The 51,110-nt window shown below is 50.0% G+C and carries 63 protein-coding genes and 1 tRNA gene; 48 read left to right on the top strand and 16 right to left on the bottom strand.

The window, feature by feature from the left end; genetic code table 11:
* Positions 1-297 (top strand): hypothetical protein (locus CWI69_RS11685; RefSeq protein WP_206750269.1); only part of this gene is annotated, 297 nt, incomplete at its 5' end.
* Between the two features lie 60 nt (positions 298-357).
* On the opposite strand, the gene CWI69_RS11690 is transcribed toward CWI69_RS11685, so the two are convergent.
* Both CWI69_RS11690 and CWI69_RS11695 read right to left on the bottom strand, forming a co-directional pair.
* Positions 358-3,837: a translocation/assembly module TamB domain-containing protein gene (locus tag CWI69_RS11690; RefSeq protein ID WP_126764515.1), complete on the bottom strand. Its 3,480-nt coding sequence runs from the start codon at positions 3,835-3,837 to the stop codon at positions 358-360.
* Complete coding sequence (locus CWI69_RS11695; RefSeq protein ID WP_126764516.1) at positions 3,834-5,609, bottom strand: autotransporter assembly complex protein TamA; 1,776 nt, start codon at positions 5,607-5,609, stop codon at positions 3,834-3,836. Before CWI69_RS11695 ends, CWI69_RS11690 begins: the two co-directional genes overlap by 4 nt.
* Before the next feature lie 155 nt (positions 5,610-5,764).
* Here CWI69_RS11695 and CWI69_RS11700 point away from each other — a divergent pair.
* From CWI69_RS11700 to rimI, 3 genes are all read left to right on the top strand, one after another.
* Positions 5,765-5,841, top strand: a tRNA-Trp gene (locus CWI69_RS11700).
* 37 nt (positions 5,842-5,878) lie between these two features.
* Positions 5,879-6,277, top strand: coding sequence for a hypothetical protein (locus tag CWI69_RS11705; RefSeq protein WP_126764517.1), 399 nt, complete (start codon positions 5,879-5,881; stop codon positions 6,275-6,277).
* Entirely contained in the window at positions 6,270-6,704 is a 435-nt protein-coding gene (gene rimI, locus CWI69_RS11710; protein WP_126764518.1) for a ribosomal protein S18-alanine N-acetyltransferase, read from the top strand. The genes CWI69_RS11705 and rimI overlap by 8 nt, the downstream gene beginning before the upstream one ends.
* Positions 6,705-6,707: 3 nt before the next feature.
* On the opposite strand, the gene CWI69_RS11715 is transcribed toward rimI, so the two are convergent.
* Positions 6,708-7,019, bottom strand: coding sequence for an ArsR/SmtB family transcription factor (locus CWI69_RS11715; RefSeq protein WP_126764519.1), 312 nt, complete (start codon positions 7,017-7,019; stop codon positions 6,708-6,710).
* An 8-nt stretch (positions 7,020-7,027) separates the two neighbouring features.
* Positions 7,028-7,243, bottom strand: coding sequence for a YgaP family membrane protein (locus CWI69_RS11720; protein ID WP_126764520.1), 216 nt, complete (start codon positions 7,241-7,243; stop codon positions 7,028-7,030).
* 173 nt (positions 7,244-7,416) lie between these two features.
* On the opposite strand from CWI69_RS11720, the gene CWI69_RS11725 reads away from it, so the two are divergent.
* Genes CWI69_RS11725 through deoD form a run of 5 tightly spaced genes read left to right on the top strand, consistent with a single transcriptional unit; the run spans position 7,417 to position 11,909 of the window.
* Positions 7,417-7,851, top strand: a complete 435-nt coding sequence (locus CWI69_RS11725; RefSeq protein WP_126764521.1) for a cytidine deaminase — start codon at positions 7,417-7,419, stop codon at positions 7,849-7,851.
* Positions 7,844-8,617, top strand: a complete 774-nt coding sequence (gene deoC, locus CWI69_RS11730) for a deoxyribose-phosphate aldolase (RefSeq protein WP_126764572.1) — start codon at positions 7,844-7,846, stop codon at positions 8,615-8,617. Before CWI69_RS11725 ends, deoC begins: the two co-directional genes overlap by 8 nt.
* Positions 8,617-9,954 (top strand): thymidine phosphorylase, encoded by a 1,338-nt coding sequence (gene deoA / locus CWI69_RS11735; protein ID WP_126764522.1) that lies wholly within the window; start codon positions 8,617-8,619, stop codon positions 9,952-9,954. Before deoC ends, deoA begins: the two co-directional genes overlap by 1 nt.
* 4 nt (positions 9,955-9,958) lie before the next feature.
* Positions 9,959-11,185 (top strand): phosphopentomutase, encoded by a 1,227-nt coding sequence (locus CWI69_RS11740; protein WP_126764523.1) that lies wholly within the window; start codon positions 9,959-9,961, stop codon positions 11,183-11,185.
* A gap of 16 nt (positions 11,186-11,201) precedes the next feature.
* Complete coding sequence (deoD, locus tag CWI69_RS11745) at positions 11,202-11,909, top strand: purine-nucleoside phosphorylase (protein ID WP_126764524.1); 708 nt, start codon at positions 11,202-11,204, stop codon at positions 11,907-11,909.
* An 18-nt stretch (positions 11,910-11,927) separates the two neighbouring features.
* On the opposite strand, the gene CWI69_RS11750 is transcribed toward deoD, so the two are convergent.
* Complete coding sequence (locus CWI69_RS11750; protein ID WP_126764525.1) at positions 11,928-14,390, bottom strand: S8 family serine peptidase; 2,463 nt, start codon at positions 14,388-14,390, stop codon at positions 11,928-11,930.
* A 170-nt stretch (positions 14,391-14,560) separates the two neighbouring features.
* On the opposite strand from CWI69_RS11750, the gene prfC reads away from it, so the two are divergent.
* Both prfC and CWI69_RS11760 read left to right on the top strand, forming a co-directional pair.
* Positions 14,561-16,150, top strand: a complete 1,590-nt coding sequence (gene prfC / locus CWI69_RS11755; RefSeq protein WP_126764526.1) for a peptide chain release factor 3 — start codon at positions 14,561-14,563, stop codon at positions 16,148-16,150.
* A gap of 15 nt (positions 16,151-16,165) precedes the next feature.
* On the top strand, positions 16,166-16,963 hold the full coding sequence (locus CWI69_RS11760) for a TatD family hydrolase (RefSeq protein WP_126764527.1): 798 nt from the start codon (positions 16,166-16,168) through the stop codon (positions 16,961-16,963).
* Here CWI69_RS11760 and CWI69_RS11765 read toward each other — a convergent pair.
* On the bottom strand, positions 16,923-17,486 hold the full coding sequence (locus tag CWI69_RS11765; protein WP_126764528.1) for a hypothetical protein: 564 nt from the start codon (positions 17,484-17,486) through the stop codon (positions 16,923-16,925). The two genes, CWI69_RS11760 and CWI69_RS11765, sit on opposite strands and share 41 nt — an antisense overlap.
* A 41-nt stretch (positions 17,487-17,527) precedes the next feature.
* Between CWI69_RS11765 and serB the strand changes: the two genes are divergently transcribed.
* From serB to CWI69_RS11790, 5 genes are read left to right on the top strand one after another with little or no spacing between them, the layout of a single operon-like run.
* Positions 17,528-18,187, top strand: a complete 660-nt coding sequence (serB, locus tag CWI69_RS11770) for a phosphoserine phosphatase SerB (protein ID WP_126764529.1) — start codon at positions 17,528-17,530, stop codon at positions 18,185-18,187.
* 1 nt (position 18,188) lies between these two features.
* On the top strand, positions 18,189-19,550 hold the full coding sequence (radA, locus tag CWI69_RS11775; RefSeq protein WP_126764530.1) for a DNA repair protein RadA: 1,362 nt from the start codon (positions 18,189-18,191) through the stop codon (positions 19,548-19,550).
* Positions 19,551-19,552: 2 nt separating this feature from the next.
* Positions 19,553-20,314 carry a substrate-binding domain-containing protein gene (locus CWI69_RS11780; protein ID WP_126764531.1) on the top strand — a complete coding sequence of 254 codons (762 nt, stop codon included), beginning with the start codon at positions 19,553-19,555 and terminating at the stop codon, positions 20,312-20,314.
* Entirely contained in the window at positions 20,301-21,254 is a 954-nt protein-coding gene (locus CWI69_RS11785; RefSeq protein WP_126764532.1) for a FecCD family ABC transporter permease, read from the top strand. The genes CWI69_RS11780 and CWI69_RS11785 overlap by 14 nt, the downstream gene beginning before the upstream one ends.
* On the top strand, positions 21,251-22,003 hold the full coding sequence (locus CWI69_RS11790; RefSeq protein WP_126764533.1) for an ABC transporter ATP-binding protein: 753 nt from the start codon (positions 21,251-21,253) through the stop codon (positions 22,001-22,003). Before CWI69_RS11785 ends, CWI69_RS11790 begins: the two co-directional genes overlap by 4 nt.
* Here CWI69_RS11790 and CWI69_RS11795 read toward each other — a convergent pair.
* Positions 22,000-23,328: a S41 family peptidase gene (locus CWI69_RS11795; RefSeq protein ID WP_126764534.1), complete on the bottom strand. Its 1,329-nt coding sequence runs from the start codon at positions 23,326-23,328 to the stop codon at positions 22,000-22,002. The two genes, CWI69_RS11790 and CWI69_RS11795, sit on opposite strands and share 4 nt — an antisense overlap.
* A 146-nt stretch (positions 23,329-23,474) precedes the next feature.
* Here CWI69_RS11795 and nagZ point away from each other — a divergent pair, with 146 nt between their 5' ends.
* Entirely contained in the window at positions 23,475-24,485 is a 1,011-nt protein-coding gene (gene nagZ, locus CWI69_RS11800) for a beta-N-acetylhexosaminidase (protein ID WP_126764535.1), read from the top strand.
* A 5-nt stretch (positions 24,486-24,490) separates the two neighbouring features.
* On the opposite strand, the gene queC is transcribed toward nagZ, so the two are convergent.
* Complete coding sequence (queC, locus tag CWI69_RS11805; protein WP_126764536.1) at positions 24,491-25,144, bottom strand: 7-cyano-7-deazaguanine synthase QueC; 654 nt, start codon at positions 25,142-25,144, stop codon at positions 24,491-24,493.
* An 11-nt stretch (positions 25,145-25,155) separates the two neighbouring features.
* Here queC and queE point away from each other — a divergent pair, with 11 nt between their 5' ends.
* The 14 genes from queE to CWI69_RS11870 all read left to right on the top strand — a co-directional run bounded on the left by queE (position 25,156) and on the right by CWI69_RS11870 (position 35,019).
* On the top strand, positions 25,156-25,908 hold the full coding sequence (gene queE, locus CWI69_RS11810) for a 7-carboxy-7-deazaguanine synthase QueE (RefSeq protein ID WP_126764537.1): 753 nt from the start codon (positions 25,156-25,158) through the stop codon (positions 25,906-25,908).
* A gap of 95 nt (positions 25,909-26,003) precedes the next feature.
* Positions 26,004-26,282: a Flp family type IVb pilin gene (locus CWI69_RS11815; protein ID WP_126764538.1), complete on the top strand. Its 279-nt coding sequence runs from the start codon at positions 26,004-26,006 to the stop codon at positions 26,280-26,282.
* The gene (locus CWI69_RS11820; protein WP_126764539.1) at positions 26,282-27,475 is read left to right on the top strand and encodes a hypothetical protein; all 1,194 of its coding nucleotides are present in this window, start codon (positions 26,282-26,284) and stop codon (positions 27,473-27,475) included. The genes CWI69_RS11815 and CWI69_RS11820 overlap by 1 nt, the downstream gene beginning before the upstream one ends.
* Positions 27,468-28,004 carry a hypothetical protein gene (locus CWI69_RS11825; RefSeq protein WP_126764540.1) on the top strand — a complete coding sequence of 179 codons (537 nt, stop codon included), beginning with the start codon at positions 27,468-27,470 and terminating at the stop codon, positions 28,002-28,004. Before CWI69_RS11820 ends, CWI69_RS11825 begins: the two co-directional genes overlap by 8 nt.
* The gene (locus tag CWI69_RS11830; RefSeq protein ID WP_126764541.1) at positions 28,004-28,504 is read left to right on the top strand and encodes a hypothetical protein; all 501 of its coding nucleotides are present in this window, start codon (positions 28,004-28,006) and stop codon (positions 28,502-28,504) included. Before CWI69_RS11825 ends, CWI69_RS11830 begins: the two co-directional genes overlap by 1 nt.
* A 4-nt stretch (positions 28,505-28,508) precedes the next feature.
* On the top strand, positions 28,509-28,664 hold the full coding sequence (locus CWI69_RS12265) for a hypothetical protein (RefSeq protein WP_157984276.1): 156 nt from the start codon (positions 28,509-28,511) through the stop codon (positions 28,662-28,664).
* Positions 28,665-28,667: 3 nt separating this feature from the next.
* Entirely contained in the window at positions 28,668-29,405 is a 738-nt protein-coding gene (locus CWI69_RS11835) for a CpaB family protein (protein WP_126764542.1), read from the top strand.
* A 1-nt stretch (position 29,406) separates the two neighbouring features.
* The gene (locus tag CWI69_RS11840; RefSeq protein ID WP_126764543.1) at positions 29,407-30,621 is read left to right on the top strand and encodes a type II and III secretion system protein family protein; all 1,215 of its coding nucleotides are present in this window, start codon (positions 29,407-29,409) and stop codon (positions 30,619-30,621) included.
* A complete protein-coding gene (locus CWI69_RS11845) occupies positions 30,614-31,801 on the top strand; it encodes a TadA family conjugal transfer-associated ATPase (protein WP_126764544.1) in 1,188 nt (395 codons plus the stop codon). Before CWI69_RS11840 ends, CWI69_RS11845 begins: the two co-directional genes overlap by 8 nt.
* Positions 31,791-32,654 (top strand): type II secretion system F family protein, encoded by an 864-nt coding sequence (locus tag CWI69_RS11850; RefSeq protein ID WP_157984277.1) that lies wholly within the window; start codon positions 31,791-31,793, stop codon positions 32,652-32,654. Before CWI69_RS11845 ends, CWI69_RS11850 begins: the two co-directional genes overlap by 11 nt.
* Positions 32,641-33,432 carry a type II secretion system F family protein gene (locus CWI69_RS11855; protein ID WP_126764546.1) on the top strand — a complete coding sequence of 264 codons (792 nt, stop codon included), beginning with the start codon at positions 32,641-32,643 and terminating at the stop codon, positions 33,430-33,432. Before CWI69_RS11850 ends, CWI69_RS11855 begins: the two co-directional genes overlap by 14 nt.
* A gap of 9 nt (positions 33,433-33,441) precedes the next feature.
* The gene (locus CWI69_RS11860; RefSeq protein WP_126764547.1) at positions 33,442-33,816 is read left to right on the top strand and encodes a DUF192 domain-containing protein; all 375 of its coding nucleotides are present in this window, start codon (positions 33,442-33,444) and stop codon (positions 33,814-33,816) included.
* Positions 33,803-34,288 (top strand): tetratricopeptide repeat protein, encoded by a 486-nt coding sequence (locus CWI69_RS11865; RefSeq protein ID WP_126764548.1) that lies wholly within the window; start codon positions 33,803-33,805, stop codon positions 34,286-34,288. The genes CWI69_RS11860 and CWI69_RS11865 overlap by 14 nt, the downstream gene beginning before the upstream one ends.
* A gap of 17 nt (positions 34,289-34,305) precedes the next feature.
* Entirely contained in the window at positions 34,306-35,019 is a 714-nt protein-coding gene (locus tag CWI69_RS11870; RefSeq protein WP_126764549.1) for a hypothetical protein, read from the top strand.
* Here CWI69_RS11870 and CWI69_RS11875 read toward each other — a convergent pair.
* Genes CWI69_RS11875 through CWI69_RS11900 form a run of 6 tightly spaced genes read right to left on the bottom strand, consistent with a single transcriptional unit; the run spans position 35,016 to position 40,786 of the window.
* Complete coding sequence (locus tag CWI69_RS11875) at positions 35,016-35,378, bottom strand: Na+/H+ antiporter subunit G (RefSeq protein ID WP_126764550.1); 363 nt, start codon at positions 35,376-35,378, stop codon at positions 35,016-35,018. The two genes, CWI69_RS11870 and CWI69_RS11875, sit on opposite strands and share 4 nt — an antisense overlap.
* A gap of 13 nt (positions 35,379-35,391) precedes the next feature.
* Positions 35,392-35,661 (bottom strand): K+/H+ antiporter subunit F, encoded by a 270-nt coding sequence (locus tag CWI69_RS11880; protein WP_126764551.1) that lies wholly within the window; start codon positions 35,659-35,661, stop codon positions 35,392-35,394.
* Positions 35,655-36,143 (bottom strand): Na+/H+ antiporter subunit E, encoded by a 489-nt coding sequence (locus CWI69_RS11885; RefSeq protein ID WP_126764552.1) that lies wholly within the window; start codon positions 36,141-36,143, stop codon positions 35,655-35,657. Before CWI69_RS11885 ends, CWI69_RS11880 begins: the two co-directional genes overlap by 7 nt.
* The gene (locus CWI69_RS11890; protein ID WP_126764553.1) at positions 36,136-37,653 is read right to left on the bottom strand and encodes a monovalent cation/H+ antiporter subunit D; all 1,518 of its coding nucleotides are present in this window, start codon (positions 37,651-37,653) and stop codon (positions 36,136-36,138) included. The genes CWI69_RS11885 and CWI69_RS11890 overlap by 8 nt, the downstream gene beginning before the upstream one ends.
* Entirely contained in the window at positions 37,653-37,997 is a 345-nt protein-coding gene (locus tag CWI69_RS11895) for a Na+/H+ antiporter subunit C (protein ID WP_126764554.1), read from the bottom strand. Before CWI69_RS11895 ends, CWI69_RS11890 begins: the two co-directional genes overlap by 1 nt.
* Positions 37,997-40,786 (bottom strand): monovalent cation/H+ antiporter subunit A, encoded by a 2,790-nt coding sequence (locus CWI69_RS11900; RefSeq protein ID WP_126764555.1) that lies wholly within the window; start codon positions 40,784-40,786, stop codon positions 37,997-37,999. Before CWI69_RS11900 ends, CWI69_RS11895 begins: the two co-directional genes overlap by 1 nt.
* Before the next feature lie 442 nt (positions 40,787-41,228).
* On the opposite strand from CWI69_RS11900, the gene rplN reads away from it, so the two are divergent.
* From rplN to rplQ, 17 genes are all read left to right on the top strand, one after another.
* Entirely contained in the window at positions 41,229-41,597 is a 369-nt protein-coding gene (rplN, locus tag CWI69_RS11905; protein WP_126764556.1) for a 50S ribosomal protein L14, read from the top strand.
* 12 nt (positions 41,598-41,609) lie between these two features.
* Positions 41,610-41,924 carry a 50S ribosomal protein L24 gene (gene rplX / locus CWI69_RS11910; RefSeq protein WP_126764557.1) on the top strand — a complete coding sequence of 105 codons (315 nt, stop codon included), beginning with the start codon at positions 41,610-41,612 and terminating at the stop codon, positions 41,922-41,924.
* Positions 41,925-41,945: 21 nt separating this feature from the next.
* Positions 41,946-42,485: a 50S ribosomal protein L5 gene (gene rplE / locus CWI69_RS11915; protein ID WP_126764558.1), complete on the top strand. Its 540-nt coding sequence runs from the start codon at positions 41,946-41,948 to the stop codon at positions 42,483-42,485.
* 11 nt (positions 42,486-42,496) lie between these two features.
* On the top strand, positions 42,497-42,802 hold the full coding sequence (gene rpsN, locus CWI69_RS11920) for a 30S ribosomal protein S14 (protein ID WP_126764559.1): 306 nt from the start codon (positions 42,497-42,499) through the stop codon (positions 42,800-42,802).
* A 26-nt stretch (positions 42,803-42,828) separates the two neighbouring features.
* Positions 42,829-43,221: a 30S ribosomal protein S8 gene (gene rpsH / locus CWI69_RS11925; RefSeq protein WP_126764560.1), complete on the top strand. Its 393-nt coding sequence runs from the start codon at positions 42,829-42,831 to the stop codon at positions 43,219-43,221.
* A gap of 14 nt (positions 43,222-43,235) precedes the next feature.
* Complete coding sequence (gene rplF, locus CWI69_RS11930; RefSeq protein ID WP_126764561.1) at positions 43,236-43,769, top strand: 50S ribosomal protein L6; 534 nt, start codon at positions 43,236-43,238, stop codon at positions 43,767-43,769.
* Positions 43,770-43,778: 9 nt separating this feature from the next.
* Positions 43,779-44,132, top strand: coding sequence for a 50S ribosomal protein L18 (gene rplR / locus CWI69_RS11935; protein WP_126764562.1), 354 nt, complete (start codon positions 43,779-43,781; stop codon positions 44,130-44,132).
* Positions 44,133-44,141: 9 nt separating this feature from the next.
* Complete coding sequence (rpsE, locus tag CWI69_RS11940) at positions 44,142-44,648, top strand: 30S ribosomal protein S5 (protein WP_126764563.1); 507 nt, start codon at positions 44,142-44,144, stop codon at positions 44,646-44,648.
* A 6-nt stretch (positions 44,649-44,654) separates the two neighbouring features.
* On the top strand, positions 44,655-44,837 hold the full coding sequence (rpmD, locus tag CWI69_RS11945) for a 50S ribosomal protein L30 (RefSeq protein WP_126764564.1): 183 nt from the start codon (positions 44,655-44,657) through the stop codon (positions 44,835-44,837).
* A 4-nt stretch (positions 44,838-44,841) separates the two neighbouring features.
* Positions 44,842-45,276 (top strand): 50S ribosomal protein L15, encoded by a 435-nt coding sequence (gene rplO, locus CWI69_RS11950; protein WP_126764565.1) that lies wholly within the window; start codon positions 44,842-44,844, stop codon positions 45,274-45,276.
* A gap of 5 nt (positions 45,277-45,281) precedes the next feature.
* Positions 45,282-46,610 (top strand): preprotein translocase subunit SecY, encoded by a 1,329-nt coding sequence (gene secY, locus CWI69_RS11955; RefSeq protein ID WP_126764566.1) that lies wholly within the window; start codon positions 45,282-45,284, stop codon positions 46,608-46,610.
* A gap of 25 nt (positions 46,611-46,635) precedes the next feature.
* The gene (gene rpmJ / locus CWI69_RS11960) at positions 46,636-46,749 is read left to right on the top strand and encodes a 50S ribosomal protein L36 (RefSeq protein ID WP_055439830.1); all 114 of its coding nucleotides are present in this window, start codon (positions 46,636-46,638) and stop codon (positions 46,747-46,749) included.
* A 133-nt stretch (positions 46,750-46,882) separates the two neighbouring features.
* Entirely contained in the window at positions 46,883-47,239 is a 357-nt protein-coding gene (gene rpsM, locus CWI69_RS11965) for a 30S ribosomal protein S13 (RefSeq protein WP_126764567.1), read from the top strand.
* 11 nt (positions 47,240-47,250) lie between these two features.
* On the top strand, positions 47,251-47,640 hold the full coding sequence (gene rpsK / locus CWI69_RS11970) for a 30S ribosomal protein S11 (protein WP_026861007.1): 390 nt from the start codon (positions 47,251-47,253) through the stop codon (positions 47,638-47,640).
* 30 nt (positions 47,641-47,670) lie between these two features.
* Positions 47,671-48,291, top strand: coding sequence for a 30S ribosomal protein S4 (gene rpsD / locus CWI69_RS11975; RefSeq protein ID WP_126764568.1), 621 nt, complete (start codon positions 47,671-47,673; stop codon positions 48,289-48,291).
* 25 nt (positions 48,292-48,316) lie between these two features.
* A complete protein-coding gene (locus CWI69_RS11980) occupies positions 48,317-49,306 on the top strand; it encodes a DNA-directed RNA polymerase subunit alpha (protein ID WP_126764569.1) in 990 nt (329 codons plus the stop codon).
* Between the two features lie 38 nt (positions 49,307-49,344).
* Entirely contained in the window at positions 49,345-49,746 is a 402-nt protein-coding gene (gene rplQ / locus CWI69_RS11985; RefSeq protein ID WP_126764570.1) for a 50S ribosomal protein L17, read from the top strand.
* Positions 49,747-49,836: 90 nt separating this feature from the next.
* On the opposite strand, the gene CWI69_RS11990 is transcribed toward rplQ, so the two are convergent.
* Positions 49,837-50,643: a hypothetical protein gene (locus CWI69_RS11990; protein ID WP_126764571.1), complete on the bottom strand. Its 807-nt coding sequence runs from the start codon at positions 50,641-50,643 to the stop codon at positions 49,837-49,839.
* A 216-nt stretch (positions 50,644-50,859) separates the two neighbouring features.
* Positions 50,860-51,110 (bottom strand): hypothetical protein (locus CWI69_RS12290; protein ID WP_206750270.1); only part of this gene is annotated, 251 nt, incomplete at its 5' end.

The following is a 51,110-nucleotide window of genomic DNA, read 5'->3' on the forward strand; positions in this document are numbered from 1 at the left end:
CGCTTCAGCGCCGATGGTAGTGTGGGGTTTCCCCATGTGAGAGTAGGACACCGCCAGGCTTTAATTAAGAAGAGACCCCGAGCTAACGCTCGGGGTTTTTTTATGTCTGCAGAACAGCAAAAGCGTTATTCGCTATTGGATATCAGTTATTGGATTAAACCAAAAAACAAAAGCGTTATTCGCTATTGGATATTAGTTATTGGATTAAACCAAAAACCAAAAACGCTGTTCGCTGTTGGTTTAAACGAAGAGCGAACAGCGAACAGCCAACAACGCTCTCGCTCTTCCAATAACTAGTATCCAATAACCAACATCGCTCTTGCTCTTCCAATAACCACCAACGCTTTTGTCTTTAACTCATCGTTCGAAGGTATAGAAAATATCGCCGCCTTGCGCCTGACTGCTGGTCATCGTCTCGATCAAAAGGCGCTCAGTTAACTGATAACGAACCATAAAGGTATTTGTACTATCAAGAAGGCCTATACCATATTTAACGTACAGTTTTGGTGAAAGGTACTTACCAACGTAAAAGGAGGTCTCGCGGGTTCCGGAATCGGAATCAAGACCAAATTCATCAAAGCCAAAAGTATCCTGTAATGATTCGCCAATAGCTTCTGTCCCTTTTGCGCCTAACATCAGCAACGCTTGTAGCTGCAAATCATTTGAGCTAGGAGAGGAAGCAGATTGCATGCTGCGACCGAGTATCAAATAAGATAATACTTCTGAATCCGGCATCGCTGGTGTGGAAAACAGCCTAAAGTCTGGTTCAATCAGTGTCCCGCCTACCTGGGCACCAACGGTAATGTTTCTTGCTGCGGCGCCATTTTCTATTTCCCGCTGTACTCTTAAGCTGAGACCCGGATTGCTGATGGTGCCACCGTTATAGATAAATGAGCCCCGGCTTATCGGAAGCTCCTGACCGTAGAGTGTATAAAGGCCTTCGGTAACGTTGATACTCCCAACCGCTGTTAATGGGCGGCGGGGTTGTTCGACGAGTTCCAGACTTCCCGACAGCTTACCTTCAAATCCATAGGCGTTAACACTAACGTTGTTACTTAAATTAACCCGTACGGCGGCCTGTACCTGAATACCGCCAAGGTTATTGCTTGTCGCAGATACCTGCTCGCCATTGCGCGTAATGACGACATCTGGGGAACGGCTCACCGCATTATCAAACTCAGGCGCGGTGATCGTGGCAAAGGGCACGTCGACGGTGCCGGCAATATCGATAAGCTGATCTTTGAAAAAGATTCGTAAGTCTGGGCTAATATCAACGGTCGCTGTGGGCAATTGTAGTGCTCGAAAGTTCTGGCCTTCAATAGCCAAATACGCCTCTTGCTCCAGAGGCATCGCAACGCCTTCTATTAGTAACCAGCCTTTATCTCCGGAACGCGCCTGACCACGAATTTCAAGTTCTTCTTCGGTTTCTGGATTATCAATCAGCGCCAGTCTAACCTCTTTGAATACCAGATTGGTTTGCGCGAAACCGACAGTTTCTGCAAACACTTCCATATCCCCTTGCAGTTGTGGCTTCGCCAGCGTCCCGTTAAGTGTCAACGATGCCGTAGCTTTACCGCCTTCGTACCTGAGACCAGGAATAACCCAATCCAACATCGCTAGGTCATCCAAAAGAAAGATTAGCGAACCTTCAATATTCTGTTCTCCGTACAGCTCCGATAGCCCGAAGTCGCCAATCAGACCACCCTGGTTGTCAGTGAGTGTTCCAGTTAGCGTTGCGTTAATAGCGTTTGCATCACCTTTTGCTTCAAGTTCCCAGTATTCAAGCCGGGTACTTGTTTCCTGATCGAGCGCGAAGAAAACCGTATCGCTGCTACTTAAGGTCGTACTGAAATCGACCAGTTTAAAACTGTCGCGGTTAAGCTTCGCCTCAGCTTGCAGCTGAATGCGTCCGGAAATACGTTGTGCAACATCCTCCTCGCGGAACCGATTGAGTAGCCTAAGGGATAACTCTTCACCTTTCAGCTCTAAGAACAGATGTTCCTGATCAGATGTCAGTGTTTGACAAAATGAACCTAAACGGCCTTGATCGTGACTCAGGCAAATTGTCTCCGACTGGATCTGCCAATGGCTGGCAAGTTGCTTAATTTCTACTGCACGAGGCGCTGTTATTGACCAGCTGTCCAGACTCTCGGTGGCTATCTCTAGTTCACTTATGAGTATCTGAAAGTTTTCGAGCTGATCGTCAGCACTCAGATCGAAATTTAAAGTCAGGCGTTCCAGTTCCGTAAGTTCAGCCGGCATGCCGGGAAGCTCTTGCAGTTCATCCACCACCAATTGACCACTAAGCTGCTTGTCACCGGCAGTACTTCCATTTAGTACTACTCGCGATTTACCTACGCCAAGAGTGAGATTGTCTGCACTTATTTCTTCGCCAGTCACAAGCAATCCACCGGCGACCTCTATTGCACTAGATTGGTCATTATCAGCTATTAGCGCTGTGCCACTGCTGATATCCAGGCGCATTGCGAATTCCGGTTGCCAGGCAACACTGGCAGTAGCAGCGAACTCAAAATCATTGCTGGTAGCTTCGAGTTTCTCCAGTGTTATTTCCTGCAAAGTGCCCGATCCACTGGCATCGAGCGTAGTAAGCTGTGCACTGGCATCAACATCCGCCTCAGGCATTTGATAAGAGATCTGATTCTCAATAGCAAACTGATAGCGTGTCGGGGTTCCATTTACTTCGGCCTTCCCCTTCACTATCGACACGCTGTTGGCGGCTAATGCTTCTGCAAACGGAGCCAGTGCCAGATTGCTATAGCTCGCTATTACATCGAAATCCGATGATGCGTAATCCGGCGAGAAGTTATTGTGTTGCCAGCTGCCATTTAAGCTGAGGGTACCGTTTTTTACGCCCAAGCCGGTAAACTCAAGCTCTGTCAGTTCTATCACTTCGGTGGTCACTGTTACGCTACCTGCAAGCATCGTCGATGCGTTAATGAATTCCTGCAGTTGTGGTGCGTAGCGTTTAACCTGATCGTCAAACAATTGTATGGGCAGCTTCTGCAGTTGCAGATTGGCGGACCACTGGAGATCGCTTAAAGGGTCCGTGACGGTTGCCGTTAAGCGCTGGGGCGTCATTCCATCAGCACTGAACTCACTACTTAGCTCTATGGGCGTTGCTATTAATGCTCCTTCAATCTCAGCCGTCCCATTTATAGTATTGATGCCGACGGCATCCTGTTTAACTTGCCATTGGTAATCGGCTTGCAGAGCAAAGGGGTAATCCTGCACAGTGGTGATTTGCCCGTTTCCGCGCAGGAAAGAGTCATTGTATGAAAGAACAAGTTGGTTAAATTCTAACCTGCCGTCCTGCCAGTCAAGTTGCGCAACGAGTTCTGTTACTAAAAGTTGGGGTTGTTCAGCGTCAGGCCCGCTTAACCGTGCCTCCGTCACGCGAAACTCATCAATACTGACCGCGAAAGGTAAACGCAAAGTCGGTAGTTCAATTTCGTCTTGTTTCTGGGCTATCTCGCTCGATGGTTTAGGGCTTAAACGTAAACCGGTCAATGTCAGGCTGTCGATTGCTATTTGATTATCAAGCAGTGCCAGAGGCTGCCAATTCAGCTCAGCGGTTGCAAGTTCAATTGTAATGGCAGGGGTCTCAACTGTTATATCGCCAAGTTGCAGTCCATCCAACAGACGGCCGTCGAAACTCTGATAAACCACCCTTACATCTGATTGCTCCAGATTTAGTTTAAGGGCATAGTCCACTACCCATTTCGATCCCGTTGTGGTGCCAACCAGAAGAAAAGCCAAAGTAGGAATCAAAATGAACAGTCCAACAATGGTTATCGCCAGACCTTTGAGCCATCTCATAAATCGGGTCCTATGGTTAAGTGGAGGCGCCACGGCCGATCAGGTTCGTCAATGGCTTGCGCTACATCAAGCCGAACCGGACCAATAGGGGATAACCAACGTGCACCAATACCTACGGTCTGACGCCAGGGCATAGTCCACTCCATACCGGTATTACCGAAGTCGGAAAACAAGGCAACCCGCCAGTTCGGTGCGACCAGATAATCAACTTCAGCACTCGCAACCCCTAAATAGCGCCCGCCGACGACAACACCCTCAGCATTGGTTGGACCGAGCTGCTGATAGGCGTAGCCACGCACACTGTGATCGCCACCTGCATAAAACCGTAATGATGGTGATAGCTCGTTAAAATCGGAGGTGGTAATTGCGCCAACCTCACCACGCATAAGTAAGCGCCACTTAGGGCTAAACGAATAAACCGCTTTCGCACTCAGCGACAAAGACAGAAAGCTAGCGTCAGAGAGCACTGAATCACTTGCGCCCTGCAGACGTGCACTAAGTCGATAGCCATTATCAATCAGATTACGGTTATCACTGTCGACCTCGGTAGATACCAAACTAAACTCAGCGCTAGGCACAAAGAAAGCTGACGTTTTCCGTTCTGCGCTGCCGAAGCGATAGTCCTCACTTTGATAGGCCAGCTGATAGGTGCGTTGCCATGAGTCGTAATGACGCGTGTCACGCACACTTGTCCGGTAAAGTGTTGAATCAATGTCTTCATAAGTACGGTCGAGAATTTCACCTGTTATGCTGTATTGATCCCGCGCCGGGTTTTTACCCGGAATGATGTAGTCTACAAAGCCGGTATTCTGCACCTCTGATAAGCGCAAAATACTACTCAAACGGTGACCACGATCATTCACCCACCGACGGTCAAAACCCAGCGTCAGCCGCGCGCCGGTATCTGTGCCATAGCCCGGCCCGATCTGATAATAGTCCCGTTTGTTGGGTGTCAGGCGCACTGAAACGGGAACACGGTGTTCTTCTGCCTGCCGCCAGAGTGGTGCGACCTCGACGCTCTCAAAATAATCACTGCCCGCCAGAGCGACCTGCAAATCCAATAAATCTCTGGTATGAAAGCTATCACCCTCGGAAAAATGAAAATAGCGCCGCAAAAAATCTTCGTTCAAGTTGCTGCAACAAACGGATACCTCGCCGAACTGGTAGCGTTTGCCGCTATCAAAGTGCAACACAATGGTAGCGGTTTGCTCACTAAGTTCGACCCGGATCTTCTGCTCTGTAAACTGTGCATCATAGTAACCGCGTTCAGCGGCGAGACTGCGCAGCATACTCTTGCTGCGTTCATATTCAGTATGGTGTAAAGCCTGACCCTCTTTTAGCGGCAGGTCGCGGCGTAGTCGATGAAAGGCATCATCTTGTTTGGCGGCACCGCTTAACTGATAATCAATGGTAGCTATGCTGGTGGTTGGGCCGGGATTAATCGAGTAGCTAACAGTGGTCGTTTCAGCGTCGAAAATAATTTCGTGACTGACCTCGCTGTGGTAATAACCGAAAGGCTCCAGTGCATGTTGAATCGACGTGTTGCCGCGTCGGGCCAGGTAGCGCAAACGGAAAGATGCAGGGGTCGGTTTACCATTGTACTGCAAGAGCTCGAGGTAGCTGCGTACGTTTTCAGCAAGTACGCCATCGACGCCTTCAAACACGACTTTTAAAGTCGTGGCGTTACGTTGGGGTTGTTGAGCAACAACCGTCTGGTTGAGTCCACAAGCCATCAATACTATCAGCAGCCATGCAATCCGGCTCAATGTCATCCTTTCCTACCTTATTCAGTGCTGAAACTGGATGTTAATTAGAGTATATCAAAGCAAATCAGATAAATCGGTGAAAAAAACCGCAAGCGACTCGTAAAGTTCTATAAAACACTTGCCAGCTTGTAAGGTGCCAGTATAATTCGGGTCTACGTTGCAGGGGTGTAGTTCCAATTGGTAGAACAGCGGTCTCCAAAACCGACGGTTGGGGGTTCGAATCCCTCCACCCCTGCCACTTCCAAGTTTCTCCGAAATTGATTAAGCTGGTCTGCATGAACGACGCAACGAAATCATCGACAGCAGACTCCTCCGCTCAGCTCTGGAACAATTCCCAGCTCGAAGCTCTGGCTGCGCTCAATTTACCGCAGTGGCACAAGACTGCCGTGACGACTGCCGAGGCATCTGCTGGCGAGACAACCTACTTTTATAAGCTACAGGACTGGATCCTGTCCTGTCCTGTACCAATCCCGGTGACAGTACAAAGTTGGCATCGCGATGTCTTTCGTACTTTGGCTCCGGATAGTCAGCAACGACCGACAGAGATTTCAGCCTCAATTGCAGAGCGCACCGAGGGTGTGAAATTCTTGGAGCTTCCTGAACTCACTATGCCGGAACTTGATGCTGCGCAAAAACGTGATTTGTGGCTGCGCATCTGTAACAGCGATGATTAAACGCATTACCAGTTACCATCCTGAACTCTATTCAATTGAACGTCTGAGCCATGTTTCGCCCTGGAGCGAAGGCGTGTTACAGAGCTGTTTTACCGAAAATTACCAAATCTACGGATGGTTTTCTGCGGCAGGAATCCTGCAGGGATTCTGTGTTATACAGCAGGTCTGCGATGAGTTTACTTTAATGAACATTACCGTAGCGCCGGCCTATCAGGGGCAGGGCATTGGTGGTCAGCTTTTGCGTTACGTACAAGCGCTGGCGGCGCAGCATCGCGCTAAGCTTTGGCTGGAAGTTCGGGCTTCTAATGCCGCGGCTTTACACTTGTATGAAAAACAGGGTTTTTCTGAAGTCGGGCGCCGGCCAAGCTATTACCCACGCGGTGATGAGCGTGAGGATGCTGTGATTATGAGCTGGCAGGCTGTGTGACTATCAGTAGTCAGGACAGAATTTCGTCTTCAACAACTGCATGAACTTCAGCGTATCCGGATCCTTAATAGAGTAGAAAATGGTCTGCGCCTCTTTTCTAAACTTCACCAGATCTTGTTGTCGCAATACTGCCAGATGTTGTGAAAACGCTGACGCACTTAATGGAAAATGCTGATTCAATGCTCCAACGCTCTGTTCGCCCCCGGCAAGGTGGCAGAGAATTTGCAGACGATGCTCGTTCGCAATGGAGCGCAAGAAGGTTGCTGCATTTTGCGCTTCCTCTTGTTGCATTTCTTCAATTGTCAGGGTTGTCATAATGCGTCCTATCTTGAGTTCGCGAGTTCTCGTTCAGTTTTTAATCCAAAAAGCTTACGCAATGCAATACTTGCAGGACAAAAACCTGTAAATGACTGTTGAAACAGGTTGGCTCCGACAAATACCGTCAACCAAATAAAGTTTGGGTGTACCCAAACAGTTAATGCGACCGACAATAGTACCATAAACCCAGCAAAAGCTGTTAGCGCACGTTCAAGACTCATAAAACCTCCAAATTAAGTGTAAGCTAATTTAGGTGTGGCTAAATAACAATAATAGTTGTCAGCAATTTTGTCCAGATTTTTATGTGGAATGCGAAGTCGCATTGACGGCCATCACTTGGCTTAAAGTTCCTAAAAGAGTAAGCTGTCCTGCCATAGAACAAGAATGCAACAGTATGAATAACACAATCGAACAGGTGGAATTTCTCCGACAACGGGCGAAACAAGCGAGCCAAAACGCTTACGCGCCTTATAGTCAGTTTCCAGTTGGCGCAGCAGTTTTGATGCGTAATGGCGATGTCGTCATTGGATGTAATGTTGAAAATGTTTCGTACGGCCTATCCAATTGTGCTGAGCGAACCGCTATTTTTAGTGCCATTGCGCAAGGTTATCGGGCTGAGGATATGGAAGCCGTTTTCATCTATACCCCAGGCGCAAAGGCTTATGCTCCCTGTGGTGCTTGTCGGCAGGTACTCGCTGAATTTTTACCGGCTGATACTAAGGTTTCTTCGACCAGCGATGATCAGTCGCGACAATGGCGCGTAGCGGAACTTCTGCCTGATGCATTTGAATTTGATAGCAACGCCTACCGGAACCTGAGTGATGATTGAGCAAACAACAGCAGCTAAGCTCGCTATCCAGCTAATGGATTTAACCTCGTTAAATTTGCAGGATACGCCCGCAACCATAACTTCACTCTGTGAAAGCGCCGCAACTCCATTTGGCAGCCCTGCAGCGTTATGTGTTTATCCGGAACATGTCGTATGGGCTCGCCATGAGTGCAAACGGCTAGGCCTGACAACCATTAACATCGCTACAGTAACAAACTTTCCTGGCGGTTATGAGGACGTTCAGCGGGCGGCAGAGGAAACTGAGCGCGCGGTTTATGCTGGTGCTGATGAAATCGATGTGGTTTTCCCCTATAAAGCGTTTTTGGCAGGCAACAAAGAGCTTGCCAAGCGGCTGGTAACAACCTGCAAGCAGGTAACTGGCCAGGCGCGGCTTAAAGTTATACTTGAAACTGGAGTACTGGAACAACCAGAGCTTATCCGCGAGGCAAGCTATCTGGCAATTGAGTCAGGTGCTGACTTTATAAAAACTTCTACCGGCAAAGTGGCCATAAACGCGACGCTTCCGGCCGCTCGTGAAATGTTAACTGCGATTGCCGAAACCGGCGGTAAATGTGGCTTCAAAGCTGCGGGTGGGGTGCGTACAGCCGCTGACGCGCAAGGCTATTTGCAACTTGCGGAAGAGCTGCTTGGCCGCAATTATTTGAGCCCGGAAACTTTCAGGTTTGGTGCCAGCGGATTGTTGGCAAACCTCCAATCGATGCTTGCAGGCGATCAGCCTGCCAATCAATCAGGGACGAGTTATTGATGTTTTTACCTCAGGAAATCATTCGTAAGAAACGCGACGGCGGCGCACTTAGTCGTGCCGAGATCGAGTTTTTCGTAAAAGGTCTGACGGACCAGTCTATTTCTGAAAGCCAAATCTCGGCACTCGCCATGGCCATATTTTTTCAGGGCATGAGCATGGATGAACGTGTTCACCTGACCGAAGCAATGCGCGATTCGGGGCAAGTGCTGCAATGGCAAGATCTTAAGCTGGATGGTCCGGTACTCGATAAACATTCGACTGGCGGTGTCGGTGATGTAGTAAGCCTGATGCTGGGCCCAATTATCGCGGCTTGTGGTGGTTACGTGCCAATGATCTCCGGGCGCGGGCTGGGGCATACCGGCGGTACACTGGATAAAATGAACGCCATACCAAATTATCAGACCTTACCTACCGACAAACAGTTTCGACAGGTTGTAGCGGACGTGGGAGTCGCTATTATTGGACAAACGGGGAGCCTGGCTCCGGCGGACAAACGCTTCTATGCAACCCGGGATGTGACGGCGACGGTTGAGTCGATTCCCTTGATTACCGCTTCAATTCTATCGAAAAAATTAGCAGCAGGACTTGATGGTCTGGTGCTGGATGTTAAAGCAGGTAATGGTGCGATTATGCCAACCGAGCAGGCCGCAGAAGAGCTGGCCAGCAGTCTGGTGAAAGTCTCGCAAGGCGCGGGCCTGGCCACCAGCGCGTTAATTACCGACATGAATCAGGTGCTATCGTTTTCTGCCGGCAATGCTGTCGAAGTGCGCGAAGCAATACGTTATTTACGCGGTGATTTGCGTGCGCCCCGCTTGCATCAGGTCACTGTGGCTCTGGCAGCTGAGATGTTGGTGTTGGGAAAACTCGCGGAAAGTTTAACAACAGCAGAAGCACTGGTTGAGAAAGTACTTGCCAACGGAACTGCCGCAGAGAAGTTCGCGCAAATGGTACACGCCCTTGACGGACCTGGGGATATTCTTGAGAACTACCAGCAGCATTTACCATTAGCGAAGGTTGCGGCACCGATCTATGCTTCTGCAGAGCAGCTAACGGCGGGTCCCTGGGTGTCGCATATTGATACTCGACAAGTCGGTATGGCGGTTGTAGCGTTAGGCGGAGGCCGTCGACGCAGCGAGGATGAACTGGATTACAGTGTTGGATTAGACGAAATTGTTGGCTTAGGTACTAAAGTGGATGAACAAACACCGCTTGCCATGGTCTTGGCAGCGGATGAAGCGAGTTGGCAGGCAGCAGCAGAAACCGTTCGCGAAGCCTTTAGTTTTAGTAGCCAGCGATCTGAGCTTCCACCGGCGGTGTATCAACGCATAGGAGAATAGCGAGATGGCACGCGTTGTGGTTATGGTACTGGATTCATTTGGAGTCGGTGCAGCGGATGATGCTGCGAAATTTGACGATCTGGGCGCGGATACCTTCGGCCACATTGCCGAGCTGTGCGCAGCTGGTACGGCTGACGAGGGCCGCAGCGGCGCACTTTATGTGCCCAACCTGGTCAATCTTGGACTTGCCGAAATCAGTAAAGGCGCAACCGGTCGTTATCCTGATGGTATTAAGCCAATCGCCGACCCTGTGGGTCGTTATGGTTGGGCGCAGGAGCTTTCTTCGGGAAAAGATACTCCCTCAGGTCACTGGGAAATGGCGGGGGTACCGGTATTATTTGACTGGGGCTATTTTTTAGAAAAAGAGAATTCGTTTCCCCCTGAGTTACTGCAGCAGATGGTTGAGCAGATGGAGTTACCTGGTTATCTTGGCAACTGCCACGCGTCTGGTACTGAGATTATTGAACTGCTTGGCGAGGAGCACTGTGCATCGGGCAAGCCCATTGTCTACACATCAGCGGACTCGGTGTTTCAGGTTGCATGCCATGAAGAGTCTTTTGGCCTCGAAAAACTTTATCAGTTATGTAAATGCATGCGCGAATTACTCGAGCCCTATAACATCGGGCGTGTGATCGCGCGGCCCTTTGTTGGCAATAAAAAAGACGGTTTCAAGCGCACCGCCAATCGCCGCGATTATGCCGTTCCACCGCCAGCGCCAACAGTATTAGATAAACTAAAAGATGCCGGGGGTGAGGTTATTAGTATTGGCAAGATAGCCGATATTTTCGCTCACAGCGGGATTACCAAAGCGCACAAAGCTGATGGACTGGAGGCGTTGGTCGCCAAGACGCTCGAAGTGATAAAGCAAGCACCTGACCGAAGCTTGATTTTCACCAACCTGGTCGATTTCGACACGTTGTATGGTCACCGTCGTGACGTGGCAGGCTATGCCAGAGCTTTGGAAACTTTCGATACTTTGCTGCCGGATGTGATGGCGGCACTGGGGGAAGACGACCTGCTTATTCTCAGCGCAGATCATGGCTGTGATCCCACCTGGGAGGGTACCGATCATACCCGCGAATTTGTGCCGGTCATGATGTATGGCAAGAACTTACCTGCAACCGCGTTAGGTAAAAGGGAAACCTTTGCTGATATAGGTCAAAGTATTGCTGAGCTGCTCGAGCTTGAAGCCATGGAATATGGTACTTCTATGCTCCCGCAAAAATTCTGAGGCAAGGACGAACATTTTGACAACCCCTCATATCAACGCCCCGCGAGATGCTTTTGCAGCGACCTGCTTATTACCCGGCGATCCGTTGCGCGCAAAATTCATCGCCGAAACCTTTCTTGAAGATGTTACCTGCGTAACCAGTGTCAGGAATATGTTGGGTTTTACCGGACACTATAAGGGACAACCCATCTCCGTTATGGGTACCGGCATGGGGATGCCATCCTGTGTTCTTTACAGCACCGAATTGATGGAATTCTATGGTGTGCAACGTTTGGTGCGAGTTGGCAGCTGTGGTGCGGTTGAGCCGTCCCTGCGACTCAATGATATTGTTATAGCACACGCTGCAAGTACGGACTCGAATATGAACCGTAAGCATTTCGCAGGAATGGACTATAGTGCGGCCGCCTCGCCGAGGCTTTTGCAGCGCGTACTTAATTATGTTGATCAGCAGAAGGCTAATGTCGCGGTGGGGCAGATTTTCTCTACCGATAATTTTTATTCTGCGCCTGTGGAGCAACTGAAACTTCTGCAAGCGATGGGAATTATTGCGGTGGAAATGGAAGCCGCGGGTTTGTATGCTGCTGCGGCGAAATATAAAGCGCAGGCTTTAACTGTGTTAACAGTGTCGGATAGTTTGGTTACTGATGAGCATTTAGACGCTGCTGCGCGAGAAGCTGGCTTCTCTCAGATGATCGAATTGACCTTAGATGCGCTGGTGAGTTAACTCACCAGCGCTACCATCCTAGTTACCGATTCTTGGCAACAAAAGACTTAAGTCACGGGCGAGTTCAGCCCGGGATACGGTTTTCTCCGGACCAAAGGTTGCAGTTAATTCAGGGGTTAGATCAAACGGGCCTTGCACCACATTAAGTTCCACTTGTGCGATGCCCAGGTTAATGGCTAATTGCACATAGCCACGCATATCAGCAGGAATGTCAAAGCTATCCTCGAGCTCAATAATTTGATCAAACCGGTTAACCTGAATCGGTTGCTCTGGATCAAAACTCGTAGCAAGTTGTTGAAGTCCCAATGCCTGAACCAGTGCAAAAGCTACTTCGACCCGTGAAACCTGGTCATTTGCGCCGAAAAAGCGATCTGACTCCGCTGTCACAAGTGCTGCGGCCTTATCCGCACCGGCCAGAAGCACCCCATCTTCCGAAGTTGCTGCGTTGGCAAATGCTGTGCTCTCTTCACCAATATCTACATACAGCGGGGTAGAACCAAGCTGCGACTGACGCAGTAAACCACTAAGTGATAAAGCATCGGCAAACTCAAGCTTTGTCACTGCAGCGTCAGGTGAGAACCCTGTTGCACGGGCATCCATCAAACGCTCATTTATTGCTAGCTCGACAAAAGCTCGCGCGGGATGGTTAAGGGTGTCGTCTATTCCTGTCACACCGGCTGACTCGACGGTCCGGATTGACACCTCGGTCGGAAGGGGCAGACCAATACCGTTCGTTATACCTAATGGGTCAAGTGATAATCCGCTGACCGAACCAATGCCGCGGGCATAAACTTTCCAGGTTCCCGGCACAGCCGGTGCTGTTACACCGACGGAAGAACCAAGTACCGGCAAACCGATGCCTGAGCCGTATTGATTACCTTGCGGGTCTTCAAGAACAAAAGCCGTACCTGACTCGATTTGCGCACTGGCAAGCACCAGGGTTGCGTTGTCATCGACGACAAATGTTTCACTTGCGGTGGTACCGACTGGGAAATACTCTACCGTACGGGTGAAGCTGTCACCTTCTGAAAGTTGAACATTAGCGTTAAACGAGCGGTTTTGCTTAACCGTGTCACCGAAGGTATCGACCCCATCTACTGCCGCTTTCACTGCTGCGTGAGCGTTGATGTAGCCAGCGCCTGACTCCCACGAATCACGGCCAGGCATTACGGTTGCGGTGTCCTGAATGATTTGTTTAACCTGCTGCCATTGCAGATCTGGGTTTGCTTCAAGCATCAGCGCGACGACCCCGGAAACATGCGGCGCGGCCATCGAGGTACCACTCGAAATAGTATAATAAGCGAGTTGTTCCGGCGGAATTTCCTCCGAATCTTGCTGCGCACTTAACCCACCCAGACTAGAGAGCGATGCGCGAGCTGATATAATATCAACACCCGGCGCAGTTATGGTCGGACGGTCTTGCCAGGTATAGATTTCGCCATCAACTTCAGTTTGCCCGGATTTTCTATCGACGCCACGAGAACTGAAGTCAGCAAGCTTACCGCTTTTATCGCCAGCGGCGACAGTAATAACCCACGGCGCTTTCTTGAAGTTACCGGTAATGGTGGACTCACCGGGTCCCGAATTACCGGCTGAAAAGACTGTTATAACACCGTTATCAGCGAGCTTCTTAGTGGCAACGTTGGTTGGGTCGTCAGGATTAAAATCAGTGCCGACATCACCGGTATTACCAAAAGAGTTAGAGATAACGCGAATATTGTAGGTGAACTGATTATGCAGGGCGTAATCAAAACCGCCCAGAGTGTCCAGAATGAAAAGTCCGGCGCCAGAACCGTAGCCAATTAACGAGGCTCCCGGTGCTACTCCAGTATGTTCACCCTTGCTCATACTGCCGCTGCCTCCGACGGTGCCGGCAACATGTGTGCCGTGACCACCTAGGACATCAGTATTGGCCACGTTCTCCTGATAAGTAATAGGCAGCATGCCGCTTAAGCTATTGAGATTGACTTGCGCCAGAACATTCTGCACCACATGTTGCGGATACATTAGGTCACTATGTGTGCCATCAACGCCTGAATCGTTGATCACGACACCAATGCCACGGCCAGAGAAAGGAATACCATTGTTCCGCAAGTCCGGGTCGGCACGAAGATTTTGCACGCCAGTTATCGCGGTCGCATCACCGTTTTCTAATGATAACGGGTCGTTATGCCAGACCGAACGGACATCATCGCGCTGATAAATCGTTTCAATTTGTTCGCGTGTGGCTAGCACACCTGCGATTGGCAGCTCCTTAAGCACTACACCGTTAAGACCGAGTTGCTCAAGAAATGCGACCTGGCTTGGGGTCGGCGCTTCCGATTGCTCAAAGGTGACAATAACAGAGTGAAGTGTAGCAGCGTCCGCCGCGTTAACGATGGCGCGTAAGTCTGGGTCAAAGGTTTTCGCCATTCCCACACCAGTTGATAATGAAAACGCAAGAGCGAGTGTCAGACTCGAAAGTTTGGTTTTATTCATCATGATTGCAGTCCTGTGTTGATTGTTTGAATTAGCGCAATCAGACTGCCACGTTATTTGGAACTGAATATATAGGGGTAAACCCCCGTTTTTTGGTTTTGTAAAAGGCGGGTTACTGGTGTTTTTTGGCTGGATCAGCGACAATGCGCGGATAGCTGAGAAGGAAAGAATTGATGTCGCAATCTGCAATCGCAAAAGAAGTCGCTAAGCGTCGAACCTTTGCCATTATCTCGCACCCTGATGCGGGTAAAACTACCATTACTGAGAAAGTCCTGTTGCACGGTCAGCGTCTGCAGAAAGCAGGGACGGTGAAAGGTAAAAAATCAGGCCAGCACGCTAAATCTGACTGGATGGAAATGGAAAAAGAACGTGGTATCTCGGTCACCACGTCGGTCATGCAGTTTCCTTACCGGGAGGCGTTGGTTAACCTGCTTGATACCCCGGGACACGAAGATTTCTCCGAAGATACGTATCGGACGCTAACTGCGGTGGACTCCTGTTTGATGGTCATTGACGGCGCCAAAGGTGTCGAGGATCGCACCATCAAGCTAATGGAAGTTACACGTCTGCGGGATACTCCGATCATTACCTTCATGAATAAACTGGATCGCGATATTCGCGATCCGCTTGAGTTGCTTGATGAAGTTGAGAACGTTCTAAAAATCATGTGTGCACCTATTACCTGGCCCATTGGCTCCGGCAAAAATTTTAAGGGTGTCTACCATTTACTCAACGACGAAGTGATTCTCTACAAAACCGGGCAAGGGCACCGGATTCAGGAGCGCCAAGTTATCAAAGGGCTCGATAACCCCGAACTTGATACTCGCTTAGGAGATTATGCTGCCGAGTTGCGTGAGCAGATTGAACTGGTACAGGGCGCCTCGAACGAGTTTGACCTTGAGCTGTTTCTCGCTGGTGAGTTAACGCCGGTTTATTTCGGTACCGCGCTGGGTAACTTTGGTGTCGATCACATGTTGGATGGTTTAGTGCAGTGGGCACCACGACCGCTGGCGCGCGAAACCGATACGGGCGAGGCCATTGCCGCCGCATCGCCTGAATTTTCAGGCTTTATTTTTAAGATCCAGGCCAATATGGATCCGCGTCATCGTGACCGCGTAGCTTTTATGCGCATCGTCTCTGGTAAGTACGAGAAAGGCATGAAAATGCATCAGGTACGCTTAGGAAAGGATGTGCGTATTGCTGATGCGTTAACCTTCCTGGCCGGCGATCGCGAGCATGTGGAAGAAGCCTATCCAGGCGACATTATCGGTCTGCATAACCACGGTACAATTCAGATTGGTGATACCTTTACCGCTGGTGCAAAGTTTAAATTCAGTGGTATTCCTAATTTCGCACCAGAGTTATTCCGTCGTATTCGTCTGAAAGATCCGCTTAAGCAAAAACAGCTGTTGAAAGGTCTGGTCCAACTCTCAGAAGAAGGTGCGGTACAAGTATTTCGTCCTTTGACCAACAATGACTTGATTGTCGGCGCAGTCGGCGTACTGCAGTTCGACGTGGTGGTTCATCGACTCAAATCTGAATACAACGTGGACGCTGTATACGAGAACATCAACGTCGCTACCGCCCGTTGGGTTACATCTGATAGCGAGCGCAAGCTCGATGAGTTTCAGCGCAAGGCCGAGGTGAATTTAGCTTTTGATGGTGGTGATAATCTGACTTATATCGCGCCGACAATGGTGAACCTGAGCCTTGCCGCAGAGCGCTATCCAGACATTGAATTTCATCATACGCGAGAACATTGATCCGCAGGAGCTCATATGGATAACAACCTCTTCGACAGTCATTGCCATTTAGATTTTGAGGCCTTTGATGACGACCGGGAAGAGGTTGTTAAGCGCGCTTATGATAAAGGGATAAGAGCCATTTTTATCCCGGGCACACGGCGTGATACACCGCGTATACGCGAAAGTAAGATTGCTGATGTTGACCTCTACTATGCGGTTGGCTTACATCCTTACTTTATTGATGAGCATAACGTCGAGGATGTCGACTGGGTAGAGCAACAATTGCAGCAGCACTCTGACTATTGGGTGGGTGAAATTGGACTCGACCAGACCTGCGAGAATTGGGACAAGCAGTGTGAACTGTTCGAGCAGCAGGTGAAGTTAGCGGTTAAATACCAGCGGCCGCTGATTTTACACCATCGTAAATCGCAAAATGATTTATTGCATTGCCTAAAACCTTACCTCGATGACTTGCCCCAGCATAAGGGGATTCTGCATGCCTTCAGTGGCAGTAGCGAACAGGCGCAAGACTGGGTGAGCAAAGGCTTTAAGCTGGGGGTTGGCGGCACTATAACTTACAGCCGCGCAAAGAAAACCAGAGCTGCAGTGCGAGAGGTCTCACTCGACGCGCTGGTACTGGAAACTGACGCGCCGGATATGCCGGTATGTGGTTATCAGGGCGAACGTAATGAGCCATGTCATGTGGCGGATGTTATTGCCGCACTCGCTGAGTTACGTGAAGAAAGTTTCCAGGATATTGCTAAACAGCTGTGGCAGACCAGTCGCCAACTTATTCCTTCGGCCGCAACCGACGATAACGCCACTTGTTAAAGGTCAGGGTTACCAGCACACCGGCCAACACAGCAAAAAACAGCAGGAACTGGCCGTAGTAGCTTAGATACTGATGAACTGACAGAGGCTCGGCGAGCAGCATCGGCTGGTTAATGGCGATATGCAGGTAGCCGTGGATAAGTTGCTCTTCGCGAATTTCTTCAACCAGCACGAAAGCTTTATCGCTGCGCTCGACAATGGGATCAGCACTGACGATGGGACGACCGTAGCTGTCGTATATGGCACTGTAGTCGATGAGCGGGTGGCGGGATAAGTTTGTGACTAAGCTTTGTAATTTAGCTTCGTCATTATCGATAAGCCAATAGCGAGCTTCATTAGCAGCTTGTTTCGCCGTAAGTTCGACTAATTGCTGGCTATGCGACTGCAAGTCCGCCAAACTCGTCTCTTGCATCGTACTCCAAAGGTTTTCGATCAAGATAATGAGCAGCACGGCGACCAGCAGTCGTCGTCCACGGCGATAGACAAGCTTGATGATATTGATAACATGTTGTGCTGTGGTCATAACAAAACTATACGCTGAGCAACCCTGGAAGAGCAACAAGAATGGTAAACATCGACGCTCCTGGCATCGTTCTATTTGATATGGATTCTACACTCATTACCATTGAGTGTATCGATGAACTTGCGGCATTAGTAGGTCAAAAAGAGCAAGTAAGTGCTGTAACCGAAGCTGCAATGCGCGGCGAGCTTGATTTTGCCGCAAGCTTACGTGCCCGTGTGGCGCTGCTTAAAGGAGTAAACGAGCAACAGTTGCAGCAGCTTTTGGCGCCTATCCCGTTTTCACGCGGCGCCGAAGCTCTGGTGCGCTGGCTCCATCAGCGCGGCTGGCGTGCCGCAGTTGTTTCCGGCGGCTTCACCTGGTTCAGCGAAAAAATTGCCGCTGCATTACAGCTCGATGCGCATAAAGCTAATGAGTTACAGTGGCGCGACGGATTGCTTACCGGCCAGGTGATTGAACCGGTGGTCGATGCACAAAGTAAAGCCGATTACCTGCGAACGCTTGCCACACGCTGGCAAATCCCTATGACCAATACTATCGCCGTGGGCGATGGTGCAAATGATCGGGACATGCTGGAAGCCGCTGGCATGGGCGTTGCCTATTGTGCTAAGCCGGCGTTACGCGAGGTGGCTGACTGGTGTATCGAGCAACCTGATCTAATGCAACTCGCAGATTATTTAGCAGCACTTAACGAGACCAATTAACATGGCAAAAGCAAAAACAGCGTACGTGTGTAATGAGTGCGGAGCCGACTTTGTGCGTTGGCTGGGACAATGTACCGAGTGTAAAGCATGGAATTCATTGACTGAGGTACGGCTAGCCAGTGCTAAAACAGCGAGTGTCGAGCGGCGCGGATTCGCGGGTGCAACACAGGCTAAAGTACAAACCCTGGGCGAAGTTGATTTACAGGATCTCCCGCGCTTTAGCAGCACCTACAACGAATTTGACCGGGTACTTGGCGGCGGGATTGTGCCGGGCTCAGCCATTCTCATTGGTGGTTCGCCCGGGGCAGGTAAGAGTACCTTGTTACTGCAAACCATGTGTCAGCTTGCAGCACAAATGAAAGCGCTCTATGTCACCGGTGAAGAGTCGCTACAGCAAGTTGCCCTGAGAGCCCAACGCTTAGGACTGCCCACCGACCAGTTGCGAATGCTGGCGGAAACCTCGGTTGAGACAATTTGTGACCTGGCGGACAAAGAGCAACCCAGAGTAATGGTGATAGACTCAATTCAGGTGATGCACCTTGCTGACATTCAGTCTGCCCCAGGTAGTGTTTCGCAGGTTCGCGAGGCGGCTGCGTACCTTACCCGCTATGCCAAGAACAGAGGTGTCGCCATTTTTATGGTTGGCCATGTAACTAAAGACGGTTCACTTGCCGGACCCAAGGTTCTGGAACATTGTATCGATGCCTCCATTTTGCTTGAGGGCACCGCGGATTCGCGCTTCAGGACATTACGCGGCAATAAAAACCGCTTTGGCCCCGCCAACGAGCTCGGGGTGTTCGCCATGACAGGGCAGGGTCTGAAAGAAGTTAGCAATCCATCAGCGATCTTTTTACAGCGCGGTGAAGAGCACGGTAATGGCTCGGTGGTTATGGTCATCTGGGAAGGCACCCGGCCATTATTGGTTGAGTTGCAGGCGCTGGTCGATGCCAGCCAACTGGCAAACCCGCGCCGGGTAGCGGTAGGCACGGAGGCGACACGGCTGGCCATGTTACTGGCTGTGCTGCACCGTCATGGAGGGTTGCACATGTCGGACCAAGATGTCTTCGTAAATGTCGTCGGTGGAGTAAGGGTGACAGAAACCGGAGCGGATTTGGCGTTATTGCTGGCAATTGTTTCCAGCTTCCGGGAGCAGCCATTGCCGCGGGATCTCATCGTCTTTGGTGAAGTCGGTTTGGCAGGTGAGATTCGGCCGGTGCAAAATGGTCAGGCACGCCTGAACGAAGCAGCAAAACACGGCTTTACCCGCGCGATTGTCCCTGCAGGCAACCGACCAAAAGAAGCGATTGGGGGCATGCAGGTGACGGTAGTGAAAAACTTACAGCAAGCGCTAGAGGCTATTTAGCGGTGATGCACTGGCTGGCGCTGAGTCTGATTCTTGGGAGCTTTACAGCGGCTCCTGACAATCAGCGTCTGGTGAGCATTAATCCCTGCTTTGATAGCTGGTTGCCGCAATGGGTCGACGACAGCTGGCAAGTAATTCCGTCCACCGCGCATGGCAATCGCTTAGAGCAGATCATTGCATTGGCACCCGAACGTGTGGTTGCCGGCAGCTTTGTTGGTCGCCAGTTGCGTTTGGCGGTGCAGGAGCACACGCAGTTGACCACCATGCCTTATGTCGCTAATTGGCAAGACTGGCGTGCTGCGGTACTTGAGTTGGGCACACAGCTCGGGCAACGGCACCACGCAAAAGCCTGGCTAACTCAGCAAGAACGCGTACTGCATGATCTTCAACTCAGCGAGCTGGGTGAAACCTTAGTGCTGATGCCAAATGGTTTTACCTGGGGTCAACAAAGCTGGATTTATCAGTTACTGGAACGGCAGGGCGTCGACCTTTCGCCGCTATCAGGCACAAAAGACTTAGTGCGACTTAGTCTGGAAGAGGTTCTGCAGAGCAACCCGGACACAGTTATTTTAGAGGGTTTCTCTGATCGTTATGCGCGGGCTCACGACTGGCTCTGGCACGACGGATTGCAGGACTGGTTAGCGCACCGGCGGGTGCTTGAAGTCAACGGTAACGTCAGTAGCTGCGCTGACATTCGTGCTGTGGAGTACCTGCAAATTTTGCACAAGGGGTTGGTCGAGGGGGCAGCCTATGCGCCGCTATAGTTTACTGCTGTGCCTGGTTTGTGCCGTGTTACTTATTTTACATGTGTTAATGGGTAGCAGCGGCTGGGGCTATCAGTATCTCGGCGATGCTGCCAGTGTCATCGTATTTGATATCCGCTTACCGCGGGCGGTATTAGCCATGTTGAACGGGATGGCGTTGGGCGTGGCTGGCGCAGTGCTGCAAGTGATGTTCCGTAATCCATTAGCTGAACCCGGCATTACCGGCGTGGCCGGTGGTAGTGCATTGGCCATCGTTTTGGTGCTGTACACGGGATTAAGTTTACCGGTAAACGGCCTTTTGCCATTGGTGGGCATGCTGGGCGGCTTGTTAAGCTTATTAGCGTTGTGGTTAATTGCTGGCGGCCATACCAGTGGTTTGCGCCTTATTCTGGCAGGGGTCGCCGTTGCTTCCTTTTGTGGTGCGTTATTGGCGCTGGTGCTTAACCTGGCGCCGAACCCATTTGCTTATCTGGAATGGAGCTTGTGGTTATTGGGTTCCGTGGCAAATCGCGGCTGGGAGCAGGTCTATTTGCTGGTACCGAGTATGATTCTGGCATTTAGTGTTCTGACCTGGCAGCGAAACTTTATAAATGCCCACATCTTTGATCCTCATACCCTCGCAAGCCTTGGTTTTCGCCAGAACTGGTCAGCATGGTGGGTATTGGCGGCAGTTACTTTACTGATTTCAGCTTCAGTGGTGACCGCTGGGGTGATTAGTTTTATCGGACTGCTGGCTCCGCACCTGGCACGGTTGCTTGGTGAGCATCGGCCACCACAGCTGATGCTGTTGAGCGGCCTTGGTGGCGGCGCTTTGTTACTGGTGATCGATGGCATCGTTAAATTGGTTCCAACTACTGTCGAATTACAACTGGGAGTGGTCGCCGCCTTTATTGGCGCGCCCTGGTTGGTATATTTACTGATGAGGCAAGCGCGACTATGAGCCTGAAGGTAACGCATTTAGCTTATCAGGAACGTCTTCAGAAGGTCAGTTTTGCGGCGCAGCCAGGTGAGCTCGTGGGCATTCTGGGGGCCAACGGCGCCGGGAAAAGTACGCTATTGCAGTTGCTCTGTGGACTATTAAAACCTACCGCCGGAGCCGTGACCTTCGCTGGCAGTGAGATAAGTCAAATGAGTGCCTTAGCGCAGCGACAATTGTTGGGTTATCTGCCGCAGGCGCCACATGCCGAAGCAGCTATTAGTGTTGAGCATTTTCTCCGTGCAGGAATGGTAAATCTTCAACTCAGGTCACCTGAATCCGAGCTACAACGGGTGGTGCAGACGTTAAGGATTGAAACTCTACTCGCCCGAGGTGTACATCAGCTATCAGGGGGCGAGCAACGTCGTGTGCATATCGCTCGGGCGCTACTTGGTGACCAGCCGTGGCTGATTTGCGATGAACCAACAGCGAGCCTTGATCTTTACTATCAACTGCAAGTGATGGAGATTCTGCGAGAGCAAGCAGGGCAAGGCAAGTTAGTGACCGTTGCTATGCACGACCTTGGGCTGGCTGCGCGTTACTGTGATCGTCTGCTGCTTCTGGATGGCGGCGAGTTGTTAGCACAAGGTGCGCCGGCAGCGGTTCTTTCTGATGCGAATCTCGCGCAAGCATACAAAATCAAGGCGCGCTGGCTCTGTACAGAAGATGGTGTGACCTTACTACCAAGTTTACTGACGGATGCCGAATCTTAGTGTTCGCTTGCCCATTGCTCGAGTAACGGATGAGCCCTCTCATTGGGTTGACGGACGTTTTGCGTCGTTGCTGATCCAGACGCCCTGCAGCTGTTGTTGGCAATATAGTATTTGGCTTCATCTAACAAGGGGTCACCGCTGGCGCCCCAATCACCCACTAAAATGTCACTGGCGGTACAGTCTGCCGGGATACCATCGAAATACCGGCCTTCGCCGTCGGCATTCACAGTCTCAAAGTTGATGACGAAGCTGCGTTTATCGCAAAATGGATCAGGCGATTGACCAACGGGCTTGCCACAGGTTGCCTGGCCGATGACCACAACATCGATGAAAGGTTTTAGTCCGTTAATAATCAGTTCTGAAGAAGAGCAGCTGGATGCTGTGGTGAGTACGAATACCCGATTAAGATCTAGCTGTTGCACACCTTCAATGAGTTCGAACAAGGAGCTGTAATTATTCTCGCTGTTTTTATCGTTGAAGCGTAAGGATACGAACGTATGACCGATGACATTGTTACCAGCCGCCTGAGTAGCGGCTTGATTGGCGTAACGAATCAAGCCACCGCCATTGTAGCGAACGTCAATGACCAGATCGTCTACGCCGGCAAAAGCATTGTAAGCTTCATTCAAATCCTCACCGGTGCGGCCAATAAAACTGTTTAACACATAATAGCCAACTTCGCGGTCACCGAGCTGGAAACGCTCGGTGGCCAGAACAGTATTGGTTTCTACTTCGACTTTACTCAAAACTTCGGTAAATTCGCTACCATCGGGGCGGCGCCAGCTGAACTCTACAGTGACGCCAACATCGGCAGAACCTAAAGCTTGGTTGTAGTTACCACTGGCGATTAACGAGGCTACTGCAACGCCGTCGATGGCGATAATTTCATCGGCGCGTCTCATGCCAGCTTGTGCAGCCGGAGATGCATCGAAAACATAATTTATAAGAACCTGACTACCAACTATCCGGGTCGAAAAGCCGAAGCCAATGTATTCGGCATTGACGAATCTGTCCTGGTATTCCTGCTCAGTCAAAATGTAACTGAAACGGTCGTTGTCACTGCGGATAGCGTCGAGAAGCGTATAGACAGATGAATAATTGTCGAGATCGACCGAACTCGGAATGTCTTCGTACCAGAAATAATTTTCTCTCATGTAATCGAGGAAATACCGCTTTTGGTCAGCTACTGAGCAGCTGGCACCGCCCTCATCGCCGCCACCAACTGGGCTGGTATCGCTGCCGCCACCGCCACAACTTATCAGTAGCGCTGACATCATTAACAGTACTATTTTCTTGGCTGGGGCTAGTGGAATGCGGGAAAGCATAGGATTACCTCGATAACATGATCTAAGACATTGTTATATTCGCTCCGGCAGCGGAAGTCCAGCATCAGAAAATTGTCTAGTGACGTGCTGGTGAATTTTTGGCAAACTGCCCACTTCGTTTCACCAAGGCAGTGTGAGTAGCATATATGACAGCAGTAATGATCGATCTGCAGGGCACCGAAATCACCAGTGAAGAGCGAGAATTGTTAGCTCACCCTGCGGTAGGTGGCGTGATTTATTTCACCCGCAATTTCGCTGATATCGATCAGTTACATGAGTTGGTGCGACAAACGCGTGCCGCCGCCAGAAACCCCTTGATACTAGCGGTAGACCACGAAGGTGGTCGGGTGCAACGGTTTCGTCAGGGATTTTCACCCGTACCGGCAATGGGACGAATTGTCGAGCAAGCGGACGACTTTGCGCATGCCCAGCACATGGCGCAAGAACTGGGTTGGCTGATGGCGAGCGAGATCCTCACCATGGACATCGATATCAGTTTTGCCCCGGTACTTGATGTTAATGGCATCAGTGAGGTTATCGGAGACCGTTCATTTGCCTCACGAGCTGAGCAGGTAACTCTGCTAGCGCGAGGCTTCATAAAAGGCATGCATCAAGCCGGTATGAAGGCTACCGGTAAACATTTCCCCGGGCACGGTTCAGTACAAGCTGATTCTCACATTGCCATGCCGGTTGACGAGCGTTCCTGGGAAGAGATTTTACAAACTGATTTGCCGCCATTTATCGAGCTGGCGAACTGTCTTGATGCGATCATGCCTGCGCACGTGATTTATCCTGCTGTCGATGATCAGCCTGCAGGTTTCTCTGAGCGCTGGTTGCAGCATATTTTGCGCGCACAACTCGGTTTTAAAGGCGTTATTTTTAGTGATGATCTGGCGATGGCTGCGGCCTCTGCGGCAGGTAGCATGCCCGAGCGCGCTGTTGCGGCATTAAGTGCGGGCTGTGACATGGTCCTGGCTTGTAACGATCGTGCCGGCGCAACTGCTGTACTTGAAACACTAGAGCCACGTTTTACTGAAGCAGAGAAACGTGCCAATAAATGTTATGAACAACTGGCCAAGTGCGCCGGGCTTGGGTGGCAGACATTGCAAAATCACCCCAGATGGCATCAGGCACAGCGTTTGCTCGAGCGTTTTTAACTTAGTTACTCGTAGGGCAGAGGGTCACGCGTCTGGTTAGCCGCAAAAGCTTCCAGGCGTTCGACACAAGCACCACATTTCCCGCATGCCAGATGTCGACCGTTGTAACAGGTCCAGGTCTGGCTGTAATCAAGTCCCATGGCTAAGCCGTCGGCGAGGATCTGAGCTTTATCGTTATCCAGGTAAGGCACTTCAATAGCGACGGGTTCGTAGTTGGCGATTAAACTGACATCATTCATGCGTTTTACAAATTCCGGCCGGCAGTCAGGATAGATAGCGTGATCACCGGAGTGCGCGCCGTAGTAAACCGCATTTGCTTCAAGTGACACGGCATAACCAATCGCCAGCGACAGCAGAATCATGTTGCGATTGGGCACCACGGTAGATTTCATCGAATCCTCCTGGTAATGCCCTTCCGGAATAGCAGCGTCCGCAGAGGTAAGTGAACTGGCAAGCAGTTCGTTGATAGCCCTGATATCTACGATTTTATGCGATACCCCGAGTTCTGAGGTTACCTTTGCTGCCACGTCGAGCTCTTTCACATGGCGTTGCCCGTAATTGAAGGACAAGGCATGTACTTCGTGCCCATCCCGTATAGCCCGGTTGAGTACGGTAAATGAATCCATTCCACCAGAATAAATAACGACTACTTTCGCCATAACAGAGCTCCATGATTACTACTTTTTTCGCTAACAACTTGCGGTACAATAAGACCAACAGTTTACCGCAAAACAGGACGAATCCCATTACTACTCTTTATCCAGTTAATGAATTATTTGAAACCATTCAGGGTGAAGGTGTTTATACCGGTACGCCGGCGATATTCCTACGTCTGCAGGGGTGTCCTGTCGGTTGTCCCTGGTGTGATACGCAACACACCTGGGTAAAGTCAGCAGATGCAGAAGTCGATGCGCAGACCATGCTTAGTAAAACCGAGCCCAGTTCCGCATGGGCAGAACTTAATGCACAGCAATTGTTGCAACTTTTTACCGAGCAGGGTTTTCAGGCGAAGCATGTTGTGATCACTGGTGGTGAGCCGGCGATGTACGACTTGCGCGAGTTAGGTGAAGTACTCGAGCAGGCAGGCTATCAATTGCAAATTGAAACGAGTGGAACCTTTGCTCTACAACTCACGGCTGCAACATGGGTGACGGTTTCACCAAAACTGGACATGCCGGGTGGCTATTTAGTGCGTCCTGACTGTATGCAAAGAGCGAACGAAATTAAGCATCCTATCGCTATGCAAAAGCACATTGATGCTCTGGATAACCTCTTACAAAGATGTCCGCCGCGCAGCGAGGCAATCATTTCTTTGCAGCCAATATCGCAGCGTCCACGCGCAACGCAACTGGCGATCGAGACCTGCATAGCACGTAACTGGCGTTTGTCAGTGCAGCTGCATAAGTACCTGAATATTGAGTAAGTCATTTCTCCCATAGCACCTGCACACGCGATCCTTGCATTATAGTTTCAGAGCTGACTGAACAGCTTGGTTAAACTTTTTCGCAAGGAGGCATTATGCAACAGGGAAGTTCTCTTTTATACACTCGTGGTCAGGGAATGACCGAGTACATCATTATTGTTGCGCTAATTGCCGTCGCTGCCATCGGGGTTTACTCATTACTTGGCAAAACGGTGCGCAATCAGGTTTCCGGTATCGCCCATGAGGTGAGCGGTCAAAGCTCATCGCAGCAACTTAACCAGGCGCGTTCAGCTGCGCGGCGTTCCGGTACCGTAGCACGACAGGATGTCACCCTCGGTAACTATGACGAAGCTACTGAAGCCGGTGAAAACTAATGCGCTCCCGGGGGTATACCAGCGCTTGGTTTCTGCCGGTTCTGGCGGCACTGATGGTGTTAACTATGGGTGTCATGCAAGGTAGCGAAAGGATCCGCTCCACCTGGTATCAGCAAAACGTCGCCGACAATATGGCTAGTTCGGCGGCAACCTTGCTGGCCCGGGAACTCAATTTGCTGGCGCTTATTAACCGGGCCTTGCTTGCCAACGAACTGACCTTGGCTCAGTTGACAGGAATTTACAGCTGGTATCTGATGATGCGTGACGTCGCTGACCGTAGTGCGGCCATTGCGACGTTAATTCCCTATCTTAATGCCATCACCAGGCAAATCGCGCAAAGCATACGACAGCTGGAACAGCCGCTTAACGTTATTCTGCGTGGCGTCATTTACTTCCAAACATTAATCACCACGGCGCTGCGCGCATCACAATGGTTTGCGCGGTTAAGCTTTAGTCTGGAAATTCCGCGTACCCTTAGTGATGTGCTGGCCCGCCATGATCTTGAACAGGCCGATTGGCAGGTATTACACGCGCCGGGGATAGTTCCGTTGCCGTGGTTATGGTGGACCTACATACCGCCGCAGCATTCCGGGAAGGATCGGGGCCTGGCCAAAAACCTCATGTTGGCGAGCCTGGATGGTTTCAGTCGGCGCCGCAGTTATCGCTGGCTAAATGCATTCCAGGTTAGCGTAAGAAAAGCCGGTGGGGCACGGCTGGAAAGTGACAAACAAGGACGCTGGAGCTGGCAATCTATGGATACTGTTGCGGTACATATTTCTGGCTTACTTGACTCCGAGGAGCTGCCCTGGGGCGATGGTTTAAGCTATTTAGGTAATCAAGTCAAAACCTATACCGGTAAAGACTTCGGTGACGCGCCACGCATCAATCCGGTCACCACAGGCTGGGCGCAAGCCTTGCAGCATAGTTTGCGTGGCACCGCACGGCAGTACAGTTATTTTAATCGCACTGATCTTGAAGCCGATGACTGGCCGCAGGTTATCGTCAAACTCAATAACGTAACGGCAAAAGCGGGGGTCTATTTTTCCCGGCCAAAATCCTTGTTCCCGCGCCTGGACGGCAAGCAAGAGCAAGCCAATTTATTTAACTCGCTATGGCAGCCGCAATTAATGTCGTTAACCCTGACAGAGAAGATGGTGCTCGCCACCCTACAACAGGGAAGCGAAAATGATTAAACAGCATGGTCAGGCGCTGATCGAAAGCATTGCAGTGATAGTGCTGCTGGCATTGCTAATGAGCTTATTAAAGGACGTGATTCACCCGACCAACATCGCGCAGCAGCAACGCATTGACGAAAGCCGGAAGCTTATCTGGCGCGTGGCATCCCATGTTCAGCTTCAGCACACTGATGAATATGCATTTGCCAGGCGCGCGCGAACAGTGCTCGCGCCTTTAACGCAACTGACAGAGTTAGACCTAAGCAACGAGAATTTGCGCCAACTGAAAGCCGATGACAATTACGTTGCCATGGCGCGCATCACGGATGCCTGGCAGCCGCGGCAGAGCAAGGATTTAAGCCAGCGTCCGCAGTTTCTTACACCGCTGGCCAAACTCAATGAACTCGGTATGCCACAGCTGCAACGCCTGCTCAGTTGGTTACATTTCACCGAGGAATTTGCGCCTGAACAGCTGCGCTGGGGGTATGTAGATGTCGATGCGACACCGGCAGAAATAACCTGTACCAGACAACAAGGATGTCGCTAATGGATTTACCAATGGATTGGCAGGGCGAACTGTTGGCGCGGCAACCAACCCATAGCATCTGGCGCGTCAGCTATCCACAACCACCGCAGTTGGAAAAGCTGGGATGCGCAGTTAATGAGTTACCGCAAGTCGGCTTTTGGTGTGAGCATCAGGGCAGTTTGTGGTTACTGCAAAAACAACAGGATGATTATTGGCTAACCCGGTTTTCTGCAAGTCAAACTATGCCCTCGAAGATCAATCAGAACTGGCGTGGAGCGCAGTTACAGAAATTGCTGAGCGAGGGGCAGGAATTAAGTATTTACCTTTCTAAGCAGCATCCTGAACAGCTTTTGCAATTTGTTAAATTTCGTCATCGCGGCCGCGAGCCGCGTCTATTGGAGTTAAACCATGGAAGGTTTCATTTATCGCTGCAAAAACCCACCGAAGATCTTTTTCTGTACTCACATGGCGGGCAAACCCTGGTCGTATCGGCACGTCCTGTCAGGCCAGGCGACATTTGAATTTATGATTGTCAGTTTAGCGCTGTTGCTGATAGTAATCGTACCGGTGACTGTTGATGAGCAGACACTTCTGGTTTGGTTGGAGTACATGGTAGTGAGCTGGATGGCACTTTACAACGCTGTCTGGCACCAGTTTCTGTTAAACCCATGGGCGAGCTGAGCCATGACAGCGCAATTCAAACTGAAATGGAAGCTTGGCTTACTGCTGATCTTAGTGGTCGCTTTGGTAATAGCCAGCTATCAGTTGATGATCGTCTATATCGAGCAGCAATCACGCGCCATAGAGCAACAACGTACCGCTGCAATGGAGTGGGTATTGGTGTTTCGCACTGACCTCGAACAAGGTCATGCCGTAACTTTGGACGATCTGCAACAGCGCAAATATCCGCCAGATTATATTAGTGAGGATTGGCTTCGTCCCCAGGACGCCATGGCAGTTGTCGGCAATGTGACGCAACATTTTGTGAGCCGGGGCGAGCCGGCGACTTTAAGCGCATTGCAACAACCGCGTCGCGCATCCTTCAGCGACGTATTGCAGGCGGATGAATATGCCGTCACCGCAACCATCAGCATCGAACAGATCCATCATGGGTTATTGGCGATAGGTAATCGCGTCAGCATCGTGGCGGAACAGTTTCTGCCTGAGTTAACGGCAGGAAGTCAGCTCAGGAGTATTGCTAACGTTGAAATTCTTGCCATTGATAACGCGACCGACGAGGCCTGGCAACAAGGCCTCGCGAGCACTATCACCTTTCGCTTTAACACAGAGCAAGCGATGGCGTTCGAACAAATTCGGAAATCCGGTTACTCAGTTTGGCTGCAGCACCCAGAGGCCAACTATTCTGCGCTTCCTGAACAAGGAATGACCAGAATTTACACAATTAACGGCGGAGAACGATAAAATGGTAAAGCAGTGCATTACCCTGGTTTTGTTGTTTACTTGCTATGCATTACAGGCAGAGCCAGAAGTCCACGAGATTGATGCCGGTGAATCGCTGATCTGGCAGCTAGGTGAGGTTGATGAGGTGGTCATCACCAATGAGGGAGTGGTGGCTTACCAGCAACTTGATCAGGGCGCTATGGTGGTAACCGGAAAGCAAACGGGTACCACCGATATTTTATTCTTCGCCGGTAATCGTTTGCAGAGCAGTCACCGGGTAACAGTCAGAGCTGCTATCGATCACCGCTTGAAGCTGGAGTTAGTGGCATTGCAGCGCCGTTTCCCACAGCTAAAAATAGATGACCATGAGGCATTTGTAAGTATCAGTGGTCAGCTTGACGTCCAGTACCAAGAACAAGTCGATGAATTGCTGGCAAGGCATCCTAAGCTAATCTCCCAGATCGAGTTCGTCGGTGACCAACAGCGGCCAATGTTAGTGGTCGAGGTTCGTATAGCAGAAGTTAAGCGCTCCTTTACCCGTCATCTCGGTGTCCGTTGGCCGGCTCATGTTAACGGACCATTGATCGAGGATATGGGGCAATGGCTACATCTGCCGTTGAGTGCCCAGTCCACGATCGATGTGATGGAGCGGGAGGGTCAGGCTCGTCTGCTTGCCACGCCTACACTCTCGGCGGTAAGTGGTGGCGAGGCAGACTTTCTTGTCGGTGGCGAGTTTCCGGTGCCACAAGTGCTGGCGCAGGGTTTGCAGGATGTAAGTTTCCGTCCCTACGGGATTCAACTGCGAGTGGCTCCGCAATTACTTGCGAACGGACAGATCCAAACCAAGCTCATTGCTGAAATGAGCTCGATTGACCCGGCGGTAGCAGTCAATGGAATTCCCGGACTGTTAACGCGAAAAGTTGCTTCAACACTCATTGTTCCGGCGGGGGAAACATTGATTCTTTCAGGTCTTATTCAGCATGAACAAGCTGAACAGGCCGATCGCTTTCCAGCGTTACATAACCTGCCAGTGCTTGGTGCGCTATTTACCTCAAAACAATTTCGCCGGGCAGAAACCGATTTAGTCATTATGGTCACCCCAAAACTAGCCAGCGACGCTCAAACCAGACGCGCCCGTGCCGATACTATTAAACAACAGATAAATGCATTTCGAAGGTCAGTTGATTGCACCGGTTTACTTGAGCCTTTTTTAGAGGGAGGCTGGCGCAATGACTGAGAAAATGGATCTCATTCAAGTTCTAAAATCTCAGATCCAAAGGGCTACCTTGCAGCGAGATTTGGGTAGCACTGAAAATCTAAGGGATTTCGCTGAAGATCTGCTAAAGGCGCATATATTGCAGCACCAAGGGGGCCATCCGGACCAGCAACAACTGGAATTGATCCGGGAGGTGGTGGAAACCTGCATCGGGTTTGGCCCGCTGAGCCCCTTGCTGAGTGACGACAGCATAAGCGAAATAATGGTGAATCACTGCAATTCAGTGTTCATCGAGCGGGGCGGCCAGCTGATGGCGACCGATATCCGCTTTCGTAGCGAAGAAGAATTAATGCAGATAATAGAACGCATCGTGCTGCCGCTGGGGCGACGAATTGACAGCGCGCAGCCTATGGTGGACGCGCGCCTTCCGGATGGTTCACGTGTTAATGCGGTCATTGCCCCACTAGCTTTAAGAGGAGCGTGTCTGACCATTCGCAAGTTTGCCCGACGTGCAATTACCTTCAGTGATTTATTAGCGACCAATGCGATAAGCGAAGCCGCTATCAGCTACTTGAAAGAAATGGTGGCGGCGCGGAAAAACATCTTGATCGCAGGCGGCACCGGAACCGGTAAGACTACGTTACTCAATCTTCTGGCAGGCGAAGTTCCCGCCGATCAGAGAATAATCACTATCGAGGACGCAGCGGAACTAAAACTGCAACACGCTAATCTGGTATCGCTCGAAGCTAGACCAGCTAATGCTGAAGGAAGGGGTCTTATAACCATCCGTGAGTTGCTGATTAATGCCCTCAGAATGAGGCCGGACAGAATTGTAGTAGGGGAATGTCGCGGTGCTGAGGCACTTGATATGTTGCAAGCAATGAATACCGGACATGAGGGCTCGCTGACGACTTTACACGCCAATAGTCCACGTGAAGCTTTGCAACGGTTAGAGGTGATGGTGATGTTGGCAGGATTTGATATGCCGTTGACAGCCATTCGCCAACAAATAGCAAGTGCAATCCAGATTGTTGTTCAGATAGCCAGGTTATCCGATGGCCGCCGTGTGATTACCGCAATAAGTGAGGTCGTCGGTCTGGAAACATTAGCTTATCAGATTAGCCCACTCTTCCAGTGGCGCAATGACAGCCTGCAAAGCTCGGGGATCAGTTCTGAGTGGGGGCAGCATCGTGGAAATTGAACTCTGGCAGCTTATGGCTATATTCACCTTTACGCTGCTTGCGGTTGGTAGCTTGGTATGGCTCGTCACTCGGCAACCGTTCAGACAAATTGGCCGCAGCATTGAGCGCGATGCCGAATCTTCTCTCGCTGCGTTTTTAATATTTATTCCAGCGCGAATGTTTTGGTCACTGTTACTTATTACGGCGCTACCTATTACTCTGGCTTGTCTGTTGATGTTTGATGATTGGTGGTGGGCGGCTCTCGCGAGTATCGCTTATTTTGCATGCTTGCCCTGGTTACGAAGTTCACTTTTCAAACGTCGGCGCTATCGTATCGAGAAGCAGTTGCCAGGCGCAATTCACCTTCTGGCAAGCAGTTTGCAGGCCGGACTCAGTCTGACGCCTGCGCTGGAACTTGCATCACAGCAATTGGCTGCACCACTAAAAACAGAATTTTGGCTATTGGTGCAGCGGCAACGGACTGGCGACAGTCTGGCGATCGCCTTAGCCGACTTTTACCAACGCGCGCCTTCACCGATAGTGCGTTATTTTACTTTCGCGTTAGAAACCGGCAACAAATATGGCGGCCAGCAAGTGCAGATGCTGGAGCGCATGGCTGGGGCGATACAGCAGCAACACTATGCAAAAGAACGTATGTTGAGTCTTTCTGCGCAGGCGCGCTTGCAAGGCAAGATCATGTTCGTATTACCTATTGGATTATTTTTTGCCATTGGGGCGGTGCAGGAAGAGGCGAAAACCGTTCTGTTAACCACGACCAGCGGCCAGTTACTGCTGTTGCTTGCTGCATGTCTGATGGCCATCGGGTTGCTTCTCACCCGCAGAATTATGGGACGTTTCAATGATGATGCTTGATTGGCGTATGCTGCTGTTGCTGCTGGCTCTGGGGCTCTTACTCTTTATATTGATGCTACTCGTACTGAACGCCAGTTACACTCATACCCGTACATTACTTAGCAAGTCTATGGCCTGCCTGCCCGGGGGATGGCAGCAATGGCTCTATGCGTACGCCAAAGCGCAAGATGCGTTTATTGACCCTGTTGACGTATTGATGCGACAGCTGGCCGCAGTGCTGGTTATAGGGTTCTGCTTGTTGCTGTCTTTACCTGGTGCTGTGCATCTAACCATTCTCGGCGGTGCTGTAATACTTGTGGTAAAGCGCCGAAATGAGCGTCGCTTGCAGTTACGGAGATTCTGTCAGCAGTGGCCTGCATGTCTGGATATGTTGGCAATGCTGCTCCATGCCGGGTTGTCATTTCGGGCTGCACTGCACGCCCTGGCGAGCCTGCCGGGTGACACTATCGCCTTAGTACAATTGCGTATGCTACACCAGCAGCTGCAAGCGGGAGTCCATCTTGAAGTTGGGCTGGAAGAGCTCAAGTTGCGAATACCACACGGTTTAACCAACACTTTCGCTGCCGCGGTGCAGCAATCCCGCGTCACGGGAGGGGCTCTGGCGGCAACTCTGAGTGGACAAGCGGAGCAGGCCCGCAGTGAACAGCAGCTTGAGGCCGAGAAGCTGGCGCAAGAGATAGGTGTCAAGTTGTTGCTGCCACTGGTGACCTGCTTTTTTCCGGTTACTTTTTTGCTTATTTTAGGGCCTATCTTTATCGGCTATTTGCAACCTCAATAAGGAAACACAATGAAACAAGGACGTTTTATGCTGGAGCCGGAACGCTTTTGCGTCTGGCGCGAAGTCAAAGTGCTTACAAGTTTTCCACAACGCTTGGTGGGCATGCTTATGCAACAGGGGTTACCGCGTGGGCAAGCCTATTGGTTCCCAAGTTGTACTGCGGTACACAGCTGGGGTATGCATTTTGCGATGGATATCGTTGGGCTGGACGCGCAGCAAAGGATTGTTGAAGTCCGGCGTAATGTGCAGCCGGGGGTGATGATACGACTCCGTGGCACCCGCTCAATAATCGAATGTGAGTCAGGCTTCCCTTATCCATTGGAGCAGTGGTGTGGACGACAGTTGCAATTTGAAGAGAAGGAAATCGACTATGGAGCTGATTAAGCTTTTGTTCATGTTGGTGCTCTTGCTTCTGGGCGGTTGTCAGGTGACACCAGAAGTGAGTCAAGAAATGACAATTCATACCGAGCAACAACGCAAAGTTGCGATGCAGGCTTATCAGCAAGGCGATTATCATCTTGCGCAAGGGGTGCTAAGGAGGTTAGCGGAACCGCCGATTTCTGATCCTCAAGCTCCCTGCTATCTTGGCTCTATTTATTTCCGTCAGCATGAATACGAGGCTGCATTGCGAAGCTTCGGCAGCTGTCGGCAGCAGCAACCGGAACAATTGGAGATCTGGTTCAATTCAGCGGCTATTCACCTGCGTTTAGCTTCAGAGCTTTTACTCACCGGGCGTAGCTACGCCGCCCAGGATGTCGACGCAAGTGAAACAGAGTTACAGGAAAACTATTCGTTGCTGCTTGAGGCGCTGTTGCAGCTGCAGCGCACTAGCCAGTCTGAGATTGTCAGACAATGACGAGGGTACATGGATTTGTGCTTCCAATCGTGGTGCTGATGCTTACTCTGATGGCTTTGGTCTGGAGTTATACAGCCATGCCCGCAGCCACTCAGGATCAGGAACGTGAAGACTATAAGCACTATCAGGACATGCTTGTTTTTTGGCAAAAAGCAATTATTACCTATTCGTTCCAGTACGGCCGGGTGCCGCTAAGTACGAGTATTTTAGCAGCCACCTACGACCTGCAACTGCCGGGAGTGTCAGCCGACTCGGGTGATGTGAATGTGAGCGGTTATGGGCTCATGCAAAGTGAATTCGAACTAGATATTCATGGTTTGCCAGAGCCTGCGTTAACACGTCTTAGCACAGAGTACTCGCCTCACATGAGGATTGGTTATTTTGACAACTTGATCATTTCTGTTTTGCGCCCGGATGATTGGGACTTTTCAGCAAACTTTTTACCGAGATTTGCCGATTTCACTGATCGCTTGCAGACCGATCTTGACCTCAGTAATCACAACATTAAGGGAATACGCCGTATTCGCGCAGATGTTCATGCTGAGGAACTAAAAATGAGCAGTTATGTAACAGTCATCCAACTGCGAGCTTCGTCAGCGATGAGTGGACGGCTAGTGGCAGACGAAGCGTTCATTGCGGAGCAGGATTTTGTCAGTGTGCTACAGCAATTTGAGCAGCTGGAACAGCAAATGAGTGCATGTCTTGGGGTCGGAGGAGGTTGCAATAATTAGCTATCTTTGTCGCTGTACTGCTCGGGCTTTTTACGCAGATCCTGGGTGTTCCTGGTAAGCTCTAACTCAAGGTGAAGGCCTGCTTTAGCGAGCAGGTGCGCGCTTATAGGGGCAGTCAGGAAAAGAAAGATAGCGATGAGCAGTTCGTGCAGACTTAACGAATCTGTGATTGAGAAATACAACATGGAACCAATGATAACGCCGCCGACACCCAGCGTCGTACTCTTGGTTGGTGCGTGCAAGCGTGCCATAAAATCAGGCAGGCGTAGCAAGCCAAGAGAGCCTATAAATGCAAAGCTCGCACCCAGTACGATAACAAAGGAAATCAGCAAATCTGCCCACAATGGTAAGTTCGTCATAAGATCTCCTTTGCTACTCGATAATGTCGCCACGCAGCAGGAATTTCGCTGCAGCGACGGTGCCGATGAAACCAAGCATTGCAATCAATAGTGCCGCTTCAAAATAGAACGCGGTGTTGTGCCAGATCCCCAACAGGATAAGTAAAGCTAGGGAATTGATGTAAATTGTATCCAGCGCAAGGATACGATCGGGCAAATCAGGTCCGCGGATAAGTCGTATAATATTCATTAACAACGACAAGCCAAAAAGTCCGAAGGCGATTTGCAAAGCATAAACTAACATTGAAATATCTCCTTCAACCGGCGCTCATATCGGTGTTTAATTTGTTGCACCGTAGCCTCGGGGTCCTGTACGTTCAAGCCGTGAATCAGTAGGCTTCTGCCATCACGGCCAAGTTCAGCAGATATGGTTCCCGGCGTTAAGCTAATTGTACTCGCCAAAATAGTAATAGGTACCGAACCGCTGATATCAAGCGGAAATTCGATCAGCGCCGGTTGGATGCGTTTACGCGGCGTCAATATGATTGCGGCAATATTGAAGTTGGAAACAATAATATCAGCCAGCAGAATGAAAAAGTATTGTACGGCCAGCAGTGGTTTATGCAGGGTCGTGCGATAGTCACGTGCGCGTAAAGTGTACATCGGGATGAGAATAGCCAGAATCAGGCCTAGCAGCAGTGTGCCAAACGAGACCTTGTTCTGAAGTAATAACCAGAAGCCGAGTAGAAACAGGCTCCACCAGGGAGCCGGAATAAATTTACTCATTGCTGCCTCCCGTTTGTAAGACCGCAGAAATATACTCTGCCGGCGTCGCCAATTGTGTCGCAATGGCGTCAGTATACTGTGAAACTGAGTTGGCAAATACTGTTAAAGCTACGGCGCCGACCAATAACATCATCACGGCTGCGTGCTGCCACATGGGATGGGCTGTTTCATTCGGCTTGCCATCAAACGTATGCCAGAACATGCGGCTTCCGGCGCGCGAGAGCGCGATCATCATCAGGAACGTAGCACCTAAAATCAGCGGCCAGAGTAACAGGACCTGTGCTCCGGTGCGCGCCGCTTCGAGAATGAAAAGCTTACTCAGGAAACCGGATAACGGCGGTATGCCAATTACGGTAATAGCTGCCAGAAAGAACATCGCGCCTAAAAGGTTATGTTGGGCCATTTTTCGGCCCTTGACGATCCGTGAAGCTGTTTTGCCCCGTTGTTCAGCAATAAGGTCTGCCAGCAGGAAAAGTGCGCCGGCCACCAAAGTGGAATGAACCAGATAGAAGAGCATAGCGCTTATTGCGTCGGTATGACCCAAGCTCAGGGTGGTAAGCATGGTACCGACAGATACCAACACCAGGTAAGCCACAACCAGCCTTAAATCTCTGCTGCCAAGCACGCCAGCCGAACCGAGTAAGATGGTGAACAAACCAAGCCACCAGAGCCAGTCCTGGATAAGGTTGGCAGATTCGCCGCCGTCCGCGCCAAAGATCAAAGTGAATACCCGAACGATGGCGTAGATTCCGACTTTTGTCATGATTGCGAATAGGGCCGCCACCGTGCCGGTCGTATTTGCGTAGGCTTGGGGTAACCAGAAATAAAGCGGAAGCAGGGCTGCCTTCAAGGCAAAAACAACAAATAGCAACATGCCTCCGGCTCTGGCAATTGCCGCGTCATCACCTTGCAGAGCAGCAACTTTGTCGGCCATATCAGCCATATTCAGAGTGCCGGTAATGCCATAAAGTACCCCTAAGCTAATGAGGAATATGGCTGAGCCGGTAAGGTTGAGAACGACATAATGCAAGGTCGCGCGCAATTTTAACTTACCGCCACCGTGCATAAGCAGGGCATAACTGGAGATTAATAAGATTTCAAAAAAGACAAACAGGTTGAACAAGTCGCCGGTCAAAAAGGCACCCATGATTCCGACGACCTGGAATTGGTATAAGGCCTGGAAATGTGAACCAAGATTATCTTCGCCATGACAAGCGAAAATGAGCACAGGCAGAGCCAGTACTGCAGTTAAAGCGACCATCAATGCAGAGAGTTTGTCAGCAACCAGGACGATGCCATAGGGTGCTTGCCAGCTGCCCAGCGCATAAACCAGAATCTGGTCCTGCACACTGATAACCAGCAGAATTGCCAGGATTAGCGTTACTGAGGAAGCCACAATGCCAATAATCCGGCGATAATATTGTGGATTCTCACCCCATGGCAACAGTTGCAAAAGTGCGGCCATCAAGGGCACTAATATAGGTAAAATCACCAGATGATTAGCAAGCATTAACGCTGTCCTTCTTGCTCAGCATAATTATAATCATTGACCTCATCCGAGCCGATTTCACCCCGTACGCGGACGGCGAGAATAATCGCATAAGCTGTCATTGCAAAGCCGATAACGATAGCAGTCAGTACCAGTGCCTGAGGTAATGGATCGCTGCTGGCTTCGCTCATTCCCACCAGTGGTAGTTGATTGATGACCAGACGTCCGGTCGAAAAAAGAAATAAATTTACGGCATAAGAAAGCATAGTTAAACCGATGACAATCGGAAAAGAGCGGCCCCGTAGGATAAGGAACACACTGCATGCCGTTAAAGTACCAACTGTAATTGAGTACAAAGTTTCCATTAGTAACCCTCCTGACGCGGACGATGGCGCGTGGTCATCTGACCGAAATTGGCTAATATCATTAAGGTTGCTCCGATTACGGTTAAGTACACACCTAGATCGAACAAGATTGCCGTGGCAAGCTCAAATTTGCCGACCAATGGCCAATGCACATAGGTAAAGCTTGAGGTGAGGAAGTTATGGTCGAAGACCCAGCTTCCAAGACCAGTGAAGACTGCGATCATCACACCGACGGACGTTAATGTCTGGTAGTTGTAGTCAAATCTGGACTTAACCCAATCTACACCGTTTGCAATGTATTGCAGGATCATGGCAGCTGCAGTGACCAGACCCGCGATAAAACCGCCGCCCGGCAAGTTATGGCCGCGCAGGAAAATATAGACTGACACCATAAGCGCGAGCGGTAGAATCGCCTGCGCCACCGTTTGTACCATCAGTGGGTGTTTGACCCGATGCCAGGGCCGAGCATCAACGTCACTTGATGGCATGAACGGACGTAGATTATTAAGTAGTTTGTGAATACCTGCTGCGGCAATCGCTAACACAGTGATCTCGCCCAGAGTATCGAAGCCACGGAAATCAACCAGGATAACGTTAACCACATTGGTACCGCCTCCACCTGGAACTGAGTTGGCTAAAAAGAAATCAGAAATACTTTCCAACGGTCGGGTCAGTAGGGCGTAGTTTAAGGTGCCTACCACGCCACCAATGGTGCCAGCCAGCAGGACATCACGAGCAACCCGACGGCCACTTGACGCTCGAGGAATACGCTGCGGCATGAAAAACAATGCCAGGATCATCAGAATAATACTGACGACTTCAACAACTAGTTGCGTCATGGCCAAGTCTGGCGCTGAGAAGTGAATAAAGCTTAAAGAGACTACCAGGCCAACTACGGAAAGCATCATCAGCGAAGTCAGTCGTTGCCGGTGAAGCATTGCCGTCGCCAATGCGGCGAGCATCAAAATGACAGCACCGATCAAGCTGATGGCATCAATTGGAAGTTGCGGACGGTCGCCGGTCAGTTGGCGGATAGCCGCTAATTCCGGGATAACCAGAATTAAAGTAAAGACCAGCAGGAATGCGATGTAGCGTTGTAGCGATCCATTCTCGATTCGCTGCATTGCGTTGTCACAAAAGCGTGTCGTCCCACTAATGATGCGCGCAAAGACTTCTTTTGCATCATGAGGATCGAACTGCCGGCTAAAGGTAAGTAATTCTGAGCGGCCGACATAAATCACGACACCGCCGACTAAAGCCAAGGCACTCATCAATAACGGCATATTGAAGCCATGCCAGATGGCAATATCCAGATCGGGTACGGCTAGCGTTACCGCAGCTACTGCGGGTTCTAAAATAGCAGAGGCCATGAACATTGGGGCTATCCCGATGGCAATACAGAGTACTGCAAAAATGATGACTGGCATGCGCATCATTAGTGGTGGCTCATGAGGCTTTTTCGGCAAGTCATGCGGTGGCTCCTGGAAAAATACGTCATGAACAAAGCGCACGGAGTAAGCCACTGAGAGCATAGCGCCAAGGGTAGCTAGTACCGGGACGAACCAGGACAGACCACCAAATAAGTCTTGTTGATAGACTTCGGCGAAGAACATTTCCTTAGATAAGAAGCCGTTAAAGAACGGAATACCTGCCATTGAGGCTGAAGTAATTACAGCTAAAACCATGGTAAACGGCATGGCCTTGCGCAAACCACTGAGCTTGCGCATGTCTCGACTGCCTGTCTCATGATCAATGATGCCGGCAATCATAAATAGACCGGCCTTAAAGGTAGCGTGGTTAAGTATATGGAACATCGCCGCAGCAACTGCGCCGGCGCTGCCCAGCCCCAGCAGCATGGTGATTAGACCCAGGTGACTTATGGTTGAGAATGCAAGTAGCCCCTTCAGATCCGTTTTCAGCAGCGCAAAATAGGCGCCAAAGAGTAAGGTCGCAAGGCCGGTTAGCGTCACAATGGTAAACCATTCGGGTGTTCCGCCAAGCACCGGCAGTAGCCGGGCCATGAGAAAAATGCCAGCCTTTACCATGGTCGCTGAGTGCAGGTACGCACTAACTGGAGTTGGCGCCGCCATGGCATGAGGTAACCAGAAGTGAAACGGAAACTGGGCTGATTTGGTGAAAGCTCCAAGCAAAACCAGAATCAGTGCTGGAACATACATATCGTGTTCGCGGATGGTGTCCGCAGCAGCGAAGACGGCATCCAGTTGAAAACTGCCAGCGATATTACCAATAAGGAGCAGGCCAGCTAGTAGTGCCAGCCCGCCGGCGCCGGTCACTGCTAGTGCCATACGCGCACCGCGGCGCGCATTACTTTGATGCGACCAGTAACCAATTAATAAAAATGAGGAGATGCTGGTAAGTTCCCAAAAGAACCACATCAGGATCAGGTTGTCTGAGGTGACAATACCCAGCATGGAGCCCATAAAGAGCAATAAACACGAGAAAAATCTTGAGGCGCTATCTTTATTGCTGAGGTAATAATGCGCATAGATAATGACGAGTATGCCGATGATCAGAATCAGTCCGGCAAAAAATAGTGCCAGGCCATCGAGACGAAAGGCAATATGCAGGCCGAGTGAAGGCAACCATTCGGCAAAATAAAGTGCTGTATTACCTGCCAGCGCGGTTGGCGCCTCCACTACTAGAAACGCCAGGCTCGCCAGCGCTACCAGGGCGGTCGCAATGGTGATGTGCGCGCGTTCGCGGTTAGCTAAAAGCAATGGAATGACAGCACCAATAAACGGCAAGAACACGATCGCTGCTAGATTCATTTAACCTCGTTACCTTTATCTAATTGGGTTGAATTTGCCACTGAGCTAGTTCGAATAGGTCTGAATTTACCACTTCGATCAGCCGCTTGCCAACTGATTCGGTCGCAGCGCCTGGTGCTTTTAACCCAAGACATGGGTTTTATGAACTCATAAATAAGTACAGCTATAGACGTAAATAATCGATAGCCGATTAGGGCGTTGTTTGATAGACTTGATTTCTGTTGGAGCAACTCCAGCCTGAACAAAACAATCTGTATGAAACATCCCCTAAGAAATTCCGATTAAGCACTATCATCCGCATTTTTTATCTGTTACAATTCGCCGCCCTTTTTAATAGGGGAAAATCTTTTATTCTCTATGATTTGTTCTGCAAATTTTCGCGAGTAAAAGGACGGACAGCGACCCGAGAGGGTCTCTTTAATTAATCAAGCGGAGCACTGCAATGATCCAAATGCAAACTACACTGGACGTGGCCGATAACTCGGGCGCTCGCAGCGTACAATGTATTAAGGTTCTGGGTGGCTCGCACCGCCGTTACGCGAATATCGGCGACATCATTAAAGTTTCTGTTAAAGAAGCAATTCCTCGCGGTAAAGTGAAGAAAGGTGATGTTGTTAACGCGGTGGTCGTTCGCACCAGAAAAGGCGTCCGTCGTCAAGACGGGTCAGTCATCCGTTTTGACCGCAACGCGGCTGTATTGTTGAATAACAACCAACAGCCTATTGGCACTCGTATCTTTGGACCAGTGACTCGTGAATTGCGCTCTGAGCAATTTATGAAGATTGTTTCTCTGGCACCAGAAGTACTGTAAGGAGTCAGTGTTATGGCGGCAAAAATAAAACGTGATGACGAAGTAGTAGTCCTGGCAGGTAAAGACAAAGGCAAGCGTGGTAAAGTGCTGAAAGTCGACACCGCTAAAAATCGTGTTTTCGTTGAAGGCGTGAACATTGTCAAGAAACACCAGAAGCCAAATCCGGCTTTAGGCGTAGCTGGCGGTGTGATTGAGCAAGAAGCTTCAATCGACGTTTCTAACGTAGCGGTTTATAACCCAGAGACTGGTAAAGCAGATCGTGTTGGATTCAAACTTGAAGATGGCAAGAAAGTTCGCTTCTTCAAATCGAACAACGCAATCATTTAATTTTAAATTTGGAGTTTTACGATGGCGAAACTGCATGATTTTTACAAAGAATCAGTAGTTCCTGAACTGGTTAAACAGTTCGGCTACAACAGCGTCATGCAAGTCCCTCGGATTGAAAAAATCACCCTTAACATGGGTGTTGGTGAAGCTCTGGCTGACAAAAAGATTCTCGACAACGCAGCGGCAGACCTGGAAGCAATTTCTGGTCAACGTCCGATTAAAACTGTAGCTCGTAAATCTGTCGCTGGCTTCAAAATCCGTGAAGGCTACCCTATTGGCTGTAAAGTGACTCTGCGTGGCGAGCGCATGTGGGACTTCTTGCAACGTTTAATCACGATTGCAATCCCGCGTGTTCGCGATTTCCGTGGTCTGAACCCGAAATCATTCGACGGACGTGGAAACTATAGTATGGGTGTGCGTGAGCAAATTATCTTCCCAGAAATCGACTATGACAAAGTCGACCGGGTACGTGGTTTGGATATCACTATCACTACAACTGCTGGCACTGATGACGAAGCTCACGCTTTGCTATCTGCCTTTAGCTTCCCGTTCAAGAAGTAAGGTGTAGAGTTATGGCTAAAGAAGCAATGAAAATGCGTGAGCTCAAGCGTCAAAAGCTTGCAGCTAAATACGCAGAGAAACGCATCGCACTTAAAAATGTGATCAGCGATCCGAAAACTTCGGACGAAGAGCGCTGGGAAGCCGTGCTGAAATTGCAAAGTCTTCCTCGTGATTCGAGCCCAAGCCGTCAGCGTAACCGCTGCCGCGTTACGGGCCGCCCACACGGTTTCTTACGTAAATTCGGCATGAGCCGGATTAAAGTACGTGAGAAAGCGATGCGCGGTGAAATTCCTGGCTTGAAAAAAGCTAGCTGGTAAGCCACGAGTCACGGGAGAAAGCAAATATGAGCATGCAAGATCCAATTGCGGATATGTTCACTCGCATCCGCAACGCTCAGGGTGCTAACAAAGTTGCCGTGCGCATGCCTGCTTCTAAACAGAAAGTGGCTATTGCCCAAGTTCTTAAAGAAGAAGGTTATATCACGGATTTCGGCGTGTCTGGTGAAGTGAAAGCTGAACTGGAAGTCACGTTGAAATACTTTGAAGGCAAGCCTGTTATCGAATCAATTGAGCGCGTAAGTCGCCCTGGTCTGCGTATCTATAAGAAACGCAACGAACTACCTAAAGTAATGGGTGGTTTAGGTGTGGCTGTCGTCTCAACTTCTAAAGGCCTGATGACCGATCGTGCCGCCCGCAGTGCGGGTCTTGGCGGTGAAGTTATCGGTTACGTAGCGTAACGAGGAGTTAGGAAATGTCACGAGTTGCTAAAGCACCGATTGTCATTCCTGCTGGCGTTGAAGTTACGCTAAATGGCCAGGAAGTGACAATTAAAGGTGCCAAAGGCTCATTGAGCCATGTAGTTAACAACGCTGTTGAATTAGTTCAAGAAGATAGCGTTCTGCGTACCGTTGCTCGCGAAGGCGTTGCAAATGCAACTGCTCAAGCAGGTACCGCACGCGCGTTACTACAAAACATGGTGGTTGGTGTTGCGCAAGGTTATGAGCGCAAGCTGCAGTTAGTAGGTGTTGGTTACCGGGCAAATACTGCCGGTTCAAAACTTAATCTTACGCTGGGCTTCTCTCATCCTGTGGCTTTCGATATTCCTGAAGGAATTACAATCGAAGTCCCAACACAAACTGAAGTAGTCGTTAAAGGTGTAGATAAGCAGTTAGTGGGTCAAGTTGCCGCTAACATTCGCGCATACCGCAAACCTGAACCTTATAAAGGTAAGGGTGTACGTTATGCCGATGAGCAAGTACGCCGTAAAGAAGCCAAGAAAAAGTAAGGTAGGACGATGGACAAGAAAACAGCTCGCTTACGCCGCGCAACTCGCGCTCGTAAGAAAATGCTTGAGTTGGGTGCAAACCGCCTGGTCGTTCACCGTACACCACGGCACATTTACGCACAGCTCATTGCACCGAACGGTTCTGAAGTACTGGCATCAGCATCAACTGTTGAAAAGTCTGTTCGTGACGCGGTTAAAGCAACCGGTAACGTCGACGCAGCGAAAACAGTTGGTAAGTTGATCGCTGAACGAGCGATGGAAAAAGGCGTGAAAACCGTCGCTTTCGATCGCAGTGGTTTCCGTTATCACGGACGTGTCGCCGCATTGGCCGACGCAGCACGTGAAGCCGGACTTCAGTTCTAGGAGACGAACATGGCAAATGCAAATGTAGAAGCTCAACAAAGTGACCTGCAAGAAAAGCTGATCACAGTAAACCGTGTAGCGAAGGTTGTTAAAGGTGGTCGCATCTTTAGCTTCACTGCACTGACTGTGGTTGGTGATGGTCAGGGTAAAGTGGGTTTCGGTTATGGTAAAGCACGTGAAGTTCCAGCTGCTATTCAAAAGGCAATGGAAAAAGCGCGTCGCAATATGGTAACCGTGCAGCTGAAAGGCGATACCCTGCAACACCCTGTAAAAGGCCGTCATTCAGGTTCACAGGTATTCATGCAGCCAGCCTCTGAAGGTACAGGTATCATCGCCGGTGGCGCGATGCGTGCAGTACTCGAAGTAGCAGGCGTGCACAACGTGCTGTCAAAAGCATATGGTTCAACCAACCCAATCAACGTTGTACGTGCCACAATCAAGGCACTTCACGACATGAAGTCGCCTGAGCAAGTCGCGGCTAAGCGTGGATTGCGCGTTGAAGACATTTTGGGGTAGTGAACAATGGCGAAAAAGACAATCAAAGTAACACAGACGCGTAGCTCAATCGGTCGTTTACCGAAGCATAAAGCTACTCTACGTGGTCTTGGTCTACGCCGGATTGGTCACACGGTCGAGTTGGAAAATACTCCAGCCGTCCGTGGCATGGTTAACCAAGTCACATACATGGTAAAGGTGGAGGACTAATACGATGTTCTTGAACTCAATCTCCCCTGCACCTGGTGCTAAAACCAGCAAAAAACGTCTCGGACGTGGTATTGGCTCAGGCTTAGGAAAAACTGGTGGACGTGGTCATAAAGGCCAGAAGTCGCGTTCAGGCGGCTCAGTGAAACCAGGTTTCGAAGGCGGCCAAATGCCAATCCAACGTCGCTTGCCGAAGTTCGGTTTTACTTCACGTAAGTCATTCGTGACTGCTGAAGTGAACCTGGCCGAGATAGCGAAAGTTGCTGGCGATACTGTAAACATGGCGAGCTTGAAAGAAGCTGGCTTGATCCGCAATGACATCTTGCATGTTAAAGTGATCAAATCAGGCGAAATCAGTCGTGCCGTTTCAGTACAAGGCATTAAGGTCACCAAAGGCGCCCGTGAAGCTATTGAAGCTGCTGGCGGCAAAATCGAAGGATAGAGCAAATGGCTAAACCAGGATTGGAATCTAACAGAGCTCAAGGCGGCACCTCGGAACTTAAACGACGTTTGCTGTTTGTACTCGGCGCGTTAATCGTGTTCCGTGCGGGCTCCTTTGTGCCTATTCCTGGTATTGATGCCGCTGTATTGGCTCAGTTATTCGACCAGCAAAGAGACACCATCGTTGCCATGTTTAACATGTTCAGCGGTGGTGCACTTGAGCGCGCATCGGTATTCGCTTTGGGTATCATGCCGTATATCACTGCCTCGATTATTATGCAGTTAGCCTCCGTGGTTCACCCACGTTTGGCTGAGCTTAAGAAAGAGGGTGAGGCAGGTCGACGTAAGATTAGTCAATACACGCGTTGGGGTACGTTAGTACTCGCAACGTTCCAATCGGTTGGTATAGCTACTGGCTTGCCAAGTCTGATGCCTGGGTTGGTTATAGACCCAAGTTTCGGATTCTACTTTACAGCGGTTGTAAGCTTGGTTACCGGAACAATGTTCCTGATGTGGCTGGGTGAGCAAATCACTGAACGTGGGATTGGTAACGGTATCTCTATTCTTATCTTCACCGGTATTGTAGCGGGCCTTCCGTCGGCCATTGGTCAGACGGCAGAGCAAGCACGTCAGGGTGATTTACATTTATTGTTGTTATTGTTGATTGGTGTCATCGTATTCGCAGTGACGTATTTTGTAGTATTTGTCGAGCGCGGCCAACGCCGCATTGTGGTAAACTACGCAAAACGTCAGCAAGGCCGTAAGGTTTTTGCAGCGCAGAGTACGCACTTGCCATTGAAAGTTAATATGGCGGGTGTTATTCCACCGATTTTTGCATCGAGTATTATTTTGTTTCCAAGCACCATCGCAACCTGGTTCGGCCAGGGCGAAGGCGCGGTAGCAAACTTCTTACAAGAGGTTTCGTTGACATTGTCACCGGGACAACCCTTGTACGTAATGCTTTATGCAGCGGCAATTATCTTCTTCTGTTTCTTCTATACTGCGTTGGTATTTAACCCACGTGAGACAGCTGATAACTTGAAGAAGTCGGGAGCGTTTATCCCTGGTATTCGTCCAGGTGAACAAACCTCACGATACATCGATAAAGTAATGACTCGTTTGACGCTTGCAGGCGCGATGTACATTACCTTTGTCTGTTTGGTTCCTGAGTTCATGATGATTGCGTGGAACGTTCAGTTCTACTTTGGCGGTACATCGTTATTGATTATCGTTGTAGTTATCATGGACTTTATGGCGCAGGTCCAAACTCATCTGATGTCTCATCAGTATGATTCGGTCCTGAAAAAAGCTAACCTTAAGGGCTTCGGCCGTTAAGGTTGGATAATTACGGAGTGTAGCAATGAAAGTTCGTGCTTCCGTGAAGAAAATCTGCCGTAACTGCAAAGTTATTAAGCGCAACGGTGTTGTGCGTGTAATTTGCAGTGACCCTAAGCACAAGCAACGGCAAGGTTAATTCGATGAAGAAGTCCGCGGCCTTGGATAATTATTCCAGGCTGCGGCTTTGATATGTTTGCAATCTGGCGACCGGTTGAGTTATCCTAACGGGCTTTTCAACTGGTCACCCATAAACTAAAGGAGACGTGTTAGTGGCCCGTATCGCTGGCATTAACGTTCCTGACAATAAGCATGCAGTCATTGCCCTGACTGCGATTTATGGTATTGGTCGTACCCGCTCACAGCATATTCTTGCTGCGGTCGGGATCGAAGAAGATACTACGATCGGCTCTTTGTCAGAAGAAAAACTGGATCTACTTCGCGAAGCAGTAGGTAAGTTCGCTGTTGAAGGCGACCTCCGTCGTGAAGTATCGATGAATATTAAACGCTTGATGGATCTCGGATGTTTCCGTGGCCTTCGTCATCGTCGTGGCTTGCCTCTACGTGGACAGCGCACTAAAACCAATGCGCGCACCCGTAAAGGTCCGCGTAAACCAATTAAGAAGTAGGGAGTTGAGAAATGGCTAAACAACCAACTCGTACTCGTAAGCGCGTTAAAAAACAAGTCGCAGATGGTATGGCTCACATCCATGCATCTTTCAATAACACCATTGTGACCATTACTGACCGTCAAGGTAATGCGTTGTCATGGGCAACTGCAGGTGGTTCGGGTTTCCGTGGTTCACGTAAATCTACTCCGTTTGCTGCACAGGTTGCTGCTGAACGCGCAGGAGAAATGGCAAAGGAATACGGGTTGAAAAACCTGGAAGTGTTCGTCAAGGGCCCAGGCCCGGGTCGCGAATCATCAATTCGCGCGTTGAACGCTGTAGGCTATCGCATCACGAACATTACTGATGTGACACCTATTCCTCACAACGGTTGTCGTCCGCCTAAGAAACGTCGCGTTTAATAGGCGCCAAACGATAGTTGGAGAAAGATCATGGCTAGATATTTGGGTCCAAAACTCAAACTGAGTCGTCGCGAAGGAACAGATTTGTTCCTCAAAAGCGGCGTACGCGCGATCGAAACGAAATGTAAACTCGAGAGCGCTCCGGGTCAGCACGGTGCACGTCGTGGCCGCTTGTCTGATTACGGTTTACAGTTACGTGAAAAGCAAAAAGTACGTCGTATGTACGGTGTATTAGAAAAGCAATTCCGTAACTATTACAAAGAAGCTGCCCGTATTAAGGGCAACACTGGTGAGAACCTGCTGCAATTGCTTGAGCAACGTTTAGATAACGTCGTTTACCGCATGGGATTTGCGTCAACACGTGCTGAAGCCCGTCAGTTGGTCAGTCACAAAGCAGTGGTAGTGAATGGCCAGGTAGTCAACATTCCGTCGTTCAAAGTTCGTCCGGAAGATGTTGTGTCCGTTCGCGAAAAAGCGAAAAAGCAGGCACGCATCGCAGCTGCACTCGATCTCGCAGACCAGCGTGAGAAACCAGTGTGGTTAGAAGTAGACGGGAGCAAACTGGAAGGTCAATTTAAGCGTCTTCCAGAGCGTTCAGATTTGTCTGCTGAAATTAACGAACAGTTGATCGTAGAGCTTTACTCTAAGTAAAGCTTAAGCATAAAGAGAGGACACAATGCAGGGTTCTGTTACCGAATTCCTTAAACCAAGGCTAGTCGACATTGAACAAATCAGCCCGACTCACGCAAAAGTGACGTTGGAGCCTCTTGAGCGTGGCTTTGGTCACACGCTGGGCAACGCGTTGCGCCGTATTTTGCTTTCGTCTATGCCTGGTATGGCAGTGACCGAAGTCAAAATCGAAGGTGTACAACACGAGTACAGCAGCAAAGAGGGTGTTCAGGAAGATGTCATCGAAATTCTGCTGAACCTCAAAGGTCTGGCGGTTACCATGGAAGGTAAAGATGAAGCGATTCTGACCTTGAAAAAATCTGGAGCGGGCCCTGTCAAGGCTGGCGATATTACCCATGATGGTGATGTCGAAATTATTAACCCTGACCACCTCATCTGTACTTTAACAGGTGATACTGAGATTGAGATGTCAATCAAAGTTGAACGTGGTCGTGGTTATGTCCCAGCTTCGGCACGTCAGTCTGCTGACGATGAAGAGCGTCCGATCGGTCTTCTACTTGTCGACGCTTCTTTCAGTCCGGTTGAACGCATTGCGTACAACGTTGATTCAGCGCGTGTTGAACAACGTACCGACCTGGACAAACTGGTTATCGATATGGAAACGAATGGCACTCTGGATCCAGAGGAAGCGATTCGCCGGGCAGCAACAATTTTGGCTGAACAGCTAGAAGCCTTTGTTGAATTGCGCGACATGAGCGAACCAGAAGAGAAAGAAGAAAAACCGGAGTTTGATCCGATTTTATTACGTCCGGTAGACGATTTGGAATTAACTGTGCGTTCTGCGAACTGTTTGAAAGCAGAAGCTATTCAGTACATTGGTGACTTAGTACAGCGCACTGAGGTCGAGTTATTGAAGACTCCTAACCTTGGTAAGAAATCGCTGACCGAGATCAAAGACGTACTTGCTTCACGTGGACTGTCTCTAGGCATGCGCCTGGAGAACTGGCCGCCAGCAAGTCTTGTTGATCGCGACTAAGGCATCTTTTACAGAGATTTACTGAGAAGGGTATAGGTATGCGCCATCGTAAGAGTGGTCGTCAACTCAACCGCAACAGCAGCCATCGCAAAGCGATGTTCAGCAATATGGCAAGCTCACTTGTGCGTCATGAAGTGATCAAAACGACACTTCCTAAAGCAAAAGAACTTCGTCGTGTTGTTGAGCCGCTAATTACTTTAGCGAAACAAGATAGCGTTGCGAATCGCCGTTTGGCATTTGCTCGCACTCGCGATAAGGATGTGGTTGGTAAATTGTTCAATGAACTAGGCCCGCGTTATCAAGAACGCGCTGGTGGCTACACTCGCATTATGAAGTGTGGCTTCCGCGCCGGTGATAATGCACCAATGGCTTATGTTGAGCTAGTTGACCGTCCAGAAGTTGAAGCTACTGAAGCGGAAGAAGTTGCAACAGTAGAGTAAGTTCTCGTTCAGAGATCAAAAAAGCCGCTCAATTGAGCGGCTTTTTTTTGTCTTCGTATTGACTGATACCTAATTAAAACTCATGCCATTTTATTTATCAGGTGCGTTTATAGCTGCAGCAAGTTCATCATTTTCGATGCCGTGAGTTGCGGCCAGAGTTTGCAATTCTTCGTAATTCATTCCAGCCCGATACGCGCCTTTTATCACCGACATAGCTTCACGTTTGGTTGTCACCACTGTCGCATCGCTGTCGGAACTACGCATAAGTGAAATCAGATCGTCAAGAGAGGTTACTAGGTAGTCCCCTAAAGCCGGCAACATGCTCAGCGTGGCGTGGACTATCCCTTCGACCTGCTCTGGTTGCGAGGTGCTGGCAGATTGCATAATGCTAGCGGCCATTTCAGGTTCCACGCGAACGGCAACGCGAACGAGTTCTTCTACGTTGGTAGGGTCGATACGCGAGGCTTCAGCAACAATCTCATCTGCGTATGCAGGTTCCGCTTCTACTGCAATACGCACAAGCTCGGTTGGTGGCGCAACGTTAAGATGCATAGCGACCGCCATTATGTCTTGGGTAAATCCAGGTTCAGCGTCAATTGCGGCTTTAATAATGTGTTCGTAGTTCTTCGGGTATCGTTCGAAAGCGGCATGCAGAATAGGTTCGACATGCTGCGGATAATTACTCATCAGTACCCGGACGGTTCGAGTGACCGAGAAATTGCGCTTTGTGTAGTAGCGAAACATGCGTAAATAGGTATTAACTAATCGCTCATTCTCTTCGGTCATAGCATAGCCAACTCGTTCAGTTGGAGATATGCCACTGTCAAAGCTCATCGCCGAAGCACTGAATGGGAGTATAAAGCTGGTCGCGAAAATAAGCGCTGTTGTCGTTCTCATCTGTTGCGCACCTTTTTAGTTATTCATTGTCTTCTAGTTGTTCAGTCGTTCTGTTGTTCGCTGGTCTACTTGCAAATCTTTTACGAACATTAACAACCTTTATAGACAATAGATAGTTAAAGAACGTTCAATTTGGTCAAAAAAAAAGCAGTCAGCCAATAAATTAAAAAAAGATCTTGCACGGGCGGCGACGATCCTTATAATTCGCCGCCGTTGTCACTGACGCAGAAGCCGAAGAGACAGTAGCCAGCAGCGCGAAGCGCTTGCAAAAAAAAGATCCGAAAGGATCTTGACGCTGGCAAGGGAAAGCGTAAAATACGCATCCCGCTTCAGAAGAAGCGAACGCTCTTTAACAATATACCAAGCCAAGCAAACTGTGTGGGCACTTACCGGATTCAGGCAGAGAAAAAGCATCTTCGGATGCGAGTATTCTTTCGTATAACGAAGAGAATACACCTGACTGATTG

The organism is Pseudidiomarina halophila (genome assembly GCF_003987215.1).
Taxonomy (GTDB): Bacteria; Pseudomonadota; Gammaproteobacteria; order Enterobacterales; family Alteromonadaceae; genus Pseudidiomarina; species Pseudidiomarina halophila.

Excerpts from the sequence above, each read along its gene's own strand:
- CWI69_RS11690 (WP_126764515.1), bottom strand. The coding sequence starts at position 3,837 with ATGAGATGGCTCAAAGGTCTGGCGATAACCATTGTTGGACTGTTCATT.
- CWI69_RS11695 (WP_126764516.1), bottom strand. The coding sequence starts at position 5,609 with ATGACATTGAGCCGGATTGCATGGCTGCTGATAGTATTGATGGCTTGT.
- CWI69_RS11705 (WP_126764517.1), top strand. The coding sequence starts at position 5,879 with ATGAACGACGCAACGAAATCATCGACAGCAGACTCCTCCGCTCAGCTC.
- rimI (WP_126764518.1), top strand. The coding sequence starts at position 6,270 with ATGATTAAACGCATTACCAGTTACCATCCTGAACTCTATTCAATTGAA.
- CWI69_RS11715 (WP_126764519.1), bottom strand. The coding sequence starts at position 7,019 with ATGACAACCCTGACAATTGAAGAAATGCAACAAGAGGAAGCGCAAAAT.
- CWI69_RS11720 (WP_126764520.1), bottom strand. The coding sequence starts at position 7,243 with ATGAGTCTTGAACGTGCGCTAACAGCTTTTGCTGGGTTTATGGTACTA.
- CWI69_RS11725 (WP_126764521.1), top strand. The coding sequence starts at position 7,417 with ATGAATAACACAATCGAACAGGTGGAATTTCTCCGACAACGGGCGAAA.
- deoC (WP_126764572.1), top strand. The coding sequence starts at position 7,844 with ATGATTGAGCAAACAACAGCAGCTAAGCTCGCTATCCAGCTAATGGAT.
- deoA (WP_126764522.1), top strand. The coding sequence starts at position 8,617 with ATGTTTTTACCTCAGGAAATCATTCGTAAGAAACGCGACGGCGGCGCA.
- CWI69_RS11740 (WP_126764523.1), top strand. The coding sequence starts at position 9,959 with ATGGCACGCGTTGTGGTTATGGTACTGGATTCATTTGGAGTCGGTGCA.
- CWI69_RS11750 (WP_126764525.1), bottom strand. The coding sequence starts at position 14,390 with ATGATGAATAAAACCAAACTTTCGAGTCTGACACTCGCTCTTGCGTTT.
- prfC (WP_126764526.1), top strand. The coding sequence starts at position 14,561 with ATGTCGCAATCTGCAATCGCAAAAGAAGTCGCTAAGCGTCGAACCTTT.
- CWI69_RS11760 (WP_126764527.1), top strand. The coding sequence starts at position 16,166 with ATGGATAACAACCTCTTCGACAGTCATTGCCATTTAGATTTTGAGGCC.
- CWI69_RS11765 (WP_126764528.1), bottom strand. The coding sequence starts at position 17,486 with ATGACCACAGCACAACATGTTATCAATATCATCAAGCTTGTCTATCGC.
- serB (WP_126764529.1), top strand. The coding sequence starts at position 17,528 with ATGGTAAACATCGACGCTCCTGGCATCGTTCTATTTGATATGGATTCT.
- radA (WP_126764530.1), top strand. The coding sequence starts at position 18,189 with ATGGCAAAAGCAAAAACAGCGTACGTGTGTAATGAGTGCGGAGCCGAC.
- CWI69_RS11785 (WP_126764532.1), top strand. The coding sequence starts at position 20,301 with ATGCGCCGCTATAGTTTACTGCTGTGCCTGGTTTGTGCCGTGTTACTT.
- CWI69_RS11790 (WP_126764533.1), top strand. The coding sequence starts at position 21,251 with ATGAGCCTGAAGGTAACGCATTTAGCTTATCAGGAACGTCTTCAGAAG.
- CWI69_RS11795 (WP_126764534.1), bottom strand. The coding sequence starts at position 23,328 with ATGCTTTCCCGCATTCCACTAGCCCCAGCCAAGAAAATAGTACTGTTA.
- nagZ (WP_126764535.1), top strand. The coding sequence starts at position 23,475 with ATGACAGCAGTAATGATCGATCTGCAGGGCACCGAAATCACCAGTGAA.
- queC (WP_126764536.1), bottom strand. The coding sequence starts at position 25,144 with ATGGCGAAAGTAGTCGTTATTTATTCTGGTGGAATGGATTCATTTACC.
- queE (WP_126764537.1), top strand. The coding sequence starts at position 25,156 with ATGATTACTACTTTTTTCGCTAACAACTTGCGGTACAATAAGACCAAC.
- CWI69_RS11815 (WP_126764538.1), top strand. The coding sequence starts at position 26,004 with ATGCAACAGGGAAGTTCTCTTTTATACACTCGTGGTCAGGGAATGACC.
- CWI69_RS11820 (WP_126764539.1), top strand. The coding sequence starts at position 26,282 with ATGCGCTCCCGGGGGTATACCAGCGCTTGGTTTCTGCCGGTTCTGGCG.
- CWI69_RS11825 (WP_126764540.1), top strand. The coding sequence starts at position 27,468 with ATGATTAAACAGCATGGTCAGGCGCTGATCGAAAGCATTGCAGTGATA.
- CWI69_RS11830 (WP_126764541.1), top strand. The coding sequence starts at position 28,004 with ATGGATTTACCAATGGATTGGCAGGGCGAACTGTTGGCGCGGCAACCA.
- CWI69_RS12265 (WP_157984276.1), top strand. The coding sequence starts at position 28,509 with ATGATTGTCAGTTTAGCGCTGTTGCTGATAGTAATCGTACCGGTGACT.
- CWI69_RS11835 (WP_126764542.1), top strand. The coding sequence starts at position 28,668 with ATGACAGCGCAATTCAAACTGAAATGGAAGCTTGGCTTACTGCTGATC.
- CWI69_RS11840 (WP_126764543.1), top strand. The coding sequence starts at position 29,407 with ATGGTAAAGCAGTGCATTACCCTGGTTTTGTTGTTTACTTGCTATGCA.
- CWI69_RS11845 (WP_126764544.1), top strand. The coding sequence starts at position 30,614 with ATGACTGAGAAAATGGATCTCATTCAAGTTCTAAAATCTCAGATCCAA.
- CWI69_RS11855 (WP_126764546.1), top strand. The coding sequence starts at position 32,641 with ATGATGATGCTTGATTGGCGTATGCTGCTGTTGCTGCTGGCTCTGGGG.
- CWI69_RS11860 (WP_126764547.1), top strand. The coding sequence starts at position 33,442 with ATGAAACAAGGACGTTTTATGCTGGAGCCGGAACGCTTTTGCGTCTGG.
- CWI69_RS11865 (WP_126764548.1), top strand. The coding sequence starts at position 33,803 with ATGGAGCTGATTAAGCTTTTGTTCATGTTGGTGCTCTTGCTTCTGGGC.
- CWI69_RS11875 (WP_126764550.1), bottom strand. The coding sequence starts at position 35,378 with ATGACGAACTTACCATTGTGGGCAGATTTGCTGATTTCCTTTGTTATC.
- CWI69_RS11880 (WP_126764551.1), bottom strand. The coding sequence starts at position 35,661 with ATGTTAGTTTATGCTTTGCAAATCGCCTTCGGACTTTTTGGCTTGTCG.
- CWI69_RS11885 (WP_126764552.1), bottom strand. The coding sequence starts at position 36,143 with ATGAGTAAATTTATTCCGGCTCCCTGGTGGAGCCTGTTTCTACTCGGC.
- CWI69_RS11890 (WP_126764553.1), bottom strand. The coding sequence starts at position 37,653 with ATGCTTGCTAATCATCTGGTGATTTTACCTATATTAGTGCCCTTGATG.
- CWI69_RS11895 (WP_126764554.1), bottom strand. The coding sequence starts at position 37,997 with ATGGAAACTTTGTACTCAATTACAGTTGGTACTTTAACGGCATGCAGT.
- CWI69_RS11900 (WP_126764555.1), bottom strand. The coding sequence starts at position 40,786 with ATGAATCTAGCAGCGATCGTGTTCTTGCCGTTTATTGGTGCTGTCATT.
- rplN (WP_126764556.1), top strand. The coding sequence starts at position 41,229 with ATGATCCAAATGCAAACTACACTGGACGTGGCCGATAACTCGGGCGCT.
- rplX (WP_126764557.1), top strand. The coding sequence starts at position 41,610 with ATGGCGGCAAAAATAAAACGTGATGACGAAGTAGTAGTCCTGGCAGGT.
- rplE (WP_126764558.1), top strand. The coding sequence starts at position 41,946 with ATGGCGAAACTGCATGATTTTTACAAAGAATCAGTAGTTCCTGAACTG.
- rpsN (WP_126764559.1), top strand. The coding sequence starts at position 42,497 with ATGGCTAAAGAAGCAATGAAAATGCGTGAGCTCAAGCGTCAAAAGCTT.
- rpsH (WP_126764560.1), top strand. The coding sequence starts at position 42,829 with ATGAGCATGCAAGATCCAATTGCGGATATGTTCACTCGCATCCGCAAC.
- rplF (WP_126764561.1), top strand. The coding sequence starts at position 43,236 with ATGTCACGAGTTGCTAAAGCACCGATTGTCATTCCTGCTGGCGTTGAA.
- rplR (WP_126764562.1), top strand. The coding sequence starts at position 43,779 with ATGGACAAGAAAACAGCTCGCTTACGCCGCGCAACTCGCGCTCGTAAG.
- rpsE (WP_126764563.1), top strand. The coding sequence starts at position 44,142 with ATGGCAAATGCAAATGTAGAAGCTCAACAAAGTGACCTGCAAGAAAAG.
- rpmD (WP_126764564.1), top strand. The coding sequence starts at position 44,655 with ATGGCGAAAAAGACAATCAAAGTAACACAGACGCGTAGCTCAATCGGT.
- rplO (WP_126764565.1), top strand. The coding sequence starts at position 44,842 with ATGTTCTTGAACTCAATCTCCCCTGCACCTGGTGCTAAAACCAGCAAA.
- secY (WP_126764566.1), top strand. The coding sequence starts at position 45,282 with ATGGCTAAACCAGGATTGGAATCTAACAGAGCTCAAGGCGGCACCTCG.
- rpmJ (WP_055439830.1), top strand. The coding sequence starts at position 46,636 with ATGAAAGTTCGTGCTTCCGTGAAGAAAATCTGCCGTAACTGCAAAGTT.
- rpsK (WP_026861007.1), top strand. The coding sequence starts at position 47,251 with ATGGCTAAACAACCAACTCGTACTCGTAAGCGCGTTAAAAAACAAGTC.
- rpsD (WP_126764568.1), top strand. The coding sequence starts at position 47,671 with ATGGCTAGATATTTGGGTCCAAAACTCAAACTGAGTCGTCGCGAAGGA.
- CWI69_RS11980 (WP_126764569.1), top strand. The coding sequence starts at position 48,317 with ATGCAGGGTTCTGTTACCGAATTCCTTAAACCAAGGCTAGTCGACATT.
- rplQ (WP_126764570.1), top strand. The coding sequence starts at position 49,345 with ATGCGCCATCGTAAGAGTGGTCGTCAACTCAACCGCAACAGCAGCCAT.
- CWI69_RS11990 (WP_126764571.1), bottom strand. The coding sequence starts at position 50,643 with ATGAGAACGACAACAGCGCTTATTTTCGCGACCAGCTTTATACTCCCA.